The organism is Prochlorococcus marinus str. SB (assembly GCF_000760115.1).
Taxonomy (GTDB): domain Bacteria; phylum Cyanobacteriota; class Cyanobacteriia; order PCC-6307; family Cyanobiaceae; genus Prochlorococcus_A; species Prochlorococcus_A marinus_D.
This window is the reverse complement of the sequence record NZ_JNAS01000002.1, coordinates 516815-574485: the sequence shown is the minus strand read 5'-3', so window position 1 is coordinate 574485 and position 57671 is coordinate 516815. Positions and strand designations below refer to the sequence as shown.

At 31.0% G+C, this 57671-nt stretch carries 65 protein-coding genes and 1 tRNA gene (2 of these 66 running past the window's edge); 32 read left to right on the top strand and 34 right to left on the bottom strand.

Features of this window, described 5'->3' with window-relative positions:
* A protein-coding gene (locus EV02_RS03195; RefSeq protein ID WP_052043490.1) for a YbhB/YbcL family Raf kinase inhibitor-like protein crosses the window boundary here: on the bottom strand, positions 1-35 show its start. 484 nt of this gene lie to the left of the window's left edge; only the first 35 of its 519 coding nucleotides appear in the window; it begins with the start codon at positions 33-35; its stop codon lies beyond the left edge, outside the window.
* A gap of 415 nt (positions 36-450) precedes the next feature.
* Positions 451-1122 (bottom strand): ParA family protein, encoded by a 672-nt coding sequence (locus EV02_RS03200; protein WP_032519840.1) that lies wholly within the window; start codon positions 1120-1122, stop codon positions 451-453.
* 150 nt (positions 1123-1272) lie between these two features.
* On the opposite strand from EV02_RS03200, the gene EV02_RS03205 reads away from it, so the two are divergent.
* On the top strand, positions 1273-2235 hold the full coding sequence (locus EV02_RS03205; protein ID WP_032519838.1) for an aldo/keto reductase: 963 nt from the start codon (positions 1273-1275) through the stop codon (positions 2233-2235).
* Positions 2236-2862: 627 nt separating this feature from the next.
* Positions 2863-3987: a THUMP domain-containing class I SAM-dependent RNA methyltransferase gene (locus EV02_RS03210; protein ID WP_032519837.1), complete on the top strand. Its 1125-nt coding sequence runs from the start codon at positions 2863-2865 to the stop codon at positions 3985-3987.
* Position 3988: 1 nt separating this feature from the next.
* Here the strand turns inward: EV02_RS03210 and EV02_RS03215 are convergent, their stop codons facing one another.
* Both EV02_RS03215 and EV02_RS03220 read right to left on the bottom strand, forming a co-directional pair.
* Positions 3989-4375 carry a phage holin family protein gene (locus EV02_RS03215; RefSeq protein ID WP_032520476.1) on the bottom strand — a complete coding sequence of 129 codons (387 nt, stop codon included), beginning with the start codon at positions 4373-4375 and terminating at the stop codon, positions 3989-3991.
* Between the two features lies 1 nt (position 4376).
* Positions 4377-4838 carry a DUF883 C-terminal domain-containing protein gene (locus tag EV02_RS03220; protein WP_032519836.1) on the bottom strand — a complete coding sequence of 154 codons (462 nt, stop codon included), beginning with the start codon at positions 4836-4838 and terminating at the stop codon, positions 4377-4379.
* A gap of 189 nt (positions 4839-5027) precedes the next feature.
* Between EV02_RS03220 and EV02_RS09315 the strand changes: the two genes are divergently transcribed.
* The 4 genes from EV02_RS09315 to EV02_RS03235 all read left to right on the top strand — a co-directional run bounded on the left by EV02_RS09315 (position 5028) and on the right by EV02_RS03235 (position 10371).
* Entirely contained in the window at positions 5028-5165 is a 138-nt protein-coding gene (locus EV02_RS09315) for a hypothetical protein (protein WP_144010192.1), read from the top strand.
* A gap of 87 nt (positions 5166-5252) precedes the next feature.
* A complete protein-coding gene (locus tag EV02_RS03225; protein ID WP_032519834.1) occupies positions 5253-5615 on the top strand; it encodes a hypothetical protein in 363 nt (120 codons plus the stop codon).
* 76 nt (positions 5616-5691) lie between these two features.
* On the top strand, positions 5692-9282 hold the full coding sequence (gene smc, locus EV02_RS03230) for a chromosome segregation protein SMC (protein ID WP_032519832.1): 3591 nt from the start codon (positions 5692-5694) through the stop codon (positions 9280-9282).
* Positions 9283-9327: 45 nt separating this feature from the next.
* Complete coding sequence (locus EV02_RS03235) at positions 9328-10371, top strand: PRC-barrel domain-containing protein (protein ID WP_032519831.1); 1044 nt, start codon at positions 9328-9330, stop codon at positions 10369-10371.
* 3 nt (positions 10372-10374) lie between these two features.
* Here EV02_RS03235 and EV02_RS03240 read toward each other — a convergent pair whose 3' ends face one another.
* Together EV02_RS03240 and EV02_RS03245 are read right to left on the bottom strand one after the other, a co-directional pair.
* Positions 10375-11640 carry a glycosyl transferase gene (locus EV02_RS03240; protein ID WP_032520475.1) on the bottom strand — a complete coding sequence of 422 codons (1266 nt, stop codon included), beginning with the start codon at positions 11638-11640 and terminating at the stop codon, positions 10375-10377.
* 25 nt (positions 11641-11665) lie between these two features.
* Positions 11666-11747: transfer RNA gene (locus tag EV02_RS03245), tRNA-Leu, on the bottom strand.
* Between the two features lie 260 nt (positions 11748-12007).
* Here EV02_RS03245 and accC point away from each other — a divergent pair.
* Positions 12008-13357, top strand: coding sequence for an acetyl-CoA carboxylase biotin carboxylase subunit (accC, locus tag EV02_RS03250; RefSeq protein ID WP_032519830.1), 1350 nt, complete (start codon positions 12008-12010; stop codon positions 13355-13357).
* Between the two features lie 17 nt (positions 13358-13374).
* Here the strand turns inward: accC and EV02_RS03255 are convergent, their stop codons facing one another.
* Positions 13375-13680 (bottom strand): YggT family protein, encoded by a 306-nt coding sequence (locus EV02_RS03255; protein WP_032520474.1) that lies wholly within the window; start codon positions 13678-13680, stop codon positions 13375-13377.
* A 90-nt stretch (positions 13681-13770) separates the two neighbouring features.
* Between EV02_RS03255 and psbX the strand changes: the two genes are divergently transcribed.
* Both psbX and EV02_RS03260 read left to right on the top strand, forming a co-directional pair.
* Entirely contained in the window at positions 13771-13956 is a 186-nt protein-coding gene (gene psbX / locus EV02_RS0108820) for a photosystem II reaction center X protein (protein ID WP_025905805.1), read from the top strand.
* An 80-nt stretch (positions 13957-14036) separates the two neighbouring features.
* Entirely contained in the window at positions 14037-14966 is a 930-nt protein-coding gene (locus EV02_RS03260) for a Ycf66 family protein (protein WP_032519829.1), read from the top strand.
* On the opposite strand, the gene EV02_RS03265 is transcribed toward EV02_RS03260, so the two are convergent.
* Genes EV02_RS03265 through def form a run of 5 tightly spaced genes read right to left on the bottom strand, consistent with a single transcriptional unit; the run spans position 14967 to position 18552 of the window.
* Positions 14967-15242 carry a chlorophyll a/b-binding protein gene (locus EV02_RS03265; protein WP_032519828.1) on the bottom strand — a complete coding sequence of 92 codons (276 nt, stop codon included), beginning with the start codon at positions 15240-15242 and terminating at the stop codon, positions 14967-14969. It abuts the gene before it with no gap.
* Between the two features lie 8 nt (positions 15243-15250).
* Complete coding sequence (locus tag EV02_RS03270) at positions 15251-17233, bottom strand: ABC transporter ATP-binding protein/permease (RefSeq protein WP_032519826.1); 1983 nt, start codon at positions 17231-17233, stop codon at positions 15251-15253.
* Between the two features lie 42 nt (positions 17234-17275).
* On the bottom strand, positions 17276-17554 hold the full coding sequence (locus EV02_RS03275) for a hypothetical protein (protein ID WP_032519825.1): 279 nt from the start codon (positions 17552-17554) through the stop codon (positions 17276-17278).
* A gap of 46 nt (positions 17555-17600) precedes the next feature.
* A complete protein-coding gene (locus tag EV02_RS03280; RefSeq protein WP_032519824.1) occupies positions 17601-17942 on the bottom strand; it encodes a histidine triad nucleotide-binding protein in 342 nt (113 codons plus the stop codon).
* 4 nt (positions 17943-17946) lie between these two features.
* The gene (gene def, locus EV02_RS03285; RefSeq protein WP_032519823.1) at positions 17947-18552 is read right to left on the bottom strand and encodes a peptide deformylase; all 606 of its coding nucleotides are present in this window, start codon (positions 18550-18552) and stop codon (positions 17947-17949) included.
* Positions 18553-18632: 80 nt separating this feature from the next.
* On the opposite strand from def, the gene EV02_RS03290 reads away from it, so the two are divergent.
* On the top strand, positions 18633-20558 hold the full coding sequence (locus tag EV02_RS03290; RefSeq protein ID WP_032519821.1) for an alpha/beta hydrolase family protein: 1926 nt from the start codon (positions 18633-18635) through the stop codon (positions 20556-20558).
* On the opposite strand, the gene EV02_RS03295 is transcribed toward EV02_RS03290, so the two are convergent.
* Genes EV02_RS03295 through sufB form a run of 4 tightly spaced genes read right to left on the bottom strand, consistent with a single transcriptional unit; the run spans position 20555 to position 25279 of the window.
* Positions 20555-21808 carry a SufS family cysteine desulfurase gene (locus EV02_RS03295; RefSeq protein WP_032519819.1) on the bottom strand — a complete coding sequence of 418 codons (1254 nt, stop codon included), beginning with the start codon at positions 21806-21808 and terminating at the stop codon, positions 20555-20557. The genes EV02_RS03290 and EV02_RS03295 overlap by 4 nt on opposite strands.
* Positions 21808-23025, bottom strand: coding sequence for a SufD family Fe-S cluster assembly protein (locus EV02_RS03300; RefSeq protein WP_032519818.1), 1218 nt, complete (start codon positions 23023-23025; stop codon positions 21808-21810). The genes EV02_RS03295 and EV02_RS03300 overlap by 1 nt, the downstream gene beginning before the upstream one ends.
* 4 nt (positions 23026-23029) lie before the next feature.
* Complete coding sequence (gene sufC / locus EV02_RS03305; RefSeq protein WP_032519817.1) at positions 23030-23815, bottom strand: Fe-S cluster assembly ATPase SufC; 786 nt, start codon at positions 23813-23815, stop codon at positions 23030-23032.
* A 21-nt stretch (positions 23816-23836) separates the two neighbouring features.
* Complete coding sequence (gene sufB, locus EV02_RS03310; protein WP_032519816.1) at positions 23837-25279, bottom strand: Fe-S cluster assembly protein SufB; 1443 nt, start codon at positions 25277-25279, stop codon at positions 23837-23839.
* Between the two features lie 95 nt (positions 25280-25374).
* Between sufB and EV02_RS03315 the strand changes: the two genes are divergently transcribed.
* The 5 genes from EV02_RS03315 (at position 25375) to EV02_RS03335 (ending at position 30276) form a co-directional block, all read left to right on the top strand.
* Entirely contained in the window at positions 25375-25728 is a 354-nt protein-coding gene (locus tag EV02_RS03315; RefSeq protein ID WP_032519815.1) for a hypothetical protein, read from the top strand.
* A 271-nt stretch (positions 25729-25999) separates the two neighbouring features.
* Complete coding sequence (locus EV02_RS03320; RefSeq protein WP_032519814.1) at positions 26000-27100, top strand: DUF4912 domain-containing protein; 1101 nt, start codon at positions 26000-26002, stop codon at positions 27098-27100.
* 12 nt (positions 27101-27112) lie between these two features.
* A complete protein-coding gene (locus EV02_RS09310) occupies positions 27113-27283 on the top strand; it encodes a hypothetical protein (RefSeq protein ID WP_011375642.1) in 171 nt (56 codons plus the stop codon).
* 33 nt (positions 27284-27316) lie between these two features.
* The gene (locus EV02_RS03330; RefSeq protein ID WP_032519813.1) at positions 27317-28954 is read left to right on the top strand and encodes an alpha-D-glucose phosphate-specific phosphoglucomutase; all 1638 of its coding nucleotides are present in this window, start codon (positions 27317-27319) and stop codon (positions 28952-28954) included.
* A gap of 32 nt (positions 28955-28986) precedes the next feature.
* A complete protein-coding gene (locus tag EV02_RS03335; protein WP_032519812.1) occupies positions 28987-30276 on the top strand; it encodes a replication-associated recombination protein A in 1290 nt (429 codons plus the stop codon).
* Here EV02_RS03335 and EV02_RS03340 read toward each other — a convergent pair.
* Complete coding sequence (locus tag EV02_RS03340) at positions 30273-30929, bottom strand: 4'-phosphopantetheinyl transferase family protein (RefSeq protein WP_032519810.1); 657 nt, start codon at positions 30927-30929, stop codon at positions 30273-30275. The two genes, EV02_RS03335 and EV02_RS03340, sit on opposite strands and share 4 nt — an antisense overlap.
* On the opposite strand from EV02_RS03340, the gene bcp reads away from it, so the two are divergent.
* A complete protein-coding gene (gene bcp / locus EV02_RS03345) occupies positions 30929-31396 on the top strand; it encodes a thioredoxin-dependent thiol peroxidase (RefSeq protein WP_032520473.1) in 468 nt (155 codons plus the stop codon). The genes EV02_RS03340 and bcp overlap by 1 nt on opposite strands.
* Here bcp and EV02_RS03350 read toward each other — a convergent pair.
* Both EV02_RS03350 and EV02_RS03355 read right to left on the bottom strand, forming a co-directional pair.
* Positions 31393-32082: a type III pantothenate kinase gene (locus EV02_RS03350; protein ID WP_032519809.1), complete on the bottom strand. Its 690-nt coding sequence runs from the start codon at positions 32080-32082 to the stop codon at positions 31393-31395. The two genes, bcp and EV02_RS03350, sit on opposite strands and share 4 nt — an antisense overlap.
* A 15-nt stretch (positions 32083-32097) precedes the next feature.
* Positions 32098-32820, bottom strand: a complete 723-nt coding sequence (locus EV02_RS03355) for a phosphoadenylyl-sulfate reductase (RefSeq protein WP_032519807.1) — start codon at positions 32818-32820, stop codon at positions 32098-32100.
* A gap of 95 nt (positions 32821-32915) precedes the next feature.
* Between EV02_RS03355 and EV02_RS03360 the strand changes: the two genes are divergently transcribed.
* The 4 genes from EV02_RS03360 to EV02_RS03375 are packed head-to-tail and all read left to right on the top strand — an operon-like array spanning position 32916 to position 38097.
* The gene (locus EV02_RS03360) at positions 32916-34109 is read left to right on the top strand and encodes an NAD(P)/FAD-dependent oxidoreductase (RefSeq protein ID WP_032519806.1); all 1194 of its coding nucleotides are present in this window, start codon (positions 32916-32918) and stop codon (positions 34107-34109) included.
* Between the two features lie 48 nt (positions 34110-34157).
* Positions 34158-35966: an SLC13 family permease gene (locus EV02_RS03365; protein WP_032519805.1), complete on the top strand. Its 1809-nt coding sequence runs from the start codon at positions 34158-34160 to the stop codon at positions 35964-35966.
* Positions 35967-35970: 4 nt separating this feature from the next.
* Positions 35971-37374 carry a TrkH family potassium uptake protein gene (locus EV02_RS03370; protein WP_032519804.1) on the top strand — a complete coding sequence of 468 codons (1404 nt, stop codon included), beginning with the start codon at positions 35971-35973 and terminating at the stop codon, positions 37372-37374.
* Positions 37375-37392: 18 nt separating this feature from the next.
* Positions 37393-38097 (top strand): potassium channel family protein, encoded by a 705-nt coding sequence (locus EV02_RS03375; RefSeq protein WP_032519802.1) that lies wholly within the window; start codon positions 37393-37395, stop codon positions 38095-38097.
* A 5-nt stretch (positions 38098-38102) separates the two neighbouring features.
* On the opposite strand, the gene EV02_RS03380 is transcribed toward EV02_RS03375, so the two are convergent.
* Entirely contained in the window at positions 38103-38405 is a 303-nt protein-coding gene (locus EV02_RS03380; RefSeq protein ID WP_032519801.1) for a ribbon-helix-helix domain-containing protein, read from the bottom strand.
* A 117-nt stretch (positions 38406-38522) separates the two neighbouring features.
* Between EV02_RS03380 and EV02_RS03385 the strand changes: the two genes are divergently transcribed.
* Positions 38523-38861 carry a hypothetical protein gene (locus tag EV02_RS03385; protein WP_032519800.1) on the top strand — a complete coding sequence of 113 codons (339 nt, stop codon included), beginning with the start codon at positions 38523-38525 and terminating at the stop codon, positions 38859-38861.
* 34 nt (positions 38862-38895) lie between these two features.
* The gene (locus EV02_RS03390) at positions 38896-39126 is read left to right on the top strand and encodes a hypothetical protein (RefSeq protein ID WP_032519799.1); all 231 of its coding nucleotides are present in this window, start codon (positions 38896-38898) and stop codon (positions 39124-39126) included.
* Here the strand turns inward: EV02_RS03390 and EV02_RS09535 are convergent.
* Positions 39104-39280 carry a hypothetical protein gene (locus tag EV02_RS09535; RefSeq protein WP_193742629.1) on the bottom strand — a complete coding sequence of 59 codons (177 nt, stop codon included), beginning with the start codon at positions 39278-39280 and terminating at the stop codon, positions 39104-39106. The genes EV02_RS03390 and EV02_RS09535 overlap by 23 nt on opposite strands.
* Before the next feature lie 72 nt (positions 39281-39352).
* Between EV02_RS09535 and EV02_RS03395 the strand changes: the two genes are divergently transcribed.
* Positions 39353-40978 (top strand): ABC-F family ATP-binding cassette domain-containing protein, encoded by a 1626-nt coding sequence (locus EV02_RS03395; protein WP_032519798.1) that lies wholly within the window; start codon positions 39353-39355, stop codon positions 40976-40978.
* 111 nt (positions 40979-41089) lie between these two features.
* Entirely contained in the window at positions 41090-41233 is a 144-nt protein-coding gene (locus EV02_RS09530; protein WP_193742628.1) for a hypothetical protein, read from the top strand.
* A 5-nt stretch (positions 41234-41238) separates the two neighbouring features.
* Here EV02_RS09530 and EV02_RS03400 read toward each other — a convergent pair whose 3' ends face one another.
* Positions 41239-42360 carry a trypsin-like peptidase domain-containing protein gene (locus tag EV02_RS03400; protein ID WP_032519797.1) on the bottom strand — a complete coding sequence of 374 codons (1122 nt, stop codon included), beginning with the start codon at positions 42358-42360 and terminating at the stop codon, positions 41239-41241.
* Between the two features lie 172 nt (positions 42361-42532).
* Here EV02_RS03400 and EV02_RS03405 point away from each other — a divergent pair, with 172 nt between their 5' ends.
* The 3 genes from EV02_RS03405 to EV02_RS03415 all read left to right on the top strand — a co-directional run bounded on the left by EV02_RS03405 (position 42533) and on the right by EV02_RS03415 (position 43420).
* Positions 42533-42796, top strand: a complete 264-nt coding sequence (locus EV02_RS03405; protein WP_032519796.1) for a DUF2973 domain-containing protein — start codon at positions 42533-42535, stop codon at positions 42794-42796.
* A 24-nt stretch (positions 42797-42820) separates the two neighbouring features.
* Positions 42821-43204: a hypothetical protein gene (locus EV02_RS03410; RefSeq protein WP_032519795.1), complete on the top strand. Its 384-nt coding sequence runs from the start codon at positions 42821-42823 to the stop codon at positions 43202-43204.
* A 69-nt stretch (positions 43205-43273) separates the two neighbouring features.
* The gene (locus EV02_RS03415; protein WP_032519794.1) at positions 43274-43420 is read left to right on the top strand and encodes a high light inducible protein; all 147 of its coding nucleotides are present in this window, start codon (positions 43274-43276) and stop codon (positions 43418-43420) included.
* 4 nt (positions 43421-43424) lie between these two features.
* Here the strand turns inward: EV02_RS03415 and EV02_RS03420 are convergent, their stop codons facing one another.
* The 5 genes from EV02_RS03420 to EV02_RS03440 form a co-directional block, all read right to left on the bottom strand.
* A complete protein-coding gene (locus EV02_RS03420) occupies positions 43425-43766 on the bottom strand; it encodes a hypothetical protein (RefSeq protein ID WP_032519793.1) in 342 nt (113 codons plus the stop codon).
* Positions 43767-43777: 11 nt separating this feature from the next.
* On the bottom strand, positions 43778-44692 hold the full coding sequence (locus EV02_RS03425; RefSeq protein ID WP_032519792.1) for a YihY/virulence factor BrkB family protein: 915 nt from the start codon (positions 44690-44692) through the stop codon (positions 43778-43780).
* 91 nt (positions 44693-44783) lie between these two features.
* Positions 44784-45584, bottom strand: coding sequence for an inositol monophosphatase family protein (locus EV02_RS03430; protein WP_032519791.1), 801 nt, complete (start codon positions 45582-45584; stop codon positions 44784-44786).
* A gap of 2 nt (positions 45585-45586) precedes the next feature.
* Complete coding sequence (locus EV02_RS03435; RefSeq protein WP_032519790.1) at positions 45587-47014, bottom strand: TolC family protein; 1428 nt, start codon at positions 47012-47014, stop codon at positions 45587-45589.
* A 25-nt stretch (positions 47015-47039) separates the two neighbouring features.
* Positions 47040-48419 carry a TIGR03279 family radical SAM protein gene (locus EV02_RS03440; protein WP_032519789.1) on the bottom strand — a complete coding sequence of 460 codons (1380 nt, stop codon included), beginning with the start codon at positions 48417-48419 and terminating at the stop codon, positions 47040-47042.
* Positions 48420-48597: 178 nt separating this feature from the next.
* Between EV02_RS03440 and EV02_RS03445 the strand changes: the two genes are divergently transcribed.
* Positions 48598-49365: a DUF3120 domain-containing protein gene (locus tag EV02_RS03445; protein ID WP_032519788.1), complete on the top strand. Its 768-nt coding sequence runs from the start codon at positions 48598-48600 to the stop codon at positions 49363-49365.
* Positions 49365-51032: an L-aspartate oxidase gene (gene nadB, locus EV02_RS03450; protein WP_032519787.1), complete on the top strand. Its 1668-nt coding sequence runs from the start codon at positions 49365-49367 to the stop codon at positions 51030-51032. Before EV02_RS03445 ends, nadB begins: the two co-directional genes overlap by 1 nt.
* Here nadB and EV02_RS03455 read toward each other — a convergent pair.
* Positions 51022-51957: a vitamin K epoxide reductase family protein gene (locus EV02_RS03455; protein ID WP_032519786.1), complete on the bottom strand. Its 936-nt coding sequence runs from the start codon at positions 51955-51957 to the stop codon at positions 51022-51024. The genes nadB and EV02_RS03455 overlap by 11 nt on opposite strands.
* A gap of 105 nt (positions 51958-52062) precedes the next feature.
* On the opposite strand from EV02_RS03455, the gene rimO reads away from it, so the two are divergent.
* Positions 52063-53427, top strand: coding sequence for a 30S ribosomal protein S12 methylthiotransferase RimO (gene rimO, locus EV02_RS03460; protein ID WP_032519785.1), 1365 nt, complete (start codon positions 52063-52065; stop codon positions 53425-53427).
* 4 nt (positions 53428-53431) lie between these two features.
* Here rimO and petL read toward each other — a convergent pair whose 3' ends face one another.
* The 5 genes from petL to EV02_RS03480 all read right to left on the bottom strand — a co-directional run bounded on the left by petL (position 53432) and on the right by EV02_RS03480 (position 56778).
* Entirely contained in the window at positions 53432-53524 is a 93-nt protein-coding gene (gene petL / locus EV02_RS0108815) for a cytochrome b6-f complex subunit PetL (RefSeq protein WP_011375671.1), read from the bottom strand.
* Between the two features lie 64 nt (positions 53525-53588).
* A complete protein-coding gene (locus tag EV02_RS03465) occupies positions 53589-53975 on the bottom strand; it encodes a DUF4346 domain-containing protein (protein WP_032519783.1) in 387 nt (128 codons plus the stop codon).
* Positions 53976-54036: 61 nt separating this feature from the next.
* Positions 54037-55188 (bottom strand): GNAT family N-acetyltransferase, encoded by a 1152-nt coding sequence (locus EV02_RS03470; RefSeq protein WP_032519782.1) that lies wholly within the window; start codon positions 55186-55188, stop codon positions 54037-54039.
* A gap of 16 nt (positions 55189-55204) precedes the next feature.
* Entirely contained in the window at positions 55205-55855 is a 651-nt protein-coding gene (locus EV02_RS03475; protein WP_032519781.1) for a dihydrofolate reductase family protein, read from the bottom strand.
* Positions 55852-56778, bottom strand: a complete 927-nt coding sequence (locus tag EV02_RS03480) for a 6-pyruvoyl trahydropterin synthase family protein (RefSeq protein WP_032519780.1) — start codon at positions 56776-56778, stop codon at positions 55852-55854. Before EV02_RS03480 ends, EV02_RS03475 begins: the two co-directional genes overlap by 4 nt.
* A 50-nt stretch (positions 56779-56828) precedes the next feature.
* Between EV02_RS03480 and EV02_RS03485 the strand changes: the two genes are divergently transcribed.
* A complete protein-coding gene (locus EV02_RS03485; protein ID WP_032519779.1) occupies positions 56829-57386 on the top strand; it encodes a shikimate kinase in 558 nt (185 codons plus the stop codon).
* Here EV02_RS03485 and EV02_RS03490 read toward each other — a convergent pair.
* The gene (locus EV02_RS03490; RefSeq protein ID WP_032519778.1) at positions 57383-57640 is read right to left on the bottom strand and encodes a chlororespiratory reduction protein 7; all 258 of its coding nucleotides are present in this window, start codon (positions 57638-57640) and stop codon (positions 57383-57385) included. The genes EV02_RS03485 and EV02_RS03490 overlap by 4 nt on opposite strands.
* A gap of 1 nt (position 57641) precedes the next feature.
* On the opposite strand from EV02_RS03490, the gene EV02_RS03495 reads away from it, so the two are divergent.
* Positions 57642-57671 carry the beginning of a DUF6816 family protein gene (locus EV02_RS03495; RefSeq protein ID WP_080724851.1) on the top strand. It continues 678 nt past the right edge of the window, so only the first 30 of its 708 coding nucleotides appear in the window; its start codon is at positions 57642-57644; its stop codon lies beyond the right edge, outside the window.

The window sequence follows — 57671 nt, the reverse complement described above, 5'->3', positions numbered from 1 at the left end:
AATGATAAGAAAATTACTGATAAAAATTTCAACATATTTAAACAAAAAATTTTTATAATTCTGAACTAATTTTTATATTTTAAAAGTATTTTTTGTTTCTTAAATATTAACTTTAATATATTGTTTTATACCGCAAAAATATCTTTATCTAATCTATCACTTGGGTTTCAAGGATAAAAAGTCTTTTATACTACTAATATACCATCAAATTCGAGAGTAAGAACCTAGTTATAGCAATGGTTTTCAAGATCAGTCGAAATCAATAGCGAATATACTACTTAAGTCTTAGTAAATCTAACGGTAGATATTCATTCATATAAAGAAACAGTATTGTTAATGTTCCAATTACAGAGCCTATAAAACCTCCAAAAAAATTAACTAATAATCCAGATTGTCTAATTATTGTTTCTTCGTTTTCTTCTTCTTCAAAATTAGGAGAATCAACTACTTTTAAGCGCTGATTGGTTGTTGGTTGTTTAAGTTGTTGGTGTCGGATGAGGGCTTCGAAATCAGGCATGGAATTTGTGAGGCAATTGAACAATAGGCAGACCAGCCCGTCATTCGACGAGGATCTGATCTACCTAAATCGTCTACAGCTTCAAATACAGCGTTGCCCGTGGCTTCTGCTTTATCAAATGCTGAAAGTAAGGGTATAAATGTATCAAAAACATATAAACCAAAATTTTCTAGAGCTGCTTTGGCTTGTTGCGCTGCTTTTTGCTGTCTAAAATCAACTTTTACTATTACTACTGCATGGTTAACTTTTAAATTGCTTAATAAATTAGCTAGTTCAACAGTTAATTCTACTGATCTTGCTTTTGCAGTTGTAGGTAAGATAACTAAATCTGAACCATACGCTAAGTGTTTAAGCTCTTCTTGATCACTGCTAGCCTGGCCATCAGTTATTACAATTTCTGATGATCTTGATGCTTTAGCAGCTGAACTGACGGGGAAAACTGGAAATGGAAGATTGCCTCTTGATGCGTATGCTAAAGCAGATCTGTTCTTGTCGGCATCGACTATGCAAACTTTTTTACCTTCAGAATGCCAAACACTAGCAAGGTGAATACTTGTACAGGTCTTGGCCACCCCCCCTTTTTGTCCGCAAACGGTAATGAACAATTTTTTATTTTTATTTCTCTTACTTTGGAGAATAATTTCTTAATGTCAAGAGAAATTAATTTTTAATGCTTTAAAACTTATTTTTTGAAATATTTTAAAGAAGTTAATATTTTTAGATAACCTTATAAAGTTCGTTATTTAAATTGGCTAGTGAAGAAAAGAATTGGATTAGGTACGTGGTCTTGGGGGAATAAGCTTTTCTGGAATTACCAATCTATAAATGACAATGATTTACGTGAGACATATAATGAAGCGGTACGAAGAGGTTTCGATCTAATTGATACTGCAGATTCTTACGGTACTGGGAATCTTCAGGGTAGAAGTGAATCGTTGATAGGAAAATTTTTACTAAATACTCCTGCAGCAAAGAAAAAAAGAATTCAAGTAGCAACCAAACTTGCACCTTATCCCTGGAGAATAGGTAACAGAGGTTTTAATAAACCTTTTTTGAAAAGTTTAGAGAGACTTAATAACAAATTAGATATAGTGCAATTACATTGGTCAACTGCAAAATACAATCCTTGGCAAGAATTAGGGCTATTGAATAATCTTTGCGATTTAAAAGATGAAGGCTTTGATTTTCAAATAGGCTTATCAAATATAGGCCCTAAAAGATTGATGAAATTAATTAATTTCTTATCAAAAAGAGATCAGAGTCTAAAGAGTGTTCAAATACAGTTTTCTTTGCTTGCTCCCGATTTAGGAAAACAATATCAAGTAAAAAAAATTTGCGACGAAAATAATATTGATTTCTTTGCTTATAGTCCTTTGTCCTTTGGAATACTTTGTATTGATCCAGATAAAGAACATAATAAAGAAAAGAGTTTTATTCGCAATACATTATTTGAAAACTATAAAAAACCAACATATGAATTGCGGAGGTGTTTAAAAAGAATTGCAAATAAAAGATCAGTTTCCCAAGCGCAAGTAGCAATTAATTGGTGCTGTTATCAAGGAGCTATTCCGCTTGTTGGAATGCGAAAAAAATCTCAAGTTATAGATGTATCGAATGTGTTCAAGTGGAATTTAAATAAAAGTGAATTTAAAGTACTTCAGGAATTATCAAAAAAATGTTTAAAAAAAATGCCTAAAAATCCTTTTTCAAGCATTTAATTAAATTTTTAGCTAGATATTTTTTTATTTTTTTTTATTTGACAACCACTATTCCATAGTTCATTGGGAAATTTTTCGCCAGTGAACCTTATGACTTTTGGTTTGAGATTTATTATCAAGTCATTCAGTTTTTTATTAGATTCCATTTTGCAAGATTCGATTTTTTAATAAGATAAATTAATTTAAAACTTATCTTCTCAGTATTTATACTTATAAAATTAAAAAAATTCTTTTTAATACAAGCATTTGCAGCAATATTTACACGCTAATAAATTATCTATTACAACTTCTTAGTTATTTAAAAAAGTGGAGTCCTTCCAGACTCCTCGTATCATTTGGTTGATAAGGCTGACATAACCCCATCTCCTTTAGGATCAAGCAGCAACTGGTGCTGTTTGACGGGAGAAACTAACGATTTTGTTAGCATTTGTGTTTTTGCTCTAACCGAGCCGGCTTCAGTCACCTTCCTTATGCCCCGTCGAAACCATTACAACCCCAAATAGTGGAGTTGAGCGGAATCGAACCGCTGTCCGAAACATCGGTTGAGATCACCTAGTCCAATTGGACATTTATATTCTGACAGGCAAAATGGTTATTGAATAGTTTTTTTACTAAGTTTTATCGTATATGAATGTAGTGGCATCATCTCCGGAGGGACTAGAGAAATCTTTAGCAGAAGAAATTTCAAATTTAGGCGGCTTTAATATTAATACTTATCAAAGATTTATTAATTTTGAATGTGATTTTGAAACTTTCTATAGAGTTCATTTCTATTCCAGATTAGCTTTTCGTTTTTATAGAGAAATTGCATGTTTTAATTGCTATGACAAGCAATCTTTATATGCGGGTGTTAGAGATTCATTTGATTGGTTAAATTGGTTGCACTTTGATAAAACGTTTAATGTTCAAGTAACTGGGAAAACATCTTCTTTAAGGCATACTCATTTCACAGCTCTTGAAGTAAAAAATTCTATAACTGATTTGCAACAGGCAGTTTGGAATAAAAGATCAAATATTTCTTTAGATAATCCTGATTTTATAATTCATCTGCATTTAAAAAATAATAAAGCAATTCTCAGTCTTCAAAGCAGCGTAGAAAGCTTACACAAAAGAGGCTATAGACCCGCAATTGGCAATGCTCCATTAAAAGAAAATTTAGCTTCTGGATTGATAAATATGACTCAATGGAATGGCAAAGTTCCATTAATAGATTTTATGTGTGGCTCGGGTACTTTTTTAATTGAGGCAGTCAACCAATTCCTTGGAGTTCCTATAAATATTGATCAGGTATATCTTTTTGAGAATTGGTTGGACTTTAGGAAAGATATTTATCTAAATGAAAAAAATAAGGCAAAAAATAAAATTATAAATTATGAAAAATTACCAACAATAATAGGGTGTGAAATTAATAAAAAGGTTTTTGAGCAGGCGAATGTAAACATATCATTAGCTGGACTCGAAAATTATATTGAGATTATAAATAATGATTTTTTAGCACTCCAATTAAGTTCCACACCTGGGATAATCATATGTAATCCTCCATACGGCAAAAAATTAGGCGATGAAAATGAATTGATTTGTTTATATGAACAAATGGGAATCTTTCTAAAGAACAATTTTTCAGGTTGGGAATTTTGGCTGCTAAGTGGAAATCCAAAACTAACAAAATATTTGAAAATGAAATCTTCATTGAAAATTCCCGTTAGCAATGGGGGAATAGATTGTAGATGGATAAAGTACTTAATAAGGTAATTTATTTTTTGCCTAAAACTGCCTTTGTTGTCTTGCCTAAACCCTCTAATGTTTGAGGAAGATAAGGTCCTTTAGCTAATTTTCCTCCAAGCTTTAAACTTATGCCTGCAAGAAATAAATCTATAAATATCATAAGTAATAAATTATATTCAATATTCCAGTTATTATATTTCGTTAAAAAAAGATAAAAAATAATATGGATGCAAATTAGCACTAATAATAATAATGTACTTCCAATTGCTAAAAATATTCCACCACTAATTAATCTTCTTTTTTCTCTATCTACTTCTTGAAGAGCTATTCTTACATGCAAATCCATCACTGAGCTTGCGATCGCTGAAATTCTCGAGGCGGTACTTGCAAAGTTTTTATTTTTTGGTTTTTCCATATTATTTTCTGCCACTGTTAAGGAGAGTTCCTATTAGTAAACCAATACCAGCCGCAATAGCAATAGATAAAAGTGGTTTTTCTCTTATTGGATTTTCTATTTTTGGTCTAAGTGTATTATTAAGTTCTTCTAATAATTCTTCTAATTGACTTTCGATAGGTTCAATTTTTTCTGATATTTCCCAATTGTTTTCTCTTATTGAATCAATAATTTCAAATAGTTGACTTTTTATTCCAATTACTGAGGTTCCACTATGGCTAGCTATTACTTCAACTAAATCATCAATACTCCCTTTTGTGGCTTCAAGGGTTTGTTGTGCAATGTTAGGCCATTTTTCTTTTATTAAAGGTATTAAACTGTCAATTTTTTCAAGTAACCATTTTTCCGAAATAACTTCTTTTTCAGGAAGATCAGAGTTATTTTCTTTTTCTTCTAGTTCTTTGGGAGGATGGTAAGTCTCCATTATTTAAACTTAATTTATTTTAAGATTAGACCCTATTTTCTTAATTTGGAACCCTTTTCTAAAGAATTGTTCGATTAAGATAGAATAAAAACATATAAAAGTTTATTTACATTTTATTTATCTACTCTGTTCTGCAAGAAGGTTTTGTTAAGCTATTACTGAATTTATTAAATGAGTTTAAATTTCATCATGGATATTACATTTGCATCCTTAATTTTTGCATCTCGCACAATTCCTACAGATTTTGGATTAATAGCTGCAGCTATTGCAGGAGCTGGAAGTTTGCTATTCATTGCTTTAAGATTTGTACCTGATGCAGGTAATTAAATAACAGGAACCATCATCTTTAATACAATATATTTTTATTTAAACTTTGTTTTTTAAAATAGATTCGATTTATTTATTAATTTGAAAATGAATAAATGGGTTTTGCTTGAACATAAAGTCTATTCTGCTAACTCGTTCGATATTCATTATGATTTTCTTGTTGAAAATGGCATAGATTGTTTAACTTGGAAATTTTTAAAACTACCTTTATTAAATCAAGCTTCTATAGAAATTATTAAGCAGCCAAATCATAGACTTGTATGGTTATCTAGGATAGAACATGAACTTTCTGATAATAGAGGATTTGTAAAAAGAATTGATCATGGAATATTTAAAAGTGTTTCAGATAAATTGGACTCTGAACATTATAGATTCATTTTGGATGGTGAACTTCTTTATGGCTTGTTTGAAATTTCGGGCAATTTTTGCAGATTGTGCAAAAGTTATTAATATTCATTTATAAATAAACGTAATATTCCTATTGAGAATTTTTGCAAATTAGTTATTCTTATTTAGCTATTGAGACTTGAGATTGGTACATATCAATCAGGTCGAGTTTGAAAATTTTAAATCTTTTGGGGGAAATGTAAAAATACCTCTTGAAGAAGGTTTCACCGTGGTTACGGGTCCTAACGGTTCTGGGAAAAGTAATATTTTAGATGGAATTTTATTTTGTTTAGGTCTAGCTAATAGTAGAGGTATGAGGGCTGAAAGATTACCAGATCTAATAAATAACTCCAAAGTTAAAGAGGGTAAGTCATCAGAAACATCTGTATCGGTAAAATTTAATATTCAAGATTGGTCTCCCAGAGAGGACCTTCTGCCTTTGGAACTAGAAGAAGAAGAAATTGCCCTTAGTAAAGGTCAAAAAGAATGGTTAGTTTCTAGAAAATTGAGGCTTATGCCAGGTGGTTCTTATGCTTCTACTTATACTTCTGATGGAAAACAATGTACCTTGCAACAAATACAGAGAATATTAAGAGATATCAGTGTTGATCCTGAGGGCAGCAATGTTGTTATGCAGGGTGATGTAACAAGAATAGTATCAATGAATAATAAGGAGAGGAGAAATCTTATTGATGAATTAGCAGGAGTGGCACTTTTTGACACAAGAATAGAACAAACTAATGCAAAATTAAATGACGTTTTCGAAAGACAAGAAAGATGTGAAATTTTAGAAAATGAATTGCAATCTAGTAAAAATAAGCTTGAAAAAGAATGTGAAAAAGCAAAGCAATATAAAGAGTTAAAGGCAAAACTATTACAAATAACAGAATTAGAGAAAGTTCTTATTTTTGAAAAACAAGTAAAGCATGTTGAATCTATAGAAAAAAAAGAAAGTGAAATTGAAAAAAATAAAATCTTATTTAATAAACAAAAAGAATCTATTAGTAAAGAAATATCCGTTTTAGAAGATGCTTTGAAAATACTTGTTGATGAGCTTAAGGAGAAAGGAGAGGATACTTTGATAAAAGTTAATTCTGATATTGGAAGTATTAATTCTAGCTTGAGAGAACTCGATAGGATATCAATTCTGAATAAAGAAGAAGGTATTAAATTACAAAAACAGAGAGATGAAATTGCAATTTCTAAGAGGAATATCGAGTCAGAAAAGATGAGACAAGAAAATTTTGATGTTAATTTTTTAAATCAATTGAACTTGCAAATTGATGATCTCACTTTAAAACACAAACTATCAAGAAAAAAACTTTCTGATGCGGCTGGAGAATCTGGAGAATTCTCAAAACAAAGTATCAAATTAAATGCTGAGCTTGAAAGTATAAAAAATCAAATTAATCCTTTGGAAATAAAAAAAAGGAAAATTGAAGAAGAAGCTATTCAAAACAATATTCAAAAAGATGAGATATTGTCACAGATCGAATCCTTAGATTTAGAAAAGCAGAAACTTGTTCAGGGAAATCAAAGAAAAAAAGAGACATCGGATATAAAGAAAAAAAACTTGGCAAGTAATAGCGCAGAAATTAATTCTTTAAAAAATGAAATCGATTTATTAATGAAAACTAAATCAAGGCTAAATAACGAGCAATTAAGGCTTGAAAAGGATTTATCTAGATTCGAAAGCAGGAAGGAAGCTTTAAATGAATCTAGAGGTTCATATGCTCTCAGAATTCTTTTAGAGGCAGGGTTAGAGGGTATACATGGTTATGTAGCTCAACTTGGAGAGGTAAGTGAGAAAAATAGATATGCACTAGAAATTGCTGCTGGAAATAGGTTAGGACAAATTGTTGTTGATAATGATCATATTGCTGCAAAAGCAATTGAAATTCTTAAAAAGAAGAAAGCGGGAAGATTAACTTTTTTACCTTTAAATAGAATTAAAAGTCAAAAAAAGAATTATGCAATTTCAAGATTTGAAAATAACAGGGAGAATGGATTTATTGATAAAGCTATTAATCTAATTACTTTTGATGAAGTTTATTCAGATGTTTTTCGATATGTTTTTGGAGATACTTTGGTTTTTTCAGACTTATCCTCAGCTAGGTTATCTACTCAAAAAAATAGGTTGGTTACCTTAAGTGGTGAATTATTAGAAGCAAGTGGTGCTATTACAGGAGGCAGTAAGTTAAATAAAGATTTGGCTTATAGGTTTGGAATTAATAATGATATTGATGATTCTAGTCCTATAAAAGAAAGATTATTAGTTATCGAAGAAGCTTTAAAAGAGTCAAATAATGATTTGATACTAAAAAATAATAGACTTAGTTTATTAAATTCTAACCGTAGTGAAATAATTGAGGATTGTGCCTCATTTAATAAAGAAATTGAAGTCAATAAAGATTCTCTTAAAGCTGTCTCGCAAAGAATTGAGGATTGTAAATCGAGATTAAATAAACTTGATACTGCTAATAATTTATTAGTTAACGAGTTAGGTCATTTAAAAAATCAATTGAAGCCTTATCACGATAAGTTTGATCAACTACAAACCATTCAAAAGGCAAATTATGAAAAAAATCAAAAATCATCATTAATAGCTTTTAATGACGATTTTAATAATCTTGATAAAAAACTTGAATTACTTATTAAAGAGAGAAATACATTACTAGATAAAAAGAATCAATTTGCTTTAAATAAAGAGCGTATCAATAATTCATTAAAAATTACTTTACTACAAGAAAAAAACTTGCAGGAATCTATTAAACAACTCGCAATTGCTCATAGTGAATGGATAGAAAAAAGAGATCAATTTAAAAAAGAGCTTTCAGATCTCGATAATCAAAAAAATTCTCTAGAGAAGAATTTAGGTTTATTGAGAAGGAAAAGAGATGAATTAAACTCTTCAATTTCAAATAAAAGGCAAGAATATAATAACTATTTGTTGAAGCTTGAATATCTTGAAAGGGATATGAATTCCCTTAAAGAAGAGATGAGGAGTGAGAAAATAAAATTAGAAAATTATAAAAAAGATCTACCTCATCCTTCCCCGGAGTTTGGAGAATATGAAGGGAAGAGTCTTGAATCTTTGCAATCAGAAATTTCGATTATAAATGCAAAACTAGAAAGCTTAGAACCTGTCAATATGTTGGCTCTTGATGAACTAGAAGAGTTAATTGAGAGATTAAATGGTTTGCGAGAAAAATTAGAAATTCTATCTAATGAAAGATCTGAATTATTGCTGAGAATAGAAACTGTATCTACGATGCGTCAAGAAGCTTTTATGCAAGCATTTACAGAAGTTGATAGACATTTTAGAGAAATTTTTGCAAATTTATCTGATGGAGATGGATTTCTTCAACTTGAAAATCCTAATTCTCCTTTAGAAGGAGGATTAACTTTAGTGGCTCATCCCAAGGGAAAAAATGTCAGAAGATTAGCGTCTATGTCAGGTGGTGAAAAATCGTTAACTGCCTTAAGTTTTTTATTTGCTTTGCAAAAATATAAGCCTTCACCTTTTTATGCATTAGACGAGGTTGATAGTTTTTTAGATGGTATTAATGTTGAAAGGTTGTCACAACTAATATCAAATCAGTCATCAAATGCTCAATTTATAGTCGTAAGTCATAGAAGACCTATGATTAGTGCATCTGAACGAACAATTGGGGTTGCGCAAGCAAGAGGTGCTAATACACAAGTTCTTGGGTTACCAAATGCTGCATAAACACACTTTTTTAAATTTATACGTCAGAATGATAAAAAGAAATTTATGAGCTTGTCTAACACATCTGCTAATAAGAATCTCCCTAACTCGGTTCCTAGGGAACGTTTATGGTTAAGGTCAGAATTAATGGGAACACAAGTGATAACTACTGATACTGGTAGGCGGCTAGGCGTAGTTGGCGAGGTTGTTGTTGATATTGATAGAAGAGAGGTGGTCGCTTTGGGACTAAGAGATAATCCACTTACAAGATTTTTACCAGGTTTGCCAAAATGGATGCCTTTAGAAAGTATAAAGCAAGTTGGAGATGTCATATTAGTTGACTCCCTAGATTCTTTGAGTGAAAGTTTTTCTCCAGAAAGGTATGGGAATGTAATTAATTGTCAAGTGATTACAGAATCTGGACAACTTCTGGGAAGAGTTCTTGGCTTTTCTTTTGATATTGAGACTGGGGATTTGATATCTCTTGTTATGGGTGCTGTTGGTGTTCCGCTTTTAGGCGAGGGAGTTTTAAGTACTTGGGAAATACCTGTTGAGGAAATTGTAAGTAGTGGTACTGATAGGATTATTGTTTATGAAGGTGCGGAAGAGAAATTGAAGCAACTAAGTAGTGGACTACTTGAGAAACTTGGAGTCGGGGGTTCTTCTTGGGATGAAAGGGAAGTAAATGGATACTCAGCAAATCTTGTACCTGTTGAGAATCAGTTACTTTCAGGTTCTGAATCAGCACAGCAAAACAATTTGGTCGAGGAATATGAAGAAGTTGTTGAACAAGATGATTATGAAGATGATTATGAAGATGAACTTGAATATGTTGAAATAGAGGGTTCTGAAGAAGAAATAAATAATAGAAAAAAGTTATACATGGATAATGACGATTCTGATCAGATCCAGAATCAAAATAGTGTTAATCAAATAGATGAAAAAAACAATATTGATTTAAAGCAAAAAAAACAATCAACTACTAATTTAGCTTCGAAAAGACCAATTCAAAATGCAACTGAAACTTTAGATATTGAACCACTAAAAGAACAAAATTTAGTTCAAGATAATAAAAAATCAGAAAAGTTTGAAATTGATGATCCCTGGTAATTGTTAAAGTTTTTTTATTGAATTAAGAATTATAGAAGCAAGTTTTTTTGCTGCACCTTTATCGCCCCTTTCTTTTTTTAGATTTTTCCTAATACTTTTTAATTGATCTCTATTTTTAATAAGAAATAATACTTCTTTTGCAATTTTTATTGTTGAAATATTACCTATCCTTTCAGGGACAATCATTCTTTTAGCTTTAATATTTGGCCAAGCAAAAAACTTCTTTTTTTTAAAATAAAAATTTTTAATCATAAAAGTTATAAATCTATTTATGAATGAAATTTTTCCAACTACTCCAGTAATGCCATCCCAAGCGTTCATCATATTTAAATGTTGAGTTGGCAGAACAACTAACATTGGAAGACTAATTGCTGCTAATTCTGCAGTATTTGCTCCTACAGTTGTAATTGCAAGATCACATTCTTTTAATATTTCATAGCAAGGATGTTTCTTAATTAGATAAATCTTTGTTTTTTTTGATGTTTCAATTACATAATCAAAATTAGAGTCTTTGAAGTTTTTAATTGTTTTGATTTTTGATGAGTAATATTTAGCAATTGGATTTTTGTTGCTTTGAAAAAATAAATATTCACTTTTATTAGTAGTTGGTGCAATGGGGATTATAAAATTTATATTTTGATTTTCTTTAGCGATATGATCTGCAACTTCTAAGAAGAAAGGAATTCCAATAGAAAGCTTTGCTTTCTTAGAACCAGGCAATAATGCAATGTGTTTTTTTTCTTTATTTCTTAGTGATATTTCGCTATTAAGTTTGATATCTGCCATCAAATCACCAATTACTTTACATTTATATTTATATCTTTTAGGTATTAACTCTTTTACTTTTACATTCATAGCAGCAATTTCATTGGTCCATTTAGGCCATCGTGAAACCCATTCAGAATATGTGATATTTAAATAACCTAATCTTTTAGCTAATAAAATGCTCCAAAATTGATCCCCTCCAAGGAAAATAACTATCCCTTTTTTTGGCCAATGAGCAAAAGAATGTGGCTTTATTAATAATTTCCAAAAACTTTTGGATTTTGTAATTAATTCGAATTTATTCCATGAATTTGCAACTAAAAATTCTTTACCAGTGGCATTTGGGCAAGGAACAAGGACTAACCTAAGAGTAAAATCCTGTTTATCTTCATCACATAGTGATTTATTTATTTTGCTTAGCTCATCCACTACAGGATTTACCCATGTAGTTAATTCACCAGGACCATTGGAAATTATAACTACTGCAACTGATTCTTTTTTCATTGCAGTTAAACCAAAATAAATTAAATGCGGACGGCGAGACTTGAACTCGCAAGGCCGAAGCCACACGCTCCTTAGACGTGCGCGTCTACCAATTCCGCCACGTCCGCAAAGGGTTTTTTAACAGCCTGGGGATGCTTAAACCTTAAAATATCATACATTATTAGCTGAATTAAGCATGTAGTTAGAAAAGAGTTTTTTGAATATGATGAATAATTTTTCTATTGCATAAAACAAATATTTATACATATATAACGTTTTAGGTTGTATTGTAAAAAATGTCCTCTGATCACTAAAAAATTTTGTTGAATACTTTGGCAAATAATTTTTTATTTTTAGTCATTTCATTTCTTCAATATTTATTTTTATAATGGTTGAAAAAGTTTTAATTGCTAATCGTGGAGAAATAGCTTTACGAATTGTCAGAAGTTGTAGAGAACTAGGTATTGCAACCGTTGCAGTCTTTAGCACTGTTGATAAAAAAGCATTGCATGTTCAGCTTGCTGATGAGGCGGTTTGCGTAGGAGATTCATTAAGTAATAAGAGTTATTTAAATATTCCAAATATACTTGCTGCTGCTACATCGAGAGGAGTTGATGCTATTCATCCTGGTTATGGATTTCTTGCGGAAAATGATAAATTTGCTGAGATGTGTAATGATCACGGCATAATTTTTATTGGCCCATCTCCTAAAGCTATTAGATCTATGGGAGATAAATCTACAGCTAAAGAAACTATGGAAGCAGTTGGAGTGCCAACAGTACCTGGTAGTAAAGGCTTGTTATCAAATGTTGATGAGGCTTATAAATTGGCAGAGGATATTGGCTATCCGGTAATTATTAAAGCCACTGCTGGAGGAGGTGGAAGAGGTATGCGGTTGGTTGAAAACTCTGGTAATCTAGAAAAAATGTTTAAAGCAGCTCAAAGCGAAGCAGAAGCAGCTTTTGGTAATGATGGTTTATATATGGAGAAATTTATAAAGAAGCCAAGACATGTAGAAATTCAAATTTTGGCCGACAGGTCGGGTAATGTTGTTCATTTAGGAGAGCGAGATTGTTCAGTTCAAAGAAGACATCAGAAGTTACTAGAGGAGTCTCCTAGTCCTGCAATTAATACTGAGCTAAGAAAAAAAATGGGGAACGCAGCTATTGCTGCTGCAAAAAGTATCGGCTATGAAGGGGCGGGGACAGTTGAATTTTTAGTTGATGATGATGATAATTTTTATTTTATGGAAATGAATACTAGGATTCAAGTTGAACATCCTGTTACTGAAATGGTTACAGGAGTTGATTTAATAGCTGAGCAAATTAAAATCGCAAGCGGAGCAAACTTGGAATTTAATCAGGATGATATCCATTTAAACGGTCATGCCATTGAATGTAGAATCAATGCTGAAGATCCTTCTCACAATTTCCGCCCATCTCCCGGAAAAATAACTGGGTGGCTTCCTCCTGGCGGCCCTGGTGTAAGGGTGGATAGTCATGTATATACAGGCTATGAAATCCCTCCTTTCTATGACTCATTAATTGGTAAATTAATAGTCTGGGGAAAGGATCGTAACACTGCAATTAAACGTATGAATAGGGCTTTAAATGAATGTGCAGTAACTGGTATTCCTACAACAATTAACTTTCATCTAACCTTACTGAATAAATCTAAATTTAAGCAGGGTAAGATACATACTAAATATGTAGAAGAAGAATTATTGCCAAATTACTGATAAATAATTAAAAGAATCTATGAAATATGTGTATGCAATGCAAGTTTTATAAGCCCTTGCTGACCGACTAATACTTCTCTTAAAAAGCTTATAAATCCGATCCAAATTACGGGTCCAACATCAACGCCTCCAATAGGAGGAATTAGTTTTCTTGTTAAATTAAGAATAGAGCTTGATGGTATTGAAACTAATAACCATAAACCGTTACTTAAATCAATTTTTGGGTACCAAGTAAGTATTAATCTTATTAGAAAAACTATAGTAAGATATGAGAGAGAAATTCCTAAACTAATATCTAAAATTTGGAGGCAGTTTACAAGCAAGGAAATCACAATTATTTAACTCATCTTAATAAATAACCCATTAAAACGTATTTAATTCGTATTATAAATTGAGAATTAAATATTTAAAAAGTGTTTCAAATCTCTAATTTATTACTAGCCGCAGATTTTTCTGCTGAAGTTGCAAATAATTCCGCAGTGGGAATGATAGGTAGTTTTATTGCTGCGGCCTTACTTATCGTTATTCCAGCCACTGCATTTTTGATTTTTGTCAGCCAGAAAGATTCCCTCGATCGTACTTCTACTGGAAGACGCTAGTTTTTGTAGAAGTTTTAAGTACACTATATATATAGGGGATTTAAGTAACCCTTTAAAAAATAAATTTTTGGAGAAAGAATGTGGTCAATGCTAGTCTCAATTGGGCCAGTATTGTTGGTATAGTTCTCGCGGTATGTGGAGGAGGCCTTTATTTTTTGAGGTCCTTTAAGCCTGCTTTGGCGCGGGATTATGATGTTTTCTTCGCAGCAATTGGACTTTTGTGCGGAGGAATATTATTTTTTCAAGGCTGGAGGTTAGATCCTATCCTTCAATTTGGCCAGTTTTTATTAGCAGGAACTACTGTTTTTTTTGCATATGAAAGTGTGCGATTGAGGGGAGTTGCTACTGATCAAGCTAGAAGGTCATCTTATTTTGATGATGATCCTATTTCTGATCTTCCAAGAAATTCTAGAGGTCGATTTAGTGACGATTATGATAGGTTTGAAGAATCTGAAAGGCCATCTAGAAGATTTAAACCTCAAGAAGATGAATTTGAAGAAGACTATGTGGAGGGTAGATCTAGTAGGAGGAATGTTTCAAGAGCCATACCATCTGCAGCAGCAAGTAGAAGTAGGCCATCTACAAGGGAAATAAGTCAGTTTGAAAATGACGAGCCTATAAGAAGGAGAAGACAGACTTCTGAAGATAGAAATAGGAAACAACCAGAAACAAATAACTTTGGTGAAAGAAGAAATTTATCTCGCGATGAAGTTAAAACAGGGTCAAGACCCAGAATGAATCGTACAGTTTCTAGACAAGATAATATCTCTCCTCCTGCTAATTCTTCTCCATTAAGAAAGAAACCTACTAGATCCCCTATTAGGCAGCAAACTTCAACAGCTCAAGTAGAAGATGCTTCATTTAAAGATGCTAATCAAGGTAAAAAACCACGTGAGACTCGTAGAGTAAGCTCTTCAGTTAGATCAAGTTCAAAAAATCTAAATAGTAGATATAACGTTGGAACAAACAAGAAAAAACCTAGAGATAATAGTTCTAGATTTGATGATTAATCATAGTATTCCTGCCCATTTTAAAAACGATTGTTTACTAAATAGTTCAATTAATATTATTGAAAGAAAGCCAATCATTGCAAATCTTCCATTAGTTTTTTCAGAATAACTACTCCATCCAAATTTATATTCATCTTTGATTTCCATCGATTTTTTATCTAATTGATTATCTCCAATTTGTTCATTGATATAATTTGGATCTTTTTGCTCTTCTATAAGACTCTCATTCTCTAGATTAGTGACTTCTGAGTTAGTTTGTTCTTCTTTCGAATTCATTTTTTTTGTTAATCCTTAAAATTATACTTATCAGAAGTCAATAATTTCCAGTCTCCCTGTCCATTTAATTCTAAAATATTTTCGTGAAAATCTTTTAAGCTTGGTCTATGTCCAACACTAATGAGAGAAAGTTCTCTTTTCTTAAGTAAACTATATAGTTTTTTTTCAGTGTTAATATCTAAAGCACTTGTTGCTTCATCAAGTACTGCAAATCTTGGTGAATTTAGTAAGAGTCTTGCAAAAGCTAATCTTTGTTGCTCGCCTAAGGAAAGAATTCGTGGCCAATCTTGTTTGATATCAAGATTAGGATACCGATCCACTAAAGTTTTTAAATTTACTTCATGAAGTACAGAAGTAAGATGTTCATCACTAAATTTATTGACTTCTGTGGGATAACATAATTGTTCCCTTAAAGAACCAAGTAGCATATATGGTTTTTGAGGTATGAATAGTAATTCCCCAATTTTTGGTTTTTTAATTACTCCCTGATCGGGTTCCCATAAACCACTAATCATTCTTAGTAAAGATGTTTTTCCGCACCCAGATGGTCCTACTACCAAAAGTGATTGATTATTGTCGATGCTTAAATTTAAATTTTTAATTATTATTTTATTTGATCCTGGTGGGCAAAGGTCAGCATTATTAATAAGAATTGAGGGGTAATCTGCAATAACGTTTTGATTGCTTGTTGGGTTGGTTTGACTAATGGATTCAACTTTTGATTGGAATCCTTCTAATCTGCCAATACCTGCAGTAAATTTGGCAAGTTCTTCGATTTGATTAACAATAAAAAATAACGAACCTTCAACCATTCCAAATGCAAAGCTTGCCTGAATAAAGCGTCCATAATCTATATCTCCTTTAAAGTAAGGGATTGCCATTATTAAATATGGAAAGAAATTTCCAGCATAATTAATGGATCTTCTCATAACGTCTATTATTACTCTCCATATGATCAGTAAATTAAAGTTTCTCACCACTTCTCCTAAGCGTCTTTCAGTTTCACTTCGCTCAGGATTCTCCCCAGAGTAAAAGGCTATTGATTCAGCATTATCTCGAATATGTACTAAGCCATATCGAAAATCTGCTTCATATCTAAGTTGATCAAAGTCAATCTTTACAAGATTTTTTCCAGCAATTAAGAGGATAGAAGTTGCAAATGCGGCGTAACCAAATAAAGAAAAAGTAAGTGTTGTACTAATACTCCATAAAATAAGAATATTAAGTGAAAATGTTAGTAGGGCATCAAAAATACCTAATGTGAAAGAGAGACTTTGCCCGGTAAAAGCTCGGGTATCATCTGTGATTCTCTGATCGGGATTATCTACATCGGTTTGTTCTTCATCATTGGGATTTAACTGGTAATAAGCTTTATTAGTCATATAGTCCTTGACTAGACTTTTTGAAAGCCATTCTCTCCAAATTATTCCTAACTTATATGTAAAAAATATTTGGGAAACCCGTATTGGTAGAGCCACAGCGAAACAACAAGCGTAAATCCCCAATATCCGATAAAATCCATCTTCTTGTTTTTCTACTAAAGCATTTGTTAAATCTCTTGCAATGAATCCAATACCTGCGTTTATTCCGTTTACAGCTAAAAGCATTAATACAATTATCGCAAGGAATAACCAATGTAACCATCTACGGTTTTTTAATTGACGTCTTAAGCTAAAAAAGCTTCCTGATCCAATTAGAAATAATGTAGAGAAAAGCAATCCCCAATTCCCAGCCCAAATAGAATTGACAGTACTTATTACACCTCCGAAATACTTTTCAAGAAAAATTGGTTGAAAGCTTTCAAAAAAACTTATTATTCCTGTAAGGCCAACAAGTACTACTCCACCAACACAAAATAAAAGAGAAATCAAAAGCCATATGAATTGGAATCCATTACATTGATCTATGGGAAGAAAAAATGGCTGAGATAATTTCCTTAATTTTTGTAGTTGGTATAGTATTTTGGATTTATTATTAACTGCTTTATTCATTACTCGACTTGTGTTATGAAGTAAATTATAACTTTTAGCAGTCTATTGACTAAAGCCAATAAATGAAAGTGCCCAGTCAGGTAAATTCAAGTAATTCAAGATTATTGCATCAAATTCATGAACTTTTGGAAAATATTTATCCAATGCCCACCATAGTAGAAAAGGTAAATTAAATAAAATTTGTAATTGCCATTTATAAGTTAAAACGTTCCAAATTTTTATTAACTTGGTTTTGAGTGAATCATCTAGATCTTCCCAATTTTTTGAAATTAAATTGAATAAATTTTTAGACTCTGTATTTAAGGACTCTGGAGTATTCATTTTGTTTTTATTTATTTATAACCCATTAATATTTCTTTCGAGAGTTTTAACCTGGAGGCCAATTCATTTTTCTTCCAGATAAAAAATGAATATGTAAATGAAAAACTGTTTGTCCCGATTCTGCTCCTGTGTTAATTACTGTTCTCCAATTAGTTAAATTTTTTGATTTAGATATTTTGCTACCAACAAAAAGTAAATGCCCTAATAAATTCGCATCTTGCTCAATACACTCTAATAAACTGATTATTGGTTTTTTAGGAATCACTAAAAAATGTACTGGAGCTTGTGCCTGGATATCATTAAACGCAATACAAAACTTATCTTCATAAAGCTTATCGCAGGGTATTTCTTCATTAATGATTTTTTGAAATATTGTTGTTTCAGTCATTAAATTAATTAATTGAGATAACGTCTTTTTCGTTAAACCCTTCTTTTAAAAGTTCTTTGTTCAAATCATCTTTTGATGTAACTCTATCTACAAATAATATTCCATTTAAGTGATCCATTTCGTGTTGAATACACCTCGCTAGAAGTCCATCTGCTTTCATTTTACGTGGTCGTCCCATTTCATCTCTAAATTTTAATTTTATAGTTGATGGTCTTACTACATTCAAATAGACGCCAGGTATACTTAAACAGCCCTCTTCATATGAATTAAGGGTTGTCCCAAAGTCTGTAATTTCTGGATTTATTAGTATTAAAGGTTCTGCTGCTGAATCTTCAAAATTTACGTCTATGACAAGAAGCTCTTTGTTGATTCCAATTTGAGGTGCAGCAAGTCCAATTCCTTTAGCTGCATACATGCTTTGAAGCATATCTCTAGCGAGTTTTCTAATCGATGCGTCAACTTTAGTTATTCTTTTGGAATTTTGTCTTAATACATCATCACCAAGTTTATAAATGTCTAGAGATGGCTTACCTGATTGTTCTTTTGCAATTTTTTCTTCATTTCCATTTGTTCTTGACTTTTTTGCAAGTTGTGAAAAATGGTTTGCCACGTTAAAAAAAAGGTTTTTAATTAAGAGTTTAGCTATAAAAATACTAGCACTTTAATTTGCATTCTTTATAGTTTTTTTAAATGAGTAATGATGATCAGTTAAAAGTTAGGCAAACTGTATCTAAAAAAAAATCTTTTAAGGAATTAACTATTGTTAGGGATATCATTTTTTGGATTGATCTTGTTGGTGAAGGTCAAAATGAAAATGCTATTTTTGCAAGACCATTTAATGAAAAAGAGGCTTTTCCTCAGAAATTAACAAGTAAAAAATATAATATTAAAAATAACTTTCATGGATATGGTGGTAAATCTTATAAATGTATATATTTAAAAAATAATTTTTATTTGATATGGATAGATCAGATTACTAACGCAATATGGTTTCAAATTTTTAAGGAGGTAGCATCAAATTATATAAGTCAAAAAAGATATCTCGATTCAGTTCAAGAACCGAGACAACTTTCTAAATCAATTGATGGAAATTTCGATTCTTCATTTGTTATTTCTCAAAAAAATTTTTTGTATGGTATTTGTGAAATAAATAATAGAGATTACTTATTTTCTTTAAACTTAAAAAAAACCAAACAAGATATTTATCGAATAAAAAAATTTAAAAATTTTGCTGGAGAATTATCTTCTAATACTTCTTTTAGCTTATTTTCTTGGGTCGAGTGGGATTCTCCATACATGCCATGGGAGAAAAATTATCTTTGTTTTGCTCAAATTAATTTAGATGGAGATATAACAAAAATAAAAAAATTCTCAGATAAGCTGATTAATACCAAAAAAAACGTTTCTTTTTTTCAACCTTATTGGATAAGTGAAACTCTTTTAGTATGTTCTGAAGATAGTTCTGGATGGTGGAACTTATTGTTTTTAGATGCTAGTAAAATAGAGAATATTTTTATTAAAAAAAGAGTAGAGAGAAATTTTGTTGAATATGGAGTACCTCAGTGGGTCTCAGGAATAACATTTTTTTCAGGGGATATAAAAGATTTATTGTGTTTAGCAAAAAAAGAAAATAATTTAGTAGTTGAACAATATAAAGATCTTCAATTCGTTAAAGAATTTTCTACTCCTTTTACCTCAATAAGTGATTTTAGTGTTTTTGAGAAGAAAGTAGTTTTGAAAGGTAATGGATCTGATTTTCTTGGAAATTTACTTGAAATTGATTGTAAAAAGGAAGTTTTATCAAATGTTTTTGAGGAAATAAATGCTGAATATATAAAAGATTGTTCAAAACCTGAATCTTTTTGGTTTAAAGGTTTTGAAGATAAATCTACTCATTCTTTTTTATATAGGCCGCTTGTTGAAAAATTTAGAAAACCACCGCTTTTTGTTAGAGCTCATAGCGGACCCACTTCATTTTTTGATGGATCATATAATTCTGAAGTTCAATATTGGACATCTAAGGGATTTTTTGTTGCTGAAGTCAATTATGGAGGATCATCAGGATTTGGCAAAGCATATAGAGAGAGGTTGAATTATAAGTGGGGTATTGTTGATTCTTATGATTGCAGAGCACTAGCTCTTGAATTGATTAAATCAAATCAAGTTGATAGTGAAAAAGTGGTAATTTTTGGGAATAGTGCTGGTGGGTTGACTGCCCTGAATTGTTTATTATATGGGTCTATTTTTAAAGCAGCAATTTGTAAATATCCTGTTATTGATTTGAAGGATATGTATCACAACACTCATAGGTTTGAAAAAGATTATTTAAATTCTTTGGTAGGAAATTATGCAAAAAACCATGATGATTATATAAATAGATCACCGATAAATCATATAAAAAAACTCAAAAAACCTACCTTATTGTTTCATGGAAAAAAAGATACAGTTATTTCTTATAAACAAACTTTAAAAATTCAAGAAATTTTGATTCAGAATAATAGATATTCAGAAGTTATTTTTTTTGATAATGAAGGGCATGGTTTTAAAAATATTGAAAATAAAGAACTAGTAATGCAAAAATCTCATGAATTTTTAAAAAATGCTTTGTGTATTTAAGAATTGATTTTTAGAAAATCAATTGTATCTTTTAATTTTTCTATAAACATATCAATTTCTTCCTTATTGGTTGTGAAATTCATGCTAATTCTAGCTGTTGATTTAATTCCAATGTATCTGTGAAGAGGTTGACAGCAATGGTGGCCACTTCTAATGCAAATTCCTTTTGAATCAAGTATTTCAGCAATATCATTTGAATGTATATTTTTTATATAAAAGGTGGCAAGTGAGGCTCTGTCTGGATCTATCTCCGGTGATGGACCTATGATTTTAATATTTTCTATTTGATTTAATTTTTCATATAAATATTTAGTAATAGTCTTTTCATATTCATGAATTTCATTCAATCCAATATTGTTAATATAATTAATTGCTTCTGCAAGACCTATTGCTTCTGCAATGGCTGGAGTTCCAGCTTCAAATTTGTGTGGCAGCTCTGCCCAAGTACTTTTCTCTTCAAAAACATCTTGAATCATTTCGCCACCACCAAAGAGAGGAGGAATTTTTTCTAGGATTTCTTTTCTTGACCAGAGGAAACCTATACCTGTAGGACCGCATAGTTTATGTCCGGATCCAGCTAAAAAATCTATATTAAGATCAATCACATCCAGTTTTTGATGAGCCAAACTTTGGCATGCATCTATTAAGACTAAAGAACCTTTTTGTTTAGCTAACTTAGTTATTTCTTTGATTGGATTACAGCAACCTAGAGTATTACTAACATGTACTAGGCTAACAAGTTTAGTTCTAGATGTTAGTTTTGATTTAAAGTCGTCTATATCTAATTTCCCTTCTTTATCTATACCTATAAATTTTAATTTGCATTTATTTTTTGCTGCAACCATTTGCCATGGAACAATATTGCTATGATGTTCCATTATTGATAAGAGAATTTCGTCGTTTTCTTTTAATGAATATTCGCCCCATGATCTAGCTACTAGATTGATTGCCTCAGTAGCATTTCTTGTAAAAATAATTTCTTTTGCTGAATTCGCTTTTATGTATTTGCTAATTAAATATCGTGAATTTTCAAATTCTTCTGTTGCTTTAGCACTTAATTGATGTGCCCCTCTATGTACATTTGCATTAAAATTTTTGTAATATTCATCAATTTTTTTTAAAACTTGTATTGGTTTTTGTGTGGTTGCAGCATGGTCTAAATAAATAATTTGCTCATTATTTTTTAAGTGCTTATTTAAAAGAGGAAAGTCTTTCTTCGTTATTTCAGGAAAATTTTGAATCGTTTCCATTAGTTTTCATTTAAAAGTTTATCAAGCAAATCCCATTTATCTTTTGAAATGGGAATGAATGAAATTATTTCTTGAAAGTAAGAACTTAATTGTAGTTTACTCGCTTCTTTTAATGTGATCCCTCTTGTTCGCATATAAAAAAGTTCTTCTTCATTTAACTGCGAAATTGTAGCTCCATGTTTGCATTTGACATCATCAGCAATTATTTCTAATTGAGGTTTGGTATCTATTTGTGCGAAATTTGATAAAAGTAAATTTCTGCTTAATTGGGATGCATCGGTTCTCTGGGCAATTTTCGGAACTATTATTGAACCTTCAAATATTGCATGTGATTTATCATCAGCAAGCGATTTATTAATTTGATCTAGAAATCCATTCGGGCCATTAAATTCTATTTTTGTATAGGTTGAAATTTGCTCATCTTTTTTTGTTATTTGCATACCTTTGATATTTGTTTTAGCGTTTCCCGCAGATTGTTTAATACTAATTTCAAATCTCGCGTAATTAAATTTGAAATGTAAAGATCCTAAGTTGTATGCACTATTTTTTTGTTGAATTACATTGAGAGAATTTAATAGATTGGATTTGTTTTCACCGTAAGAAACAACACCATGATTTACGGAACTATTTTCTTTCAAGCAAAAAAAAGTTGATTGAGATAATGAAGAGTTTTCTTTACCAAGATTTACTTGTAATAATTCAACATCACAATTCTTTTCTAAAAATATTACCAGAGTTTTTGCGTTTAAAGAATTACTTGATGCGTGACTAAAAATTTCAATAGGAGGAATTTTTGATCCATTTATTTTTAATCCCAAAATATTATTTTTACAACTTAAAGACAGATTTAGTAGGTTACTCCAATTTTCGTTTTGATTAAAAAAAGATATCTGTTCCTTGATATATTTTTGTAATTCATTCTCACTTAATTGCTCTATTGAATAATTATTCTCTATTAATTTAATTTGGCAATTCTCACCAATTATTAATCTGATAGTACTTTGAGAATTTTTCGGATATGGTATATCAAATTTTGAATCTTTTTCATTAACTGAGTAATCTAAAAAGTTTGACAATTTTGATTTATTTGAAAGTCTCCATGGTTCACTTTTAGGATTAGGGAGAGGCCTTGATTGTAATTTATGAAGGCAGATTTTTTGTATTTCGGTTAGGTTATCATCCGATTTATTAGTTTTTATTTTTTCAATAATTTCCATTTATTTAGGTCTCTTTTATAAAATTATCAGTCCATTCATATCCTTTTTCCTCAAGCTCTAGAGCAAGATCACTCTCACCAGTTTTTATGATTTGTCCGTCTGACATTACATGGACATAATCTGGTTTAATTTCATCTAATAATCTTTGATAGTGGGTAATAAGTATAATTCCAGTTTGTGCATTAGATATTTTTTTAATTCCTGATGCCACTATTCTTAGAGCATCGATATCAAGTCCAGAATCGGTCTCATCTAATATTGCTATCTTGGGCTCAAGTAAAGCCATTTGCAGAATCTCATTTCTTTTTTTTTCACCTCCGGAAAAGCCTTGATTCACACTCCTTGATAGGAATGTCTGATCCATTTTCACAATTTTTAACTTTTCTTTAACTAGTTCTTCAAAATCAAAAGTATCCAATTCTTCTTTGTTGAGGAATTTCCTTCTAGCATTAGTTGAAACTCTAAGAAACTCAAGATTACTTACACCTGGAATCTCAATTGGATATTGAAAACCAAGAAAAATTCCTGATTGAGATCTCTCTTCAGGTTCTAGAGAGTTGATGTTTTGACCTAAAAATTTTATGTCGCCTTTTGTAACATTATACGAGGGATGTCCTGCAATGATTTTCGAAAGAGTACTTTTGCCACATCCATTTCTTCCCATAATGGCATGGATTTCTCCAGGATAGACAGTAAGTGAAACCCCTTTTAAAATTGGAAGACTATCAGTAGATGCAGAGAGATTTTCAACTTCTAAAATTGGATCTGATTCTTTCATTTTACTTTGCATTTCAGTTTAGAAATTGATTAATTAGCCTACTGATCCCTCTAGTTTAAGTGCCAGTAACTTATCTGCTTCAGCAGCAAATTCCATAGGTAATTGATTAAATACATCTCTGCAAAAACCGCTGACCATCATAGATACTGCCTCCTCAAATTCTATACCTCTGCTTTGGAGATAAAAAAGTTGGTCTTCTGAGATTCTACATGTGCTTGCTTCATGCTCAATTTCAGAATTGGGTTGTTGAGATTTGATGTAAGGGAATGTATTTGCAGAAGCTTGATCCCCTATTAACATTGAATCACATTGACTGTAATTTCTTGATCCTGTAGCTTTTGTCCCCATTTTGACAAGACCTCTATAGCTATTTTTTGAGTTACCTGCACTAATACCTTTGCTAACAATAGTTGATTTGGTCTTAGGACCAATATGGATCATTTTTGTGCCGGTATCTGCTTGCTGAAGATTATTGGTGAGAGCCACTGAATAAAATTCTCCTACAGATTCTTCCCCTAAAAGAAGACAGCTAGGATATTTCCATGTAATTGCAGACCCTGTTTCAACTTGAGACCAGCTAATTTTACTTCTCTTACCTAAACATTTTCCTCTCTTGGTGACAAAATTAAAAATTCCGCCAATACCTTCTTCATCACCCGCATACCAATTTTGCACTGTTGAATATTTTATTGAGGCTTCGTCTAATGCTATAAGCTCTACAACTGCTGCATGTAGGGTATTTGTATCAAACATTGGAGCTGTACAACCTTCTAGATAACTTACAGAACTTGATTCTTCAGCAATGATTAATGTTCTTTCGAATTGTCCTGAATCTCCACTATTAATTCTGAAGTAGGAAGATAGATCCATAGGACAGGTAACACCTTTTGGGATATAAACAAAAGAACCATCACTAAAAACTGCAGAATTTAGTGCTGCAAAATAATTATCACTAGCAGGAACTACTGTACCTAAATATTTTTCAATCAAATCAGCGTGATTTTTTACTGCTTCACTAATTGAGCAAAATATAACTCCATGTTCAGCAAGTTCTTCTCTAAAAGTTGTGGCTATAGAAACACTATCAAAGACAGCATCTACTGCTACATTTGTGAGTTTTTTTTGCTCCGTGAGGGGTATTCCTAATTTGTCAAAAGTCTCAAGAAGTTTCGGATCAACTTCATCTAAGCTAGAAATTTTATCTTTTTGCTTTGGAGCAGAGTAATAAATAATATCTTGATAATCAATTTTTTTATATCCTAATGCTGCCCAATCAGGCTCTTTCATTTTTTGCCATTTTTTAAAGGCTTTTAATCTAAAATCAAGAAGAAATTTTGGCTCTTCTTTTTTCTGTGAAATTAATTTTATAACATCTTCATTTAATCCCTTTTCTATTTTTTCAGTTTCAATATCAGTAACGAAACCATATTTGTAAGGTTCTTTTACTACATCTTTAACTAAATTTTCGTTAACCATGTTATCAAAAATAACTTATTACAATTAGCTTTATATACTTTAACGAAAGATACCCCCAATATTGAGTTTTTTTCCTTTATTAAAACTAAAAATTAATGTCTAACCATCTTGATCCCTTGTCTAACCCATTAAACATAGAGACTATTCAAGAAATTGATAATCTTGACTTACATATAATGCAGAAACATCATTTAAGAATACTCGCTCATTGCCTTCAGATTTTAAAAATTATCAATGTAGATAATAGTTTGGAATATCAAAATAAAAACCCCCTGAGAGAATGGTGCGATAACCAATCCAAAAAATTTGATGATAAAAAATTTAGTGATCTTTTTTATGAGCAGTTAGAATCCACTTCAAAAAAATTAAGTGCTTTTTCAAAAAAAATAGGTAAACGTATTGAGGATTTAGAGATAGATGATTTAGTACTTCTAGTTGAAAAACGCTGAATTCTTTTTATTTACTGATCCCGAAGAAAAAATATATTTTTGTTGAGTCGTTAACAAATTCAGGTAATAAAATTTAAAAAAAAAGAAAATTAATTTACATTTTTAAAAGACCTGAAAATTTATTAATTGCTTTCATACCAACTGTTTTGAAGATAAATATAAATTTTGAGAATTCTATAGTAGTCAGAGGATCCTGACGACAGGCCAAAAAGACACACAATTCCCAAAAAAAAAGAACATACTGATCCCAAACAAAAACGGAGAATTTAAAGTGGCTGATGGGATCATGAATAAAGATCAATTACTCTCACTAACCCTCAGACAATTACGTCAAGAAGCAAGTAAATTATCGGTTCCGCTATACAGTCGCAAAACAAAAGCCGTTTTAGTTGATTTAATAGTTAAATATCAAGAAAAATCTTCTAAAAAAATACAAACCTCAACTCTTCAGTCAAATTTTGAAGAAACTCCTAATTACAATTCTTTCAACAGTAGTGAAGAAGTTAAAACAAATGTAGTTTTCCTACCCCGAGATCCAGATTGGGCTTATGTTTTTTGGCAAATTTCTGATTCAGATAGAGAAAAAGCACAATCTTTGGGAGCAAATAAATTATGTTTACGATTATTTGATGCATCTGGTTCTGAAGGAAGCAACTTGAATCAAGGAACACTTAGGGAGATAGCAGTTGATAGTTATAGTACTGAGTGGTACTTACCGATCCCACTTGCAGATAGAGATTATAAAGTTGAATTAGGTTACAAATATGGTTTTAACTGGATGTCTTTGGCATTTTCTTCGATAAGCCATGTTCCTGGGTCTCATCCTTCTGAGCAAATTCTTGATAAATTTGTGCCTTTTAATTTAGATTCTACTACTGAGTCAATTCCTGATATTACTAATCCTGTTGTTTCAGAACAAAATGGTATGCATGAAAGGTTATACCAAGCAGCAACTAACGTTCCTCTCAGAAGAAAAGTTGGTTCTGAAGAATTTATGGAAAATTTAAATTCAACAAACCTCAACGATAATCTTACAGACTCAGGTGCTGGTAAATGGGCATCAGGTTTAAATGATTCTGGAAGCGGAATTGTTAAAAATAGATCTTTTTGGCTCGTTGCTGACGCTGAATTAATTGTTTACGGAGCTACAGAGCCTTCTGCAAATCTGACAATAGGTGGAGAAGATGTACCTCTTGCTGCAGATGGTACTTTTAGAATTCAAGTTCCATTTAGAGACGGGACTCAAAAATATGATATTAAAGCTGTCGATGTATCTGGTGAGCAAGAGAAAAGTATATCAATGAAATTTGATAGATCTACACCACTTGACGATACTAATGAAAAAGATAATGCTGAGACTGAATGGTTTTAATAAATTAAATTAATGCTGAAAAAAATTGTAGCTTTTACTCCATTGTTTGGTGCATTAACTTTTCCATTGATAGTTCCAATTACAATTTCTAAATTTGGTGTTAACTATGGGATTCTTAGTGCATTATTAATTTCTTCATTATGGTTTATCGCTATGTTAAGAACTTCCGAAATGCCTCACTAATTTAGTTAGATTTTTTGAAAGTTTCCTAAAAATATGAATCAAGTTAGTGTAATTAATATCAATTCTCCTTTTCTAGATCAAAAAGCAGGCACCTCTGGATTAAGAAAAAGTACTTTAAAGTTTCAGGAAGAACATTATCTAGAAGTTTTTATTGAAGCAATTTTACAATCATTAGGAGATTTAAAAGGTTCAACATTAGTAGTTGGTGGTGATGGCAGATATGGCAATATTGAAGCAATAGAAAAAATTGTCCTAATATCCATTGCTCATCAAGTTCAAAAGATTATTGTTCCAAAATACGGTTTATTATCTACTCCTGCGACCTCACATTTAATTAGAAAAGAAAAAGCTATTGGTGGAATTATCCTTTCTGCAAGCCATAATCCTGGTGGGATTGATGGCGACTTTGGAGTTAAATTGAATATCTCTAATGGTGGTCCTGCTCCTGAGATAATTACTAATAAGATTTTTAAGGCTTCACAATTACTAACTAGTTATAAAATTTGTAAAGTTCAATTACCTGATTTTAGTGAATATGGAACTTATCAGTACGACGGAACTACATTAGAAATTATTGATGGATTAACAGATTATTCTAATTTGATGGAGAAAATTTTTGACTTTGATCAAATTAGTGATTTTTTAAAAAAAGACTTCTCGTTAATCTTTGATGCAATGAATGCGGTTACAGGCCCATATGCAAAAAATATTTTTGTTGAAAAAATGGGTCTTGTACCAGATTGTGTCATGAATGGTATCCCGTTAAAAGATTTTGGAGGTTTACATCCTGATCCTAATCTGACTTACGCATCCCACTTGGCTGATTTGTTATTAAATAAAAAATCTTATAGTTTTGGTGCTGCATGCGATGGAGATGGAGATAGGAATATGATTTTAGGAAGTGGATGTTTTGTAAATCCTAGTGATAGCCTTGCAGTTATCACTGCTAATACAAAATGTGTCCCTGGTTATAAATATGGTATTACAGGTGTGGCACGATCTATGCCAACCAGCTCAGCGGTTGATAATGTAGCTCGAGCATTAAATATACCTTGTTTCGAGACACCTACTGGCTGGAAGTTTTTTGGAAATCTTTTAGATTCTAATTTAATTACTTTATGTGGAGAAGAAAGTTTCGGAACAGGTAGTAATCATGTGAGAGAGAAAGATGGACTATGGGCAGTTTTGTATTGGTTACAAGTTTTAGCTGAGAAAAAGTGTTCGGTAAGTGATTTGATGCAGAATCATTGGAAACAATTTGGTAGAAATTATTATTCAAGACATGATTATGAAGCAATCCCCTCAAATATTGCTAATGAAATCTTTGGTAATCTAACTTCTATGCTCGAAAATTTAAAAGGAAATAATTTTGCTGGCCATATAGTTAAAGTTGCAGATAACTTTTCATATTTAGATCCCGTTGATAATTCCATAAGTGAAAATCAAGGTTTAAGATTGGTCCTTGATGATAATTCTCGAGTGATTGTGCGCCTTTCTGGAACTGGAACTAAGGGTGCAACATTAAGACTTTACTTTGAGAAGTTTTTCGATCCTCAACAGAATCTTTCGTTAAATCCTCAGATCGCTTTAAAACCTCTAATAGATGATTTAGATGCTTTATTGAACATTTCAAAACTTACTCAAATGGAAACTCCTACAGTAATTACATAGAATTGAAAGTAATGATTTTTGATTTTATTTATATGAATTCAGAAAATTTATTTACTAATTATTCTCAAATAGAAAACAATGCACCTTTGGCAGATAAATTAAGACCAAAGAATTTGGAAGATTTTTTTGGTCAACAACCAATCCTAAATGAGAATTCGCTTTTAAGAAGTGCAATATTAAACGATAAGATCAGTAATTTTATTTTTTCTGGCCCTCCGGGTGTTGGAAAAACTACTCTAATTGAAATTATTTCTTTTAATACGCGGTCAAAATTAATTAAGTTAAATGCAGTATTATCAAGTGTTAAAGAATTAAGAAATGAAATCGCGAATGCAAAAGATAGATTAATAAATTCAAAAAGAAAAACAATTTTATTTATTGATGAGGTTCATAGATTTACATCAGTTCAGCAAGATGCTTTATTACCTTCAATAGAAAATGGAACTATAACTTTTATTGGTGCTACAACTGAAAACCCTTTCTTTGCTGTTAATAAAGCGCTTGTTAGCAGGTCTCGTATTTTTACATTACTTCCTTTGGCGGAAGATGATTTGCAGAAAATAGTACAAAAAGTCATTAATCACTATTCAAAACAAAAAGATTCAAAAAAGGTTTATTTAACTCAAGATGCTATAACTCATTTAATTAAATTTTCTGGTGGAGATGCAAGGACATTAATAAATGCGCTAGAGATGGCCATAGAAACAACTGCTGAAAATGATGCTAAAGAAATCAACATTAATCTCTCAATAGCAGAGGATGCACTACAAAAGAAACATATTGTTTACGATAAAAATGGTCAAAATCACTACGATGTAATAAGTGCCTTTATCAAGTCCATAAGAGGTTCTGATCCAGATGCAACTTTATTCTGGCTTGCGAATATGCTGGAGGCGGGTGAAGATCCTAATTTTATTTTTAGAAGACTTCTTATATCTGCCAGTGAAGATATTGGAATAGCTGATCCTAATGCCATAGTAGTTGTACAATCCTGTTGTGATGCTTTTGATAGAGTTGGTTTTCCAGAAGGATTATATTTTTTAACGCAGGCTTCTTTATATTTAGCTATTTCTCCAAAAAGTAATACTACGAAAAGTATTTTTAAAGCAATTGAAATAATCAAATCTACCAATGCTTTTGATGTTCCACTTCATTTAAAAAATAATTCTAATAGTTATGTAAATCCTCATAATTATCCAGATAATTGGGTCGTACAAGAATATCTTCCTAAATCTTTAAGAGGTTTAAAAATATGGGAACCAAATAATAATGGATGGGAAAAAACTCAATATGAAGAACTGCTTAGAAGAAAAGAAAATTAAAAATTTTTTGAACAACAAATAATTTCAGGATTAAAAGAAGTTCTTTCTTCGTAGGCTAAAGCGATAGTCCAATTATGGAAGTTAATCTGTGAATAATTTAAATGTATATTTTTCTTCTTATGAATTAACTCTTTAGGCTTTTCAAAAAATTGCCAATATTTAATGTCTTTAGCTATTTTTCCATGATCCCATTTTATAGCTGCTTCAACAGCACACCATTGATTTAATATCATATTTTTTGTTAAATAATTATTATGGTTTGATTTATTGGTATGAAAAAAATATTTTTTTGCAAATTTTATATGGTTAAAATCTCTATCTGTTCTCTCAATATCGATCCCTATTTTGTCTTTATGCCAGACTATAGTAATGGCATCTTTACAATGACTTAAACTGATATTACCCATGCCAAAGGGTAAACTTGGAGGTTCTCCTGGTTGAGCATTAATTGGAATTTCTAGGGGGTCTAAATCGAAAAGTGTTGAAAGTGATTGGCGCAAATAAGCCCTTGTTTCTAAGAAAATCTTTGATCTTGAACTGGTTAGGTTTTTTGCAGTATTAATTTCTTCTATAGTTGCGACATCTTGCACACCTTTAATCTCATAAAACCAAATTTTTGGTATTTTATATTCATACTCATTTAATAATTTCAATGGCTCTTAAGGTTGGCGACAAAGCACCAGAATTTAAATTAAAAGATTCTTTTGAGAAGGAAGTTTCTCTTAGTGATTTTAAAGGTAAAAGAATAATACTATATTTTTATCCAAAAGATAATACTCCAGGATGTACTAAAGAAGCATGTAATTTTAAAGAGAATTGGGATTTACTCCAAAAAAATAATATTGTTGTGCTTGGTATTAGTAAAGATAGTGCATCCTCACATAAAAAGTTTATAGAAAAATTTAATTTACCTTTTATTCTTTTAACTGATCCTGAACCTTTCAAAGTTTCTTCTGATTACGATAGCTATGGACTGAAAAAATTCATGGGAAAAGAATATATGGGAATGATGAGAAATTCTTTTTTAATTGATACTGAAGGTAACATCGAAAAAATTTACCTAAAGGTAAAAGCAGCAATAATGGCTGATCATATAATTGCAGACCTTGGGTTAAGCTAATTTTTTATTGACAGGTAGTGAATAATCATCCCCTCCATAACTAAATTAGGAGAATTGATAATATTTTCTTTTTTAGTCTTTAGAGATTTTGTGATTAATTGAGAGTCTCCCCCACAAATTATTAAAATATCCTTTTCGGGATTAAATAAACTATTAATCACGCCAGTAAGAGAGTTGATTACTCCTTTTAAGATTGCTTCTTCTGTATTAATTAAAAAATCTTTGATAGGAATATCATATTTTTTGGGAACTTTAAGATTTTTTGTATTTTGTTCTATTGATTTTAATTGTGTTAGAAAACCCGGAAGAAGTTGACCTCCAACAATAGATCCATTTGAATTTAATTTTGTTATTGATAATATTGTTCCAAAATCTGCGATAAGCAAATCTTTTTTTAAAGGGTTTTTAATAATTTTAAAAGCGGCAATACAGGCAAGAGCTCTATCAACTCCAAAAAAATCAGGAAGATTTGATAAATGGATATCTTTAGTTTTTATTTCATTTTCTTTTCTCAGCAAAAAATTTGGAAGTTTTCCTACAGAAGCCCAAATTAATTGATCAAGATCTATATTTTCTGGAACTTTTTGCTCTTTTTTGGTATGGAAGAATTTAGATTGATTCTTAGAATATTGAGCCCAATGAAGTCTACTATTGCCTACTAATAAAAAATTTATTTCTGAGACCATTGTTCTATGATCAATTTAATTATTAGTGTGAATTCCACATTCTTGTTTAATTCCTCCAAATCTTGTATCTCTGCCCTTTTTTTCAATACCATCGGGACTGCTTGAATGCCAATCTCCTACAGAAGAATAACCTTTGATAAAAAGTGGATGGGCAGGTAAATTATTCTCTTCCATATAATAAAAAATATCTTTATTTGTCCAATTTAATAAAGGTCTTAAAGAGAGCCTTTGACGAATTACGTCTATGAATTTCATTTTATTTCTATTTTCTGTTTGACTTGATCTAACACCGCTTGCCCAGCAGGAAATATTATATTTTTCTAGACCATTTTCTAAAGGTTTTATCTTTCTTAATTCATGATACTTATCTAAATCACTCTCTTTTTTTGTTTCCCAAAGTTTTCCGTATTTGGCCTCCATTCTTGCTGGAGATAATTCACTTTGCAGAACTTCAACTTCTAAGGATAGTCTATCAATAAGCTTTTCAGCGTAATGGTATGTTTCTGGAGGAAGGTAACCTGTATCTATCCAAAATATTTTGATTTTTTTTTGTAGAGATAATTTGCTGACCATATCTAAAAGGACTGATGATTGTATACCAAAACTTGTTGTAATAGCGAATTGTTTATCAAACTTTTCATAACCCCATGTAAGCATTCCTTGAGGCTTCATATCTACAAGATCTTGATTATATATCCTCAAGTTAGTTTGAATATCTTTGTGAATTTTTTCAATCATTCTTCAGTTTGATTATGAGTTTAATTTTATTTCGCTCAATTTAAAAATAATTCGTATAGTTTAATAATACATTTACGCATAACAATATTTCTCTAATGAAATCAATACACAAACCAATAGTAATAGTTGGTGCAGGTTTTGCAGGTATGACATTTGCTTTGAACTTAAAGAATCTTAATCCTTCTTTACCGATTCTTGTGGTTGATTCTGAAACTAACTTTATATTTAAACCTTTAATGTACGAAGTTTTAAGTAAAGAGATAAGAAGTTGGGAAGCCACCCCAAAATTTGCAAATATATTTTCTGATGCGGGTATAACTTTTTTAAGAAATTGTTTAACCAAGATTTCCTTTAAAGAAAATATTCTTGAATTTAGTGATGAATTAAAATTAAGTTATCAATATCTCGTTATCTGTACAGGATCTATTCCAAATAGTTTTTCTATAAAAGGTGTAGATGAAAATTGTTATTTTTTTAATGATGTTCATGATTTAAATAAATTAAATTCTTTTTTAAAAAAATCACAAAATACTGCGTTGCATAAAAAGTTATTTATAGTTGGAGGTGGTCCCTCTGGTATCGAGTTGGCATGCAAAATTAAAGATATATTTACAGACCAATTTGAAATTAATGTAATAGAAAAATCAAACGAAATCCTCAATAAAAACAAAATTTTTAATAGAGAACAAGCAGAGAAGGCATTAGAAAAAAGAAAAATCAAGGTTCTTTTGAATTCCACAGTTAAAGATGTCTCAGAAACTAAAATTACTATTTTTAGTGAGGTTGGAATAATTTCCTTGGATAAAGATATTGTTATTTGGACAGCAGGTGTTAAACCTAATTTGTCTTACTTAGAAACTGATCAAATAACAAAAAAATTTGGACGAATTTTAGTTAATAATAATTTGCAAATAGAAAATCATAAAAACTGTTTTGCTATTGGTGATATTTCAGTTATTGAAGGAATGGAGGATTTACCCATAACTGCTCAGGTTGCTATGCAGGAAGGAAATCATCTTGCTAATAATTTAGAACTTTTAATTCAAGGAAAAGATCCTTTACCCTTTGAATTTCAAGACAACGGTGAAATGATTAGCTTAGGAATAGGCGAAGCTTCAATTTCTGGGCTTGGGGTTACTTTATCTGGGAAATTGGCTTTTGAGGCAAGAAGACTTATATATGCTTCCAAGTTGCCTGATATTACAGAAAGCTTAAAATCTGCATCTTCATGGATATTCCAAAAAAAATCTATTTTTAAAAAGTTTCTTAAAAAAGATTATTCGAATTAAACTTTTTGAAATATTGTTTTTGGGTATATTGAGTTAAATAAGTTTTGTATGAATTTAATTGCAGTAGTTAGTAATAATTTTGATGCGTTTATAACGGTAGTTGTTTTAATAATGTCAATAATTTTGTTTATTAGAAATACTATTGCACCAGAATTGACTGGTTTGTTATGTGTCGGGATATTTATATCTACTGGGGTTCTTTCTCCTGAAAAAGCTTTAGCTGGATTTGGTAGCCCTTCTTTAATTACCCTTATGGGTTTATTTGCAGTTTCCTCAGCATTATTTAAAAGTGGTGCCTTAGACAGAGTAAGAGAATTGATTTCTTCTGAAAGTATTCGAACTCCAAGGAAATTAATTTCTTTAATAGCTTTTTTGATCGCTCCAATATCTGGAATTGTACCTAATACTCCAGTAGTAGCATCTTTGTTACCTTTAATTGAAAGTTGGTGCGAGCGAAGAAATATATCACCATCAAAAGTTTTATTACCTCTTTCTTTTGCTACTTTACTCGGAGGAACTCTCACATTATTAGGTAGCTCAGTAAATCTTCTTGTAAGCGATATTAGTCAACAATTAGGTTACGGAGGTTTGGAATTATTTAGTTTGACTTCAATAGGAATTCCTGTATGGCTGATAGGTACAACCTATATGATTCTAGTTTCTGACATGCTTTTACCAGATAGAGGGAGAGATAAGGAGTTTATTAAAAATGGTGATATGAATATATATTTTACCGAAGTTACTATTCCCTCTACTTCAGAATTAGTTGGTCAATCTGTCAGAAATAGTAGATTGCAAAGACGATTTGACGTTGATGTTCTGGAATTGCAACGAAATGGAAAAGTTATTCTTCCTCCTTTGGCTGATAGAAAGATTGAACCTAATGATAGATTAATAATCCGCGTTACAAGGGCAGACTTATTTAGGCTGCAGCAGGAACATACTATTTTGTTAGGAGAAAACAAAACATCGTTCGATGGGGTTAATTTTTTCTCAGATGATGAAGGTACTAAGACCTTTGAAGCCTTGTTACCTGCTGGTTCAACTTTAGCCGGTGCAAGTTTGAGAGAATTAAGATTTAGGCAGCGTCATAATGCAACAGTTTTAGCATTAAGAAGAGGGCAGCAAACTGTTCAGGAGAGATTAGGCCAAGCTGTTTTAAGGGCCGGAGATGTTTTATTATTGCAAGCACCGCTAGATTCAATAAGAGGTTTGCAAGCTAGTAATGATTTGCTTATTTTAGATCAATTCGAAGATGACTTACCTTTTTTGATAAAAAAACCTATATCGATTGCAATTGCAATAGGAATGGTGGTTTTGCCTTCGGTTTCTAATATTCCATTAGTAGGTTCAGTTCTTTTGGCAGTGATTGCAATGGTTGCTTGTGGATGTTTAAGACCTGCAGAGATACAAAAATCAATCAGGTTAGACGTTATTTTATTGCTGGGATCTTTATCGTGTTTTAGTGTAGCTATGCAGATAACTGGATTAGCAGATGTAATTGCTGTTAATCTAAACTTTGCCCTTAACGGAATGCCTCTTTATTTTGCATTAGTCGTAATTTTTGTATCTACAGTTATTCTTACGCAATTTATAAGTAATGCTGCTTCGGTTGCTTTGATTTTGCCTGTTGCTATTGAATTCTCAAATGTTTTAGAAATTTCACCAAGCGCTTTAATAATGCTTGTTTTGTTCGGTGCAAGTCAATCTTTCTTGACTCCAATGGGTTATCAAACAAATTTAATGGTTTATGGTCCTGGAAGGTATAGATTTTTTGATATCACAAAATATGGAGCTGGATTAACACTTATAATGTCATTAACAGTGCCAGCATTGATAATTCTGAATTACGGGTAATATCGTGAAATTTACAAGTAAGGTTTATAAGTTTAAAGATGCTTACAAAAAGCTATCTGTACCACAATTTACTATTGTGACAGGCTTATTTATTATTTGCATTGGAACTTTAATGTTAAGTTCTCCATTATGTTCATCTTCAAAGGTTGGTTTGTGGGAAGCATTTTTTACATCTACTTCTGCAATAACCGTTACTGGCTTAACCATAATAGATATTGGTGTTGATTTAAATTTCTTTGGCCAAGTTTTCTTAGCTTTTATGCTTTTATCAGGTGGTCTAGGATTAATGGCTATTACGACATTTTTACAAGGCTTTGTTGTAAAGGGGACAAAGCTAAGAACTAGATTAGACAAAGGAAAGACTCTTGATGAATTTGGAGTTGGAGGAATTGGTAGAACTTTTCAAAGCATTGCTATTACTGCGATTAGTATCATTTCCTTGGGTGCAATTTTTTTATATTCTTTTGGATTTGTAGATATTCAAAATAATTGGGAGAGACTATGGTCCTCAATTTTTCACAGCATATCTGCATATAACAATGCAGGATTTTCTCTAAGGTCAAATAGTCTCCAAGACTATAGAGCAAATTATTTGGTTAATAGTGTTTTTATTTTTCTCATTGTTATGGGTGGATTGGGATGGCGTGTTATTGATGATATTTGGAGTAATAAAAGAAATCTTTCTTATAAGAAATTAAGCCTTCATTCCAGATTAGTTATTAGGACAAGTTTGTCTCTCATAGTATTCGGATCATTAGGATTATTTATCACTGAATCATTGCTAAATAGTCAATTTTTCAATGATTTGAATTTTTTTGAACGGCTATTGTCATCAATCTTTGAAACAGTAAGCGCAAGAACTGCAGGCTTTACAAATTACCCAATCTCCTTGAACTCTATATCAGATACTGGCCTTCTGTTATTAATGACTTTGATGTTTATTGGAGCAAGTACCGGAGGTACTGGTGGAGGCATAAAAACAACTACATTTATTGCTTTAATGGCTGCAACTAGATCAACCTTAAGAGGTCAGAAAGATGTAATTATTAGCAATAGATTAATTTCAGATAAAGTTATTCTAAAAGCAGTTGGAATAACAGTTGGATCTTTGCTTTTTGTTCTTTTAATGGCAATGTTGTTAAGTACAACAAATACCTTTGTTAAGAAAGAATCTTTCACATTCCTAGAAATTCTGTTCACTTGCATATCTGCATTTGCAACTGTTGGTTTTGATATTGGTTTAACTGCAAAATTAAATCATTTCGGCCAATTTATTCTTATTGTCGGCATGTTTGTGGGCAGACTTGGTATCCTTTTGCTTTTAAGTGCACTTTGGCAGGCTCTTTATAAGAGTAGAATAGATAGACAAAAGAGAATAGGCTATCCTAGGGCTGATCTTTATGTTTAGGATTGATTAAGTTTTATTATGGCTGATTGGTGGCAGTGGTCTCAAAAGAGAGAAAAAGAAGCCCTCACTTTTGCAGTTGTTGGCGTTGGAAGATTTGGAACTGCTGTTTGTAGAGAACTTATAAGTAACGGTGCAGATGTTTTGGCTGCAGATTATTCGGAAAAAGCTATTGATGATTTGAGACAATTGGAACCTTCTATAGAAGCTAGAGTTGTAGATTGTACTGATGAAGAGTCTATGAAGGAATCTGGAATACTTGAAATGAATACTGTTGTAGTAGGTATAAGTGAACCTATTGAAGCAAGTATAACTACGACACTTATTGCTAAAGATAGTGAAGGCAGCAAAGTGAAAAGAGTAATAGCAAGAGCCACGAGTGACTTGCATGAAAAAATGTTAAAAAGGGTAGGTGCAGACAAAGTTGTCTTTCCTTCCAGAATGCAAGGTGAGAGATTAGGTTTAGAACTAGTTAGACCAAATCTAATTGAAAGATTGGAACTTGATAACCAAACTGGTATAGATGAAATAACTGTTCCAGAGGAATTTATTGGAAGATCTTTGAGAGATTTGAATTTGCGGAAAAATTATTTAGTTAATGTTCTGGCAGCAGGACCTGCTGAAAAGTTAACAGTTAATCCACCAGCAAAATATATCTTAGAAAGAGGAAATATTTTGGTAGTAATGGGAAAAACTGTAGATTTACAAAAATTGCCTCAAAATTAATTTTTTTAATTAGATTTTTTATAGTATCTAATCCTTTGAGGAGCTCTTTTTAATCTTCTAACGCTTTGTTTTTCAAGTTCGTCTCTAAATCTATCGGTATTTAAATTATTTTCTGAAATAGATGATTTACTTTCTTTTTCGAAATATTTTTTTATACCTTCTTGTATTAATACTTTGGCCATATTACTAACTGTCCTAGATTCCTTATTAGCCAAAATAGTTAATTGCTCACATATTAATTCTGGAAGAACTACTTGAATTCTGGGGGATTTAGGCTTCCCATTAGTTGAGGTTTGGCGGGTAGCCATGATTCAAAGTTGATAACTGTTACTTATTAGTATACACAGTTAGTCAAGGATACTATCTTTGTGTATATTATTAGTAAGGAAATTTATGTCCGTATCAATTAATTGTTTTATTGTCCCATGAAAAATTCAAGAAAAATTGATTATCCTAAAAGGTCGATAATTGATAAACCAAAAAAAAGATTAGTCAATTCTGATTCTCACGATAATGAAAATAGTGACGTTTTGGTATCAGCTGTAATTAGTCCATATTTGTTAACTCATCTTCACCATATTCTTCAGCAGTCTGAGTATTATGCTCAAAAAGATGGTAGAAAATCTCATGCAGCTAACTTTGCGAAACTAAGAAAAGTTTTATGTTTAGACGCAAGAAGTATGGCAGACGCCTCTGCAAAAGAGATAAAAGATGTGGAAAATGATTTATCTAAAAATAAATATAATGAACAAAATGTAGCTTGAAGTAATAATCTATTAATAAATAGATTTTAAAAACATGTCCAGTAATGCTGAAAAGCTCTATAAGTTAATAGCCAACGATACCAAAAAGAAACAAAGTCTTTTTATGACAGCCTTAACTAATCCCAAAAAAGCCTTAGATAAAATATGTGACATTGGCAATGAGTTAAATATTTCTGTGACTAAAGAAGAGGTTATTGAATATTTGAGTACTATTGATGATGAAGCAACTAAAATGTGGATAATCAAGGCTCGAGGAGGTCTTTAGGAAAAGGTTTTGAATAATTATTATTTTGATTAGGAATAGGTTTTATTCTTTTGTTGTAGCCACCTCCACCAGCCAAAGTCCAAAAAAACCAATAACTTGGAATTGCAAGAGCTGCAGCTATGAAAATTACTACAATTTGTTCTATTCTTTTCATGATTTAATTTTATTCCACAAAATATTTTTTAGTAAATAAGCCACAGATTTTGTAAATTCTATTTTTAAAAAAGTGATTAGATTTGAAGGTGTAAGCAAAATTTATTCTACAGATGTTGTTTTAAAAAATATTAGTTGGGAGATTAAAAAAGGAGAAAAAGTTGGCTTAGTTGGTTCTAATGGTGCAGGTAAATCAACCCAATTTAAGATTTTAATTGGAGAGGAAGAGCAAACAAGTGGAACGATCATCAAAGAGGGAAATCCTAAAATTGCCCATTTAAAGCAAGAGTTTGATTGTAATTTGAATTTTTCAGTGAGACAGGAATTAGAAAGTTCTTTTAAAGATATACAAATTGTTGCCACTAAACTTTTAGAAATTGAGAATAAAATGAAATCTTTGGATATAAAAAAAAATTCTGACAAACTCGAAATATTTGTAAATCAACTTGCAAAATATCAAGCAAAATTTGAAGCGTTAGGTGGTTATAAAATGCAATCTGATGTAGAAAAAATATTACCAAAATTAGGCTTTTCTATAGAAGATGCTGATAAATTAGTTGGTAATTTTTCAGGCGGTTGGCAGATGAAAGTTGCACTCGGAAAAATAATTTTACAAAAACCTGATTTACTTTTACTGGACGAACCAACCAATCATTTAGATTTACAAACTATTTTTTGGTTGGAAGAATATTTATCATCGCTTAAAATTGCAGTAATAATAATTAGCCATGATAGATATTTCTTAGATAAATTATGTAAAAAGATAATTTTTGTAGATAGAGGAACATCCGAAACATATAATGGGAACTATTCTTTTTTTGTCGAACAGAAATCTTTGAATGAAGAATCAAAAAATAAGGCATATCAATTACAACAAAAAGAAATTGAGTTACAGAAGAGGTATATAGATAGATTTAGAGCTAGTGCAACTAGAAGTTCTCAAGCAAAAAGTAGAGAAAAACAATTAAAAAAGATTTCTAAAATTGAGGCTCCCATAGCAAAATCAAAAAGTCCTGTTTTTAATTTTCCAGAGTGCCCTCGCTCAGGAAAATTAGTTCTAAATATCAAAAATTTGTCTCATAGTTTCGATGATAAAATTCTTTTTTTAGATATCAATTTAAAGATTTCTTCTGGGGAGAAAATAGCAATATTAGGACCTAATGGCTGCGGCAAATCTACATTGCTTAAAATTATTATGAAAAAAATATCTCCTGAAATTGGAGAAATTAATCTTGGAAAACATAATATAATTACTAGCTATTATGAACAGAATCAGGCTGAAGCACTTTCACTTGACGGAAGGGTTATTGATTTAATATGTAACAAATCTCCAGAATGGTCCCAAAAAAAAGTTAGAACATTTTTAGGGGGTTTTGGCTTTCAAAATGAAACTGTTTTTAAATATATTAAACAACTCAGTGGTGGAGAAAAGGCAAGATTAGCATTGGCGCTTATGATTATTAAACCTAGTAATTTCCTTCTGTTGGACGAACCAACTAATCATTTGGATCTTCAATCTAAGGAAAACTTAGAATTAGCAATTAAAAATTATAAAGGTTCATTATTGATCATTTCTCATGATCGGTATTTTATATCAAAGGTTGCAAATAGAATTATTGAAATTAAAGATTCAAAGTTATTTTCATATGATGGTAATTACGAATATTTTTTAGAAAAAAATCAAATCCAAAAAATTTAATTACTTTTAATAAAATTTACAATTGGCTAAGTAAGATCACTCATTTATCTTTACATAGTTTATCGTCCTTGATTAATCTTAATAATACAAAAATAGGTTTTAATAATTAAAATGAAAAATTACGATTTCCAAGAAAAACATTGTCAAATTATTGATCCTATTGAAAATTATTTTGAATGCATTACTTCCTGCGATATAAGTGATGGCAAATGTATTTCTAGATGTGTGGAAATACTTAAAAGGAATGACAATTAAATTTTTTAGTTATTTTGTAGATTAGTAATATCAGTTGGTATTACTTTTAATTTAATAAATTTATTTTTACGTTTCAATAATATATTTACTTGTTTTTCGATACCATTTTTACTAATTTGTTCTATTACGTCTGAAGCGGTTTCAACATCTTTATCGTCTATTTTAATTAAAATATCATTGATCTTGATTCCACTTTTTTCAGCTGGGCTATTCGGTACTACATATCCAACTTTTACAACATTATTTTTTCTCTCAGAAATACTCTCTTCTATAAGGCTAATTCCAATCATAGGATGTATTACTTTCCCATTATTTAAAAGTTGATAGGCTATTTCCTTAGCTTTATTAATTGGAATTGCGAAACTCAAACCCGCTCCTGGTCCTGATCTTATCAACGTATTAATACCAATTACTTCTCCTTCGCTATTCAATAGTGGGCCTCCAGAATTGCCAGGATTAATAGCAGCGTCTGTTTGTATCAGTTCAAGTTTTTTATCATATATTCCTAATTGGGTTACGTTTCTATTTAGATTGCTAATAATACCAAGCGTAACTGTGTTTTCCAATCCGAATGGATTTCCAACTGCTATAGCCCAATCACCAACTTTAATCTTTGAAGAATCGCCCAATTTTGCTTTTGGCCAAGGACCTCTCCCTTCAATCTTTAGCACAGCTAAATCAGTAAAAGAGTCTTGGCCTATCAGTTTAGCGTTTAATTTTTTGCCATTGGTTAAACCAACAATTACCTTATCTGATCCATTCACTACATGAGCATTGGTCATTATGAGTCCATCTGCAAATATAAATCCACTGCCTTGGTTTTGCTCTATCCTTGGTCGATTTTCGTTGGGCAAATCTAATCCAAAAAATCTTTCAAAATATGGATCTAGAAATAGTTGAGAATTTCTTGGAAAATTTCTTTTTTTGACATATCTTTGAGTATCAATTGTCACCACAGCTGCACCGGTTCTTTCTACAGCTTTAGTTATAAAAGATTTGTTGGAATATAAATTAACTTCATTAATTTTTGGTTTACTTAATTGTTGGGATATGACTTTTGCAGGATATCTAATGCCCAATGTAATTAATAAAGCGCCTAGTAATAACTTTTGGATGTCTCTTTTCAATTTTGATTTTTTATGTTCTTCGGGAGATTTAATACACCATATCAGTATAATTTAAATATAACTAGTAATTAAATTTATTGAATATAGAGAATAATTTAATGACTTAAATTAGCTAAATTTCTTTTTTTCGGGCTATGATGTTAAGCATATAACAAACTAATCTATAAATTTTATGTCTATCCTATTTCCAATAATATATTCTGCAGCATTAACCTATTTAGTTTGGAAAGCTTTTAAAGTTATGTCTAATGGCTGGGGTATATCCGATAATAAAAATCAACGATTAAGTACTTCCAGTTTTAAACAAAAAAAGTACACAATACATCCAGAACTTTTAGATAAATCAGGAAACATAACAGAAGAGGAACTACTAACAATAAGATTTTCTAATGACAATGACACTACATTAGAAGAAAAAGGTTCAACAACTGATTAATCAAATTATATCTAAGGAAAAAAATTGGAATTAAGAACAAAAATTGTCTCAGCGGTATTAAGATCACTAAAGTTGCCCCCAAGGTTTCGTTTAAAAATCGTTAAAGAAGATCCAGTGAGACTTGAACTAAGTCTTACTCCTTCTTACGGTAAAAATCCAGTAATTGTTGGTATAGTTGAATCTTTAGACTTAGTTGCTCGAAGAGATAGAGAAGGTAGACTGCCCAGAGATCTTCAAGGGACTTGGGACTGGACTGTAAGACATGGAAAAGTTAGTACTGGAGGTTGGAATCCTATGTTAAAAGAAGCATTACAAACAATGTTTGATACAGGATTGCCAGCCATTGTATTTGAGGAGTTAACTGGAGATGAGTATCGACCCGTTGATGGTGTAAGACATGTTAAATAAATAATTAATTATTTATCATAAATTCTTCCTTAAAACGTTAAAATAATTTGATAGATAATCTAGTTAATTATGAATAGTGACAATCAACCAAGATTTGGCTTCGTAAATTTCGCTGAAACTTGGAATGGCCGAATGGCAATGATGGGTATTTTGATTGGACTTGGTACTGAATTAATTACTGGACAAAGTATTCTTCGACAAATTGGAATAGGTTAGTATTTTACTTAATTTCTTCTGCTTTTACTTCAATTGTACTTTCACTAGGCTTTTTACCTAATTGATTTTTTTTACTTATATTCTCTAAATCAGCACCGCAATTCATGCAGGTTTCACTTAAACCTAATGATATTGCCCCACAATTACTACATGTATTAATTTTTGATTTGTAAGAGTTAAAACCCATAAACACTAAAACTAATAATAAAAGCGGAATTAAAAATAAAAGAAGTAGGATATTTCCAACAAAGCTAATAAAAAAGTTAAATCCAAAAATTGGAATAACTATAAGTATGATTAATGAGTAGGTAAGAAGATTTTTATTAGCTTTTAGAAAATAATTCACCTTAGTAATCCTTATCTATAATTTCTTTTTTTATTTACTAAAGTCATACTAGCAATTACTACGCTCCAACACTGTCCAAAGTATAAAATCACTCCTAATAGCCATACCCACAAAGTAAGTACAAGAAAGCCTCCAATAAAACCGTATGCTTGAAATCTTACTCCTAGTGAGAGAATACTTTTACTTACTGCTAGGTTCAAGGTGGTTAGTCCAATTCCAATAAGAAAAGATCCAGGTAACAGTGGTTTTAATGGAACTTTTCTACTGGGTAAAAGTGCTTGTAATAAAAGAGCCATTAAAGAAAAGCCAATTAGTGGTATTGCAAACTGACCAACTTGTAATAGCGGCAACTTTAATAATAAATCAGAAATAAGATTATTAGATTTTGAAAGATTTTCTAAAACGTTACTTGGGATCATCCTAAGATTTGCACTAATTTGATCTAGTACCATTAAAAAACCAATAAAGAATACTATTAAAAAGGCTTCAACTCTATTTCGGAGAAACTTCGAAGCTTGGACTCTCCAAGCAGCATTAACTTTTTTAGAAGGAATTTCGTCCTCCCACAGCCTATCCGAACCTCTCTGAAGAGATAGATATGCATTTCCTGCGGTAAAAAGTAAAAACATAGCACCAAGAATACCTGCTCCAAAACCTTGATCTATCAAATTAAATAATGTTGTCTCTACTAAATCAACTACTGAAGGAGGTAAAAGCTGGGCAGCAATGGCAATTATTTGTTGATCTAATCCTTCTTGTTTTCCTAGGAACCATGAAGCTATTGAAAGGGAAATTAGAAGGATAGGAAAAAATGATTGAAGTGTGTAGTATGCAAATGCAGCGCTTAAATCAACACAGTCAGATTTACTCCATCGCTCACAAGCTCCCCATAAACTTTTAAGTATCCATGTTGAACTTCTTTGCATATTAGTTTTATTCAAATATTTTATTTATTTACTTAATTTTTATTGTATCTAATTAAGAAATTTTTCAAGCAATTTTTTATTTATGATGCAACTATTTTTTTAATAATAAATTGCCCCATGGCTTTAAAATTTCAAATTTTTCTATAGATCTACAAGCAATTAATGGAAAATTAACATCGCTCAAGTCTTGTCCTGAAACTAAATTTAGAGGATCAATTTCTAACCACTCTATAGAACAATTGAGTTCTTCTAATAGCAGCCAGGCTGCTGCAATATCCCATATTTTCGGAGTTGATTCTATTGCTCCGAAAGTTTGTCCCATCGCTACACTTGTAAGATTTAAACTCGATACACCTAAGAGTCTTATTTTCCCAGGAAATACTGAGTTTGGTTTTTTTTGTAAAATTTTTATTGATCTACTACATAAAGAAATGCATTCACTTTGACGATTATTTTGGCTAGGATCTATTTTATTGTTATTTAACCAAACCCCTTTACCTTTAATGGATACAAACTTTTTTTTCAATGTAGGAATTATTAAAAAAGAAGATTGTGGTTTACCATCAATGAACCTTGCTACAGATATAGACCAGTAAGGAATACCTGCAGCAAAATTTGTTGTTCCATCGAGTGGATCGACCACCCAGTAAGCTTTTGAATTTGGAATTAACTTTTGCCCTTCTTCACTAAGGACGCCTTCACCAGGAGCTATTGAAGCTAAGCCATCTACGATTGTTTTATCACTCCATAAATCACAACTTGTTAATAATGATCCATCTGCTTTATTGCTGGCGCTAATATTTCCAAAATCTTTTGTTTGACGTTGACTAACCAATTCAAATAAAGAATCTAACTCACGTAGTTGCTTACTAGTTAAATTTGGTGGATTCATCTTTATAAATTGCAAATAGACTCTGTACCCTTAATTTTAGTGTTATTACTACCCAAACAATTTTTACTTTTATCAAGGAAAGTTAATCTTTCTAATTCATCTATATTCAGATTGTAATTATATATTGCATTAATATTTTTTGATTTCGCATTACTTAATTCACTTTGCCTAACAAGAACATCCTTTAGAGTTGATATTCCTACATCATATCTAAGTCTGGAAAGCCTTACAGACTCTTTGCTAGATTCAATTTCTTTAAGAGAAGAGATTATTTTTTCTTCATTTAATTTAAGATTTAAATAGGCCTTACTTATGTTTGTGGTTAAAACATTTTTTAGATTTTCATAAGCATATTTTTCGGATTCTGAATCTGCTATTTTTGATTTGTAAGAGTTTTTATTTCGTCCGCCATCAAAAATACTCCATGCAAAATTTAGACTTATAGTATTTGTATAATTAGATCCAGATTTTTCAGAGTCGATATTAGTTGCTAGAGAGTCACCCTTTGAAAATGTACTAGATAACGAATTACTGATATAGATATTTGGCTTATTTTGAGCTAAAAAGCTCTCTGCTTGGCTTTTTTTGATTGATTTTTGAAGAATAAGGTTTTTTAAGGAAAGATTTTTATCCAAACCCTCATTAATATTCCTATTCAATTTATGATTCCAAAACCCTAAAAGATTGTGTTCTTTATGAGTTTCGAAATCTCCTTTAATGTTAAGAATCTCTTTAAGAGAAATTTTATTAATTTCATGTTCTATTTTCTTTTCATTAAGTGATTGTTGATCTCGAGATAATTGAGCTTCTGCTTCAAGAACTTCAAATTTTGTACCAATTCCAGCATCTAGCTTTGCTTTAGCATTTTCTAAACTTGTAATTGATAAATCAAGTGTGAATTTTTTATTTTGAATATCTTGATATGACTTTTTGTATTTGTGATATCTGATTCTTGCTTCTTGAATTAAATCTTTTTTCTTAATCTCATAATTATTTTCTGCAATTTTGTAATTTGTTTTGGCAATTTTAATTTCAAATCCTCTAAGCGGGGCAATTAGATCCCATTTAATGTTTAGGGAGGGATTAGCCGTAAATTGTGATGTTTTTAAAGTAGGTAAATTGCTATTGTACTTTTTACCTGCTACATATTTCGGTAACCCATTTGCTTGAAAATCTAAGGATGGGTATCTTTTGGCAATTTGACTGGAAAGATTGTAGCTTGCAGAGGCTACTAGGTTTTGAAATGATTTTAATTCTTGATTATTTAATATAAGTTTTTCTATTTCTTGATAATCAACAAAAGTAATATTTGATTTTTCTTCTAAAACATTATCAATGTAATTTTTTGTTTCGCTCGATAGAACATTAAAGGTATTCATACTTAGAGTAAGCGGCAATAATAAGAAAGGATTTATTACTCTTCTAAGCATGTTTTATAGTTTCGAAAATATTCGATTAACCAATCAAAGTATTAATAATATCATTTGAATCATCAAGAACGCGAATTTTAGTATTTATTTGATTCTCAACTTCTTGAATATTTTTATCATCTAAAAATAAATCAGTATTAATTTTTAACATAATAGATGGTATGTAAACAGCTTCTCCTAAATCCTTATTTTTTAGTCCGTAAATTAGATCTTCTCCAGTAAGAAGTCCTGTAACAACTTGATCTTGACCCCAATAAACACTTGGCAAACCATATAAGTTGACTTTCAAACCATCAATTAAGTTTAATTTCTTAACTGTAGGAATTAGGGCTTCATAAACTAATTTACCCACAATCCAACTAACATTTTTTGGCTTTTTTACTTTTTTGGGTAGATTTTTCGTCTTCTCTTTTAATGTTTCTAGAAATTTTCTAATAGTCCCAACTCCATTAGATTCTTGTGGCATATTTTCGTAAGTTATGTAACTAGGTAAATTTGTACCCGCAATTAAATACCATTCGTCTGCTAGCCAACAAAAACGAGTCCCAAGAGTACTCTGTAGAAAGGCTTGAATACTTTCTACATGTTTAATAGTTTTTTTTGCGTATTCTGTGCTTATTGATTTCAATCCATCATTCTCAGGTCTAAATTTTGTAAGTCCTACAGGCACTATTGCAACTGAAAGTACTGTTTGAGAGGTTTTTTTGTAGAATTCAGCAAGTTCTAAAATTGATTTCTCAAGAATATCCCCATCATTTATATCTGGACAAACAACAATTTGAGCATGTATTTGAATAGCGTTTTTTTCAAACCACGAAATTTGATCAAGTATCACTCCTGCTTTTTTATTTTTTAATAATTTTTCTCTTGTGGCGGGATCAGTAGCATGAACTGAAATAAAAAGTGGGGATAGTTTTTGCATGGCAATTCTTTCCCAGTCTTCTTTTTTTAAATTCGTAAGAGTCAAATAAGAGCCATATAGGAAACTTAATCTATAATCATCATCTTTTATATAAAGGCTTTTTCTTTTGCCGCTTGGCTGTTGATCAATAAAACAAAATGGACATCTATTATTGCATTGCTTAATTGAATCAAATAATGCATCTTTAAAATTTATACCTAAATTAACGTCTTGATCTTTTTCAATATTTATATTGTGAATCTCATGATTTTTATCTAAAACTGAAATGTCTAAAATTTCTTCACTAATCAGAATCTGATAATCAATTAAATCTCTTGGTTTTTTCCCATTAATACTAATAATTGAATCACCTGATTCAAATCCTATTTCTTCAGCAATAGAATTAGCTTCAATACTTTCAATTTCTGCAGGGTTTATTTTATAAGTAATATTAGGAACCAAAAGATTACTGGGATCTTCAGTGTAATTAATTTCTTGCCACACAATTTAAGGCCAAATACTCTTATTAATATTTATTCTAAACTTATATATGACTCAAAGTGTATTAAATACTTTTAAAAAAGTAAATATAGGTGTGAAATTATGGGCCTTTTATTTATTAAAATATGGCATTCGCAGTTTTCTAAAACACGATTTAGATTAATTAAAATAAACTTTTTCATTGAAAGAATTAATTACAAAAAATTTAGAAGTAAAGGATAAATTCAACTATGAATCCCATAAGACAGTTGATTCATATGAAAATAGTTTTTTATCAAATCCTATATCTTTAAGATTGTGGTCTTCTTTTTTTGTAATTTTACCTATTTTTGTTCAAGCCCCTTGGGTTAGATTAGAACCAATAAGTGCTCTTTGTTTTACTTTTGTTATTGTCTTAGTGGCAATTGTTTTGAATCAGAAAGGATCAAATAAGTGGTTTATTGTCAGTTCATTATTACTTGGGATATCAGGTAGTTGGCTTGGTGGATGTTTGTTCTGGGGATGGTTAAGCCCATTTCCTATCCTACACATACCCGTTGAAGCTGTAGTTCTCCCATTGGCTTTAATTGGATTTGGTACTAATTGGAAAATAGGTTCAAGCTTTTATATCTCTTCTTTATTTGGAACCGCAGTTACCGACATTACAATATTTTTAATCGGAATCATGGATCAATGGAGGCAGGTAATTAAAGCAGATTCTGAAAATGCACCCATGATTCTTCAAAAAACTTCAGAGAGCCTTATTCAAATAAAATCATTATCTATTATCGTTTTTGTTGCTCTTATACTTTGGTTTATTTCAAAAGAAATTTTAGATTCTGGCACAATTAATACTACTAGTGGTAAAGCACTCTTAGTTTCTGGTTACGTAATTCAAACGACATTAATTGTTGATGGTATTTTTATTGTTTTAGCAATTCTGCAACCAACTTTTAGTGGCCTGGTTTAATGTTAAGGCCTCCATTTTCGCAAGAACCGATACCAATAAATAATTGGGATGTAATCGTTATAGGCGCTGGAGCTGCAGGCCTTATGACTTGTCTTGAATTACCCTCAAATTTAAAAGTGCTTCTTTTAAATAGAAATACTAGTAAGGTATCTTCTAGTAGATGGGCTCAAGGCGGAATTGCATCTGTTGTTAGACAAGATGATTCATTTGATCTTCATGCTGAGGATACTTTAAAAGCAGGTGATGGACTATGTGATTTTCAAGCTGTAGAAATGTTAGTTAAAGAAGCTCCAGGTTGTGTAGAGAGGTTGCAGAATTTAGGGATGATTTTTGATCAAAGTTCTGATCAACTAGCTACTACCTTGGAAGCAGCCCATTCACGAAGAAGAGTCTTACATGTTAAAGATCGTACTGGAAGAGCATTAGTTGAAGTTCTAGAAGATCATATTGAGAATAAAAAAAATATTCTTCACTGCAGGGGTGTAAGAGTAACTGAACTTCTCATTGAAAATAAAGAATGTAGAGGAGTTCAGGTTCTTGATGGAGCAAATTTGTATTGGATTAAATCTAGAGCTGTTGTTTTGGCTACAGGTGGGGGTGGACACTTATTCACAAACACAACAAATCCTGCTCAATCCTCTGGTGAAGGGATTGCTCTTGCATGGAAAGCAGGAGCTGCTATCGAAGATTTAGAGTTTGTTCAATTTCATCCAACAGCTTTAAAATTTTATGGTGCACCTTGCTTCTTAATATCTGAGGCACTTAGAGGGGAAGGAGCGATTTTAGTTGATAAAAATGGTGAAAGTCCAGTTAAAAATCTTGAAAATCGTGATCTAGCTTCTAGAGATCAGGTAAGTAGAGCAATTATGAAAAATATGCATGATAATAATGTAGACCATGTTGGCTTAGATCTTCGGTATATTGACCCAGAAAAAATTGTAGAGCGCTTCCCCACGATCTTAAGTCGATGTCAGGATTATGGCGTTAACCCCTTAAATGCAGTTATTCCCGTAGCTCCTGCAGCACATTATTGGATGGGAGGTGTTAAAACTGATCTAAATGCATCTTCAACAAGAAAAGGATTATATGCCGTTGGAGAAGTTGCTTCTACAGGTGTGCATGGTGCTAATAGACTGGCAAGTAATTCACTGATGGAGTGTCTTGTTTTCGCAAGAAAAATGTCTTCAATTGTTTTGAATGATCTTTCTAAATTTGAAAAATTTGATAGATCATTTCAAGAGTTTGATTTTGAAGATCCTAAAGAAGATCAAATTTCTATAATTGCTGAAAAAATTGATGAATTAAGAAAACTTTGTTGGTTAAATTTAGGGGTATCTCGAAATAAGGTAAATATGAGTCATTTTTTAAATTACATTCAAAATGATATAGATAAATTAAATAAAAATGATTTACTAAATAGTCTTGAAAAAATAAAATTTGATCAAAAAATAAAACTTAATGAACGTAATAGAAGAGCATTAAATCTTTTACTTGATTTAAAGAATAGACAAATAACCACCATAACTTTATTAAAAGCTTGTCTATTTAGAGAAGAAAGTAGAGGAGGGCATTATAGAGATGATTTCCCTGATAAAGATAAAAATTGGGAATGCCATACTAGACAACAGTTAGATCAAAAAATTCAAAAAAGATTAATTAAAAATTGAGATCTCCCTGATAGTCGGTTTTTGTTGCTAATTCATTTAATTCACGTGTACCACTAATAATTTCTCCATTTATTTCCCAAGAAGGAAAACCACTGATTCCTTTCGTTTGGCATAACTCATACTCATTATCTTTACCATCTTTAGCACACTCAACTACTTTTAATTCTTTAACTGCTTCCTTACCAAATAATTGTTTTTGATCGTGGCAATGCGGGCACCAGTATGCACTATACATAATAATATTGTTTTCACTTAAAAATTTTGCAAACCTTAACTTCTGGGGAGAGCTTGAAGTGGTAATTATTGGGGATACATTTTCAGTGGGGTTTGCAACATCAATTGCATTAGAGGGGTCAACGTTTGTTGACCAAATTAGGCCTCCCAGCAGGACACTAATGGCTAGAATGAAACCTCTAAAAATCATAGGTTCTCTACTTTCGAACTTTGCTCCAATCATAGAAATTATAAAGATAGAAAACGATAAAATTGCTGAAAGTATACAAAAAAAGCAATATGCTTGAATCTTAAAAAACATTATGTTTATCAATAAAAAGCTAAATGTTGATGACGCACAAGAAATTAGAAATATTAACCACCATAAAAACTTATTTAGTTTTTCTTTTGGGGAAATTAAATTAAGCGAGAGTACTATTGAGATAACTAATATTGATAAATATGTTATAAATCCTGCTAATGAAAGAGGTATATTAACTTGATCATTTTCAAATAAAGTACCCCAAGGACTATTTAAAACTGTTTCACAACCATTTTGTATGCCTGGGCATGAAAGCGAAGTAAATAATCCCCAGTTTTTTAAAGTAATCGAACCTGTATCAACTATGCCTATAGTGCTAAGAATTGCAATTATGATTTTTGGCCATTTCAAATCTTTTTGATTTCTTCTGTTTAAAGTCTTAAGGGCCATACAAAAAGAAAGTTTGTTATTTACATTATCTATCCTAATATTATCTTGGCATGAGAGTTATATACGAAATGCTGTATAAATCTTTTAATTCTTATTTTTCAAGTTGTGAAACAAAATAGTCTCAATGTAAAAGAAAAAAAACTATCTAAGGTTGCATTCAGTCATGTTGGTTGTGAGAAAAATCTTGTTGATACTGAACATATGCAAGGCTTACTAGATAAAGAGGGTTATGAAGTTGACAGCAATATAAATGATGCAAATGTTGTTGTTGTAAATACTTGCAGTTTTATTGAAACAGCTCGAGAAGAATCTATTAGAAAAATTCTAGAATATACAAATCAAGGAAAGGAAGTAATAGTTGCAGGCTGTATGGCTCAGCATTTTAAAGATGAGCTTATAAAAGAAATCCCTGAAATAAAAGGTTTGATTGGAACAGGAGATTATCAAAAGATAGCCAAGGTTTTAGACAGAGTAGAAAAAGGGGAAATCGTTAATGAAGTTTCAAAAATACCGGAATTTATTGCAGATGAGGAAATACCTCGTTTTGTAGATAAAAATAAATTTGTTTCTTATCTTCGCATTGCTGAAGGCTGCAACTATAATTGCGCTTTTTGTATTATTCCTAAGTTGAGAGGTCCTCAAAGAAGTAGAACAATAGAATCTATAGTTTCAGAAGCCAAAAGTCTTGCAAAACAGGGTATTCAAGAAATCATTTTAATTAGTCAAATAACAACTAATTATGGTCAAGATATTTATGGAAAACCATCATTAGCCAAACTTTTGAATGAGCTTTCTAAAGTTCCAATTCCTTGGATAAGGATACATTATGCTTATCCAACGGGTTTAACTGATGAAGTTATTAGAGCTTTCAAAGATTCAAAGAATATAGTGCCTTACTTTGATTTACCACTTCAGCATAGTCATCCAGATGTATTGAAGAGTATGAATAGACCTTGGCAGGCTTCTTTGAATGAATCAATTTTGGAAAAAATTAGAGAAGAAATCCCATCTGCTGTATTAAGAACTAGTCTCATTGTTGGATTTCCGGGAGAAAAAAAAGAACATTTTGAACATCTTCTCGAATTTTTGGATAGGCACAAATTTGATCATGTGGGAGTGTTTATTTTTTCTCCTGAAGAAGGAACTGCAGCTTTTCATTTGCCAAATAAAGTTTCCCTAGAGGTTGCAGAGGCAAGAAAAGATAACGTTATTTCAGTTCAACAAAATATCTCTAAAGATAAAAATCAGTCATATGTTGGTTCAAAAATGAAGATTTTGGTGGAAAAAATATCAGATAATAACGAATTAATAGGTCGGTCCTATAATTTTGCCCCTGAAATTGACGGAACAGTAATTTTATCTGTTATGGATAAAATTGATTTGAAAAATTATATTGGTAAATTTGTTGAAGCAAATATTTCTTTTGCAGATGAATATGATTTGTATGGAGAGACTATTAAAATTTACTAGTTTTTTAAATTAATTTAACTGCTCTTAAGAGCTTATCTAATGCGAAAGCAGCTCCAAAACCAAAACCAATAAATGCAAAATAGAAAATGATGTTCATTAATTTTTTAATTTTTATTTAATTTAACATCAGATGAACAGATTAGATTTTTTCGTTTAATTTCTTAATCTTGGATATATGGTAATTTTTTGTATAAACATTCTTCTGCTTTTTGTAGTTCCCTGCCTAAATATAGGGCATGGTCAAATCTGGTTATTAAGTCATTTCTTTCTTCAGTGATCATTATTCCAATTTGTTTCGCACTAATACCTTTAAAAACTGCATTACTAACTCTTTTATTTTGAGAGTTGCATTTAATTGGTTCATTTGTTTCAGGGTCAAGCGCATATCCGTCATCATTAATATTATTTAGAAAGTGCTCTAAAATTATTTTATTTTCTTCTAAATCTACTTTGATAATAAAATAACCGTTTGGATCCAAATCTATATATCGGTTGGATAAGTTATTATCAGTAATTGTTTTTTCATCGAAACTGTTCTTAGAATCCATTCTTAGAAGTTAATAAAAAACTATATTACTAATATAATCTTTGGTAAAGCTGAATAATTTTTTATTTAAAGGGTATAGATTTATTTTCAAAATCTATTTCCATCTCGGTTTGTTTATTCACTTCATTTAGCCAAGGATAAATTATTTTTTCCATATTTTTGTCAAACCACTTATGCATGCTAACGGTGCTTTTTGCAAAAAACCCTCTCCGTCTTTTATGTTTACCACCCGCTCCAGGATCAAACAAATGTATATTATTTTTTATTGCCCATTCAATTGGCTGGTAATAGCATAATTCAAAATGTAAATTAGATATTTCTTCTTGACTACCCCAATATCTACCCCATAGGTTGTTTTGATTTTTAACGCACATCGACATAGCAAAAATTTCATTTGAATCATGTTTTGATGCACCAAAAAGTAAAAGATTTCTTTTATTATCAATCAGTGTTTCGAAAAATGTAGATGTTAGATATTTACTTCCCCAAACCCCCCACCTTGAACAATGCTGTTCATAAAAATTATGCATTTTTTTGAGGATTTCTTGGTTGATATCATCTTCATTAAAAATTTCTACTTTAATGTCTTGTTTAGCAATTGATTTCCTCTCTTTTTTTATATTTTTTCTCTGATTAGAGTTAAATCTAGATAGAAAATCGTCAAATGTTTTTTCTCCATTACTCCTCCATTCACTGCTGGAGTTTATCCATTCATAGTATCCCAAAGATTTAAGATGGTTGCCCCAGCTTTCATCAATATATAAAAAATTACAACTTAGGATTTTGTTTGTAATTGCAAAGCTTTCGATATGGTTTATGAGTAAATTTGTAATCTCTTTCTTGTCTTTATTTTGTTTATAAAGAAATTGATATCCATTTACAGGACTATAAGGACTCATTCCAATTAATTTAGGGTAATAATTTAAATTCAGCTCTTGAGCCAATCTTGCAAATGATTGGTCAAAAATGAATTCTCCATAGCTATGATTTTTTAAAAAAAGTGGGGCAATTCCTAGTATTTCTTCATTTTTATAAGCAACAAAATATAGAGGCTGCCAACCAGTTTCTCTTGAAACACTTTTAGAGATCTCAAGGTTTTTAATCCAAGTCCATTCATAAAATGGATTTATTTCATTTGCTAATTCATTCCATATCTCCTTGGAGATTTCCTTAATTGACAATTTGACTTCAACTTTATATATTTTTTGGTTCATTTATTATTGAACTATTTCAAATCTTTTTGTAATGAACATGGATTTCATTATTCATTAAATTTTTAATTGATTTTATTTCCCATAGCCTTTTGAGATTAAAAATCGCATTTGTTTGTTCTGGAGGGATCCATGTATATATACCTCCAATAATTCGTGGAATTATTGTAATTTTTATATCTGTTATTAGATCCTCTTTTATGAATGAATTTATAAGTTTTGCACCTCCTAGCAGAGCTAAATCATTTATCCCTTGTTTTTTAAGTGAAATTAAAGTTTTTTTCCATGAATCTTCGAAAAAGAGTTCTTTCTCGAATTCATTATTCGACGAATTATCAACTTTACTTGAGCTTATTAGCCATCTTCTAATTGGTTGACGAAAGTATTTCCAATTACTGTTAAATTTTTTGCTATTTGAAGCAACTATAGAAATTGGTTGGCTTTTTGATATATGTATTCCGTCATTATCAGTGAGATTTTTAACTAGGTAAGTTGATTGATGAGCTATTAAAGTACCTAAACCAAAAATGGTGGCGTCAACCATTGATAAGTTTTGATTTAATATTTTTTTATCTTCATCGCTTCCAAGATGCGATTCTCCACCTCCAGGAAATGCAATTCTCCCATCAAGACTTGATGCTATAACAATTATTACTCTTGGGATATTCAAGTTTGCGTTACTAAACTATTTTCCAATTTTAACTTCAACGAATTGGTTAACTTTTGATCAACATAAATTTCTGCAGCATTATTTGGACTCTCTTGGAGTCTTATTTTGTGTAATATTGCACCAAGATTACATATTGGTTTTTTAAGAATATCAGAAATATATAAAGCTATATTTTCAGCAGTTGGAACACAATTATGGAAAAATTCGATGTCTTTATTAAGAAAAGTATGATCTAGTTGTTCAACAACTAAATCGTTAATTATCTCTTGGAGGGCAGATAAGTCGCAAACCATTCCTGTTCTTTTATCAATTTCTCCTTTTACAGTTATATCGACAAGATAGTTATGACCATGTCCATTAACTCTGGCACATTTCCCATAGATTTTTTTATTTTCATCAAAGGATATCTCTTCTTTTGCAAGTCTATGAGCGGCTGCAAAATGAGTTTGTACTGTTAAAAATGCTTCCATGTTTTTTCCAAAATAATCTGCCCATAAATTTGGGTTTTCATAAAGTCTTAGACTTGTAAGTGGTAAATCATCCTTCAGACGACTCCAAATGACCTTTACTAATGCTTCAGTTGTGGGAAGTATACCTTCTTGATTATTAACATTAAATTCAGGCCAGACATCATTTAAAAAACGAAAATCTAATTGTCCAGTAACCTTATCTTTAATGGAGTGTTTTACATCAGAGAGATTAAGTACCATTCCATCAGAGTCTAGTTCTCCACCCATTGAAACAATAAGTTCATAATTATGACCATGACCTGGTGCAATACTGCACTTTCCAAAAAGAGATAAATTTTCTTCTGGGCTTTTTTCAGGGAGCCAATAACGGTGACTAGAACTAAAGCAGGCACGTCGAGTTATGACGCATTCACGTCCTCTTCCATGAGATGGTTTGGATTGTGTAGAAGTCATAATTGTCTGCGATAATACTATCTTAAGGTTTTAAATACGCTTTTGTCTTTATGGAACAATCCATTATCGAAAAAACAGTTCATGCTATTAAGGGCAGAAGCATATTTTTAATAGGAATGATGGGTTCGGGCAAGTCACAAACTGGTTTGAAGCTGGCTGAATTATTGAAGTATAAATACATTGATTTGGATTCATTAATAGAGAAGTTGGCAAAAAAATCTATCAATCAAATTTTTAAGGACGAAGGAGAAGATAATTTCCGCGAAATAGAAGCAAACTGCCTTAAAGAAACTATCAAAATTCCTTCATTAGTAATCTCAACTGGGGGAGGAATAGTTACCAAATCGGAAAACTGGGGAATCTTAAGACAGGGAATAATTGCTTGGATAGATCTCGACAAAGATATAGCAATTGAAAGATTGAAAAATGAAATTGAAAATAGACCACTTCTTCAGGGAAAGAATCTAAATGATCTATATATGAGCATTTTTCAATCTAGAGAAAATTTGTATTCTCAAGCAGATTTAAGAATTCAAGTAAAAAAAGAAAATATTGAAGAAGTTGCTATGAAAATAATTAATGCAATTCATAAAGAAATAATCAGTTAATCTGGTTCAATTCTTACTGCAAACCATTTGATAACGTATCCTAATTTTATTTCTAATTCATAAGTACTTTCCAATAATTCTTCAAAAAATTCCTGATCAGGAACTTCTATATTTTGATATATTGTTTGTGTTTCTGTCTTACTAAGCCAATTCTTTAACCATAAAATTGCTTCTTGCTTTGATACAATTTTTTCCTTTGAATCTGGCTCTAATAATACATAATGATCTGATGCTCTTATTAGTGGATTTGACATAATGAAAATTATTCTTGGATTAATTCTTTGC

Bases quoted from the DNA above. Each gene is read 5' to 3' on its own strand.
- EV02_RS03355 (WP_032519807.1), bottom strand. From the start codon at position 32,820: ATGATTGAAAAAATTCACAAAGATATTCAAACTAACTTGAGGATATAT.
- EV02_RS03335 (WP_032519812.1), top strand. From the start codon at position 28,987: ATGAATTCAGAAAATTTATTTACTAATTATTCTCAAATAGAAAACAAT.
- EV02_RS03295 (WP_032519819.1), bottom strand. From the start codon at position 21,808: ATGGAAACGATTCAAAATTTTCCTGAAATAACGAAGAAAGACTTTCCT.
- EV02_RS03235 (WP_032519831.1), top strand. From the start codon at position 9,328: ATGAGCTTGTCTAACACATCTGCTAATAAGAATCTCCCTAACTCGGTT.
- EV02_RS09530 (WP_193742628.1), top strand. From the start codon at position 41,090: ATGAAAAATTACGATTTCCAAGAAAAACATTGTCAAATTATTGATCCT.
- accC (WP_032519830.1), top strand. From the start codon at position 12,008: ATGGTTGAAAAAGTTTTAATTGCTAATCGTGGAGAAATAGCTTTACGA.
- EV02_RS03430 (WP_032519791.1), bottom strand. From the start codon at position 45,584: ATGAATCCACCAAATTTAACTAGTAAGCAACTACGTGAGTTAGATTCT.
- nadB (WP_032519787.1), top strand. From the start codon at position 49,365: ATGTTAAGGCCTCCATTTTCGCAAGAACCGATACCAATAAATAATTGG.
- EV02_RS03425 (WP_032519792.1), bottom strand. From the start codon at position 44,692: ATGCAAAGAAGTTCAACATGGATACTTAAAAGTTTATGGGGAGCTTGT.
- EV02_RS03240 (WP_032520475.1), bottom strand. From the start codon at position 11,640: ATGAAAAAAGAATCAGTTGCAGTAGTTATAATTTCCAATGGTCCTGGT.
- EV02_RS03390 (WP_032519799.1), top strand. From the start codon at position 38,896: ATGTCCAGTAATGCTGAAAAGCTCTATAAGTTAATAGCCAACGATACC.
- bcp (WP_032520473.1), top strand. From the start codon at position 30,929: ATGGCTCTTAAGGTTGGCGACAAAGCACCAGAATTTAAATTAAAAGAT.
- EV02_RS03220 (WP_032519836.1), bottom strand. From the start codon at position 4,838: ATGGAGACTTACCATCCTCCCAAAGAACTAGAAGAAAAAGAAAATAAC.
- EV02_RS03405 (WP_032519796.1), top strand. From the start codon at position 42,533: ATGTCTATCCTATTTCCAATAATATATTCTGCAGCATTAACCTATTTA.
- EV02_RS03225 (WP_032519834.1), top strand. From the start codon at position 5,253: ATGAATAAATGGGTTTTGCTTGAACATAAAGTCTATTCTGCTAACTCG.
- EV02_RS03330 (WP_032519813.1), top strand. From the start codon at position 27,317: ATGAATCAAGTTAGTGTAATTAATATCAATTCTCCTTTTCTAGATCAA.
- EV02_RS03365 (WP_032519805.1), top strand. From the start codon at position 34,158: ATGAATTTAATTGCAGTAGTTAGTAATAATTTTGATGCGTTTATAACG.
- EV02_RS03270 (WP_032519826.1), bottom strand. From the start codon at position 17,233: ATGAATAAAGCAGTTAATAATAAATCCAAAATACTATACCAACTACAA.
- EV02_RS03275 (WP_032519825.1), bottom strand. From the start codon at position 17,554: ATGAATACTCCAGAGTCCTTAAATACAGAGTCTAAAAATTTATTCAAT.
- sufC (WP_032519817.1), bottom strand. From the start codon at position 23,815: ATGCAAAGTAAAATGAAAGAATCAGATCCAATTTTAGAAGTTGAAAAT.
- petL (WP_011375671.1), bottom strand. From the start codon at position 53,524: ATGAACATCATTTTCTATTTTGCATTTATTGGTTTTGGTTTTGGAGCT.
- EV02_RS03470 (WP_032519782.1), bottom strand. From the start codon at position 55,188: ATGAACCAAAAAATATATAAAGTTGAAGTCAAATTGTCAATTAAGGAA.
- EV02_RS09535 (WP_193742629.1), bottom strand. From the start codon at position 39,280: ATGAAAAGAATAGAACAAATTGTAGTAATTTTCATAGCTGCAGCTCTT.
- EV02_RS03415 (WP_032519794.1), top strand. From the start codon at position 43,274: ATGAATAGTGACAATCAACCAAGATTTGGCTTCGTAAATTTCGCTGAA.
- EV02_RS03480 (WP_032519780.1), bottom strand. From the start codon at position 56,778: ATGACTTCTACACAATCCAAACCATCTCATGGAAGAGGACGTGAATGC.
- EV02_RS09315 (WP_144010192.1), top strand. From the start codon at position 5,028: ATGGATATTACATTTGCATCCTTAATTTTTGCATCTCGCACAATTCCT.
- EV02_RS03300 (WP_032519818.1), bottom strand. From the start codon at position 23,025: ATGGAAATTATTGAAAAAATAAAAACTAATAAATCGGATGATAACCTA.
- EV02_RS03360 (WP_032519806.1), top strand. From the start codon at position 32,916: ATGAAATCAATACACAAACCAATAGTAATAGTTGGTGCAGGTTTTGCA.
- EV02_RS03315 (WP_032519815.1), top strand. From the start codon at position 25,375: ATGTCTAACCATCTTGATCCCTTGTCTAACCCATTAAACATAGAGACT.
- EV02_RS03385 (WP_032519800.1), top strand. From the start codon at position 38,523: ATGAAAAATTCAAGAAAAATTGATTATCCTAAAAGGTCGATAATTGAT.
- EV02_RS03350 (WP_032519809.1), bottom strand. From the start codon at position 32,082: ATGGTCTCAGAAATAAATTTTTTATTAGTAGGCAATAGTAGACTTCAT.
- EV02_RS03435 (WP_032519790.1), bottom strand. From the start codon at position 47,014: ATGCTTAGAAGAGTAATAAATCCTTTCTTATTATTGCCGCTTACTCTA.
- EV02_RS03280 (WP_032519824.1), bottom strand. From the start codon at position 17,942: ATGACTGAAACAACAATATTTCAAAAAATCATTAATGAAGAAATACCC.
- EV02_RS03380 (WP_032519801.1), bottom strand. From the start codon at position 38,405: ATGGCTACCCGCCAAACCTCAACTAATGGGAAGCCTAAATCCCCCAGA.
- EV02_RS03215 (WP_032520476.1), bottom strand. From the start codon at position 4,375: ATGGAAAAACCAAAAAATAAAAACTTTGCAAGTACCGCCTCGAGAATT.
- EV02_RS09310 (WP_011375642.1), top strand. From the start codon at position 27,113: ATGCTGAAAAAAATTGTAGCTTTTACTCCATTGTTTGGTGCATTAACT.
- EV02_RS03465 (WP_032519783.1), bottom strand. From the start codon at position 53,975: ATGGATTCTAAGAACAGTTTCGATGAAAAAACAATTACTGATAATAAC.
- sufB (WP_032519816.1), bottom strand. From the start codon at position 25,279: ATGGTTAACGAAAATTTAGTTAAAGATGTAGTAAAAGAACCTTACAAA.
- EV02_RS03375 (WP_032519802.1), top strand. From the start codon at position 37,393: ATGGCTGATTGGTGGCAGTGGTCTCAAAAGAGAGAAAAAGAAGCCCTC.
- EV02_RS03485 (WP_032519779.1), top strand. From the start codon at position 56,829: ATGGAACAATCCATTATCGAAAAAACAGTTCATGCTATTAAGGGCAGA.
- EV02_RS03265 (WP_032519828.1), bottom strand. From the start codon at position 15,242: ATGAATTCGAAAGAAGAACAAACTAACTCAGAAGTCACTAATCTAGAG.
- EV02_RS03455 (WP_032519786.1), bottom strand. From the start codon at position 51,957: ATGGCCCTTAAGACTTTAAACAGAAGAAATCAAAAAGATTTGAAATGG.
- EV02_RS03290 (WP_032519821.1), top strand. From the start codon at position 18,633: ATGAGTAATGATGATCAGTTAAAAGTTAGGCAAACTGTATCTAAAAAA.
- EV02_RS03490 (WP_032519778.1), bottom strand. From the start codon at position 57,640: ATGTCAAATCCACTAATAAGAGCATCAGATCATTATGTATTATTAGAG.
- EV02_RS03210 (WP_032519837.1), top strand. From the start codon at position 2,863: ATGAATGTAGTGGCATCATCTCCGGAGGGACTAGAGAAATCTTTAGCA.